The organism is Pararhizobium antarcticum (assembly GCF_001885585.1).
In the GTDB taxonomy this organism is placed as follows: Bacteria; Pseudomonadota; Alphaproteobacteria; order Rhizobiales; family Rhizobiaceae; genus Pararhizobium; species Pararhizobium antarcticum.
Genome location: NZ_LSRP01000024.1, coordinates 1 through 56,452, shown reverse-complemented (window position 1 = coordinate 56,452; position 56,452 = coordinate 1). Strand labels below are relative to the sequence as shown.

The following is a 56,452-nucleotide window of genomic DNA, read 5'->3' as shown; positions in this document are numbered from 1 at the left end:
CGGCCGCGATGCGCCGCCTGCACGATTTGACGACCAGCCGAAGCGCGAACCGGGTTTCAGGGCCCGCAAGGCGAATGTCTGGATGGCCCCGGGCGCCCGCCCCGTGGCCGAACGCAAGCCGAAGGATGACGCCGCCACGGATGCGAGCGAGAAGCCCGTCCGTCGCGCCCGTCCGGAAGGCGCGCCCAACGTCAAGCGCTATGGCAAGACCAAGGACGGCTCGCCGATGAAATCGGCGCGCAAGTTCGATCCGGATCGCAAGAAGGCAAGCGTCTACGATCGTCCCGATCGCGGCCCGCGCGTCGTGGTCACCCGCGACGATGACGACAAGGACTGGATTCGCGCAACTGAAGAGCCAAGCCGCGATGATGCGCGTGGTGGTGACCGCAAGCGCGGCGGTGGCGATGATCGCGCCCCGCGTGGTTTCGGCGACCGTGCCCAAAGCGACCGCAAGCCGCGCGAGGAACGTTCGTTCGGCGATCGTCCGGCAGGCGACCGCAAGCCACGCCCGGAGGGAGCACGCTCCTTCTCCGACAAGCCACGCTCTGATCGGCCCGGTTCTGACAGGCCAGGATCCGATAGGCCAGGATCCGATAGGCCAAGATCCGACAGACCAAGAGATGATCGCCCGCAGGGCGACCGACCGCGCAAGCCGTTCGGCGAAAAGTCCTTCAGCCGCGACGATGGCGCCGAGCGCAAGCCGCGCGCTTTCAGCGACCGTCCCCCCCGGGGTGATCGTCCCCAAGGCGATCGTCCGCCACGGGGTGATCGTCCTCAAGGGGATCGCCCCCAGGGAGACCGTCCGCCGCGTCGCGATGGTGATCGGCCGTTCGCAGGCAAGCCCTCGGGCGACAGGCCTTCCGGCGGAAAATCCTTCGGCGCGAAACCGGGCGGGGCAAAACCGTTTGGCGCTCGTGCAGGCGGTCCCGGCGGCAAGCCGGGCGGTCGTCCCGCTGGCGGCAAGCCGGCCGGTGGACGTCCTTCCGGCGGCGGCAAGCCGCGCGGTCGGGGCAACTGACCGGTCGTGCGGATCGTCGGCGGTGAATTTCGCGGGCGTTCGCTTGCGTCCCCGAGTTCCAGCGACATCCGGCCGACAACGGACCGGACGCGCGAGAGCCTGTTCAACATCCTGAGCCACGCCTATCCGGAGGCTCTGGACGACACGCGGATCCTTGACCTCTTTGCCGGTACCGGCGCGGTGGGGCTGGAAGCCCTGTCGCGCGGTTGCCGTCAGGCGCTGTTCGTCGAGACCAGTGCCGAAGGCCGGGGCCTGCTGCGCACCAATATCGAAGCTTTCGGCCTGCAGGGCAGGGCGAAAGTCTACCGGCGCGATGCAACGGATCTTGGCCCGGTTTCGACCGTCGATCCCTTTCATTTTGTCTTTGCCGATCCGCCCTATGGTCTGGGGCTGGGGGAAAAGGCCCTTGCGTCCGCCGCATCCGGCCGCTGGCTTCTGCCGGATGCGTTGGTCATCCTTGAGGAGCGTGCCGATGTGCGCCCGGTGCTACAGGACGGTTTCGACTTCATCGAGGACCGTGTTTTCGGCGACACCCGGATGCACTTCTACCGTTTTCGCGCACCGTAAGATCCGGATCGGGAGCCAGGGATGAGCGATAGTCCGGCGTCAGTGACTGCGTTGAAAAGTGCCACGCCCACCGTTGCCATTGCCTTTGGCGGTGGCGGCGCGCGCGGTCTTGCGCATATCCATGTGATCGAGGCCTTTAACGATCTCGGCATTCGCCCGGTGGCGATCGCCGGCTCGTCGATCGGCGCCATCATGGGCGCCGGCATGGCGGCAGGCTTGCGCGGCACGGAGATTCGCGAGCATGTTCTTGCCACGATCGGCCGCCGCCGCGAGGTGATGAACCGCATCTGGAGCCTGCGTCCGACAAATCTGGCTTCGGCGATGGCGGGCGGCTTTCGCGTCGGCCAGTTCAATCTTGAGCGGCTGCTGAAGGTCTTCCTGCCGGAGACGATCCCGGCGGATTTCTCAGGTCTCGGCATTCCGCTCAAGGTCATCGCCACCGATTATTACGGCCAGAGCGAGCGCATCGTCGAGAGCGGCGATCTCTATCAGGCCTTAGCGGCGTCCTGCGCCCTTCCGGCCATGTTCATGCCGGTGCGCATCGATGGCCGGGTGATGATTGATGGCGGTATCTACAATCCGGTGCCCTTCGATCATCTCCTGGGGCTCGCCGATATCGTCGTCGGCGTCGATGTCGTTGGCGGCCCGGAAGGCGATGGCGAGACCATGCCGAGCCGTATCGACAGCCTGTTCGGCGCGAGCCAGCTGATGATGCAGTCGATCATCGCCATGAAGATCAAGGCGCATCCGCCCGATATCCTGCTGCGTCCCGAGGTCAGCCGCTTCCGGGTGATGGATTTCCTGAAAGCCCAGGACGTTCTCAATGCGAGCGCCGGCATCCGCGATCAGGTCAGGACGGCCCTTGACGCGGCCTTCGAGGCCCACGCCAGACGTTGATGGCTACTCTGCACCGACGATCGTGTCGCTGGCCTTCGGTGCGCCGTCGCGCGGCGTGTTGGACAGGATCTCGTCGTCGTTGTCCGCCGTGGGAAGGACTTCCCGCTTCGGCTTGACCAGCGGTGTCGGTTCCGGACGGACGGGCTGGAAATGCAGCATGTCACGGCCGGCGCTGATGCCTTCGGCCTCCTGCAGGGCAAGCCGGGCCTCGTCGCGCCGTCGGATGTCGTCGGTAATCGCCAGTGCCTCATTGTCGCCGACACCAAGCGATTCCAGCGTCCGGCGCCCGAACAACAAGCCTGATTCGAAGGTTTCGCGCAGTTCGTAGTCGACACCACGAGCCCGCAAGGTCAGCGTGTGCAGGCGATCATAAGCGCGCGCAAAGATCCGCGCATTCGGATATTCCGCCTGGACCATGTCGATGATCCGGTCGGTGATTTCTGCCTTGTGGGTGCAGATGGCAACGATCTTGGCGCGCTCGATGCCGGCCGCCCGCAACACGTCAAGGCGGGTCCCGTCGCCGAAATAGATGCGGAAGCCGAAGGTCGCGGCCTGGCGCACACGCGCTGCGGAGTGATCGATGATCGTCACGTCGCGGCCGCCGGCAAGCAGGATCTGCGAGGCAATCTGGCCGAAGCGTGAAAAGCCGATCATCAGCACGTCAGCACCGGCCCCTTCGAAGTCCTCTTCCAATTCCTCGGTCGCGTCCGCCTGTTCCTGCATCAGAAGTCCTGCAAGTGCCGAGGCCGGCGGCGTCAGCGCCATGGACAGGGTGACGATGACGATCAGAAGGGAGGCGGTGCTGGAGGAAAACACACCGGCTGCGGCGGCTGCGGTGAACAGCACGAATCCGAACTCGCCGCCCTGCGGCAACAACAGGCCGATCCGCACCGCGTCATTGTGCGGCGAACCGGTCACGCGACAGAGGCCGTAGATCACCAGCGCCTTGATCACCATCAGCAGCGGCACGGCAAGAAGAATCAGAACGTAGTTTTCGACGATCACGTCGATCTGTAGCGACAGGCCGACGGCCATGAAGAACAGCGCCAGCAAAAGCCCGCGGAACGGCTCGATGTCGGCTTCGAGTTCATGCCGGTAGGAGGATTCGGCCAGCATCACGCCGGCGAGAAAGGCGCCCATCGCCATGGACAGCCCGGCCAGCTGCATGATGGTGGCAGCCCCCATGACGATCAGCAGCGCGGCAGCGATCATGACTTCGCGCGCACCGGTGCGCGCGATGATCTGGAACACCGGGTTGAGCACGTAGCGGCCGGCTATGACCAGCGCCAGGATCGCAGCGATCGCAACCCCGAAATCGTAGAGCGGCGACGTCGTGTCCTCCGGCGCTTGCAGGGCGATCAGCGGGATCAGCGCCAGGAGCGGGACGATGGCGAGGTCCTGCAGCAAGAGCAGCGAAAACGTCCGCTGGCCGTAGCGCGTATTCGTATCGTTTTTCTCGTCGAGGATCTGCAGGGCAAAGGCGGTGGACGACAAGGCAAGGCCGAAGCCGGTCACGACGCTGCCGGCCCAGTCGAGAATGCCCGTCTCGTAGACGATGGCCGAGACAATGCCGCCGGTCAGCATGACCTGCGCCGTCCCCAGACCGAAAATGTCGCGGCGCATCTGCCAGAGCCGCGATGGCTTCAGCTCGAGCCCGATGACGAACAGCAGGAAGACGATTCCGAGTTCGGCGAAACCGAGGATCTGTTCGCCCTCGGTGATTTGCTTTAGAAGCGGGCCGATGACGACGCCGGCGGCGAGATAGCCGAGAACGGTCCCAAGGCCGAGCTTCTTGAAGATGGGCGCCGCGATCACAGCGCCGCCCAGAAGCAGAAGGGCCTGTGAATAGAGGGCTGGCGTCGTCGACATGCAGGTGTCTTTCTCATCGAGTCCGCGCTGGTCCGGTGTTTTTCACGGGCTCGCGTGGCATTCATGGCAGGGATAGAGCACAAGAATCATAGGATGCCCTTGATGCTTCCTGTACTGCACAATAAATGGGACAGGAATGAAAGGCCAAATCATGACAAACACTATCGATTCCGGCGCGCTACAGATGCGCGCGTCGCAACTGATCGACCTCGCGCTGAAGGCCGGCGCCACGCAGGCCGATGCAGTGGTCGTGCGCGGCCGCTCGCGTTCCGTCTCGGTTCGGCTGGGCAAGGTCGAAGCGACCGAGTCCTCCGAGAGCGATGATTTCTCGTTGCGGGTCTTTGTCGACCGTCGCGTCGCCAGCGTTTCGGCCAATCCCGGTTTTGATCTCAAGGTACTGGCCGAGCGGGCGGTGGCCATGGCCAAGGCCTCGCCGGAAGATCCTTTTGCAAGTCTCGCCGATCCCGACAGGCTTGCCCGTTCCTACCCCGATCTCGAGCTGTTCGACCCGACCGATGTTTTGACGGAAGCGCTGACGCAAGCGGCCCTGGCTGCGGAAGAGGCGGCCCTTGCCGTGCCCGGCGTTACCAATTCCAGCGGCGCCGGTACGTCTGCGGGCATGGGCGGGCTGGTGCTTGTCACGTCGGCCGGATTTTCCGGCTCCTATATGGGCACCCGTTTCGGACGCTCGGTCAGCGCCATTGCCGGCGACGGCACGAAGATGGAGCGCGACTATGATTTCGACAGCCGCCTTTATTTTGCCGACCTGAAGGACGCCTCCGAAATCGGCCGCACCGCCGGTGAAAAGGCCGTTGCGCGCATCGGCGCACGCCAGATGCCGACGCAGAAAAATGTTACCGTCGTTTTTGATCCGCGCATGGCGCGCGGTTTTGCAGGCCACATTGCCGGGGCCATCAACGGCGCGTCCGTTGCCCGCAAGACCAGCTTTCTGCGCGACATGATGGACAAGCCGATTCTCAAGGCCGGTATCCATGTCACCGACGATCCGCTGGTCGTTCGCGGCTCGTCGTCGCGCCCCTTCGACGGTGAAGGCATCAGCGGCGAGAAGCTGTCGATGATCGAGGACGGCGTGTTGCGCCACTGGTTCCTGTCGACCTCGACGGCCCGCGAACTCGGCCTCCAGACCAATGGCCGCGGCGTGCGGGGCGGTCCGGCCGTCAATCCCGGATCGACCAATTTTGCCATCGAGCCCGGCACCGTGTCGCGCGCGGATCTCATCCGCAGCATCGGCACGGGGTTCTATGTCACGGAACTGATCGGTCAGGGTGTCAACATGATCACCGGCGAATACAGCCGTGGCGCGTCCGGCTTCTGGATCGAGAATGGCGAGCTTGCTTTCCCGGTCTCGGAAGTGACCATTGCATCCAACCTGAAACAGATGTTCATGGCTCTGACGCTGGCCGACGACATCGACCGCAAATATGGCGTTGCCGCACCGACACTGGCAATCGAAGGCATGACGCTCGCTGGCACGTGAGCGCGCGATCAGGCCGGACGACGAAATTGAAAACAGACGCGGCATGCCATGCCGCGGGAATTGGACACGCGCATGACTGCCGTTCACCCTTCGCAGGACCCCTGGGTCGAAGACCTCGCGCTGATCACCGATGCCGCCCGTGCGGCCGGCGAAAAGGCGATGACCTATTTTCGCCAGGATCCGGACGTCCAGTGGAAGAACGGCGGACGCTCGCCGGTCAGCGAAGCCGACTACGCCGCCAATGACATTCTGAAGGAACGGCTTCTGGCCGCCCGGCCAGCCTATGGCTGGCTGTCGGAGGAGACCGATGACGACGAGGCGCGTCTCGGCTGCGAAACCCTGTTTGTCGTCGACCCGATCGACGGTACCCGCGCCTTCATAGCCGGAAAGGATGTCTGGTGCATCAGCGTCGCGGTTGTCCACCGCGGCCGGCCGGTGGCCGGCGTGCTCTTCGCCCCGGCGCTGGACGAACTGTTCCAGGCAAGCGAGGGCGGTTTCGCCAGCAAGAACGGCGCGGCAATCCTTGTCCGCGCCCCGCCGGCCGGTGAAACGCTGAAGATCGCGCTGGCCGAGGATACCATCGTCCGGCTGGAGGGCGGCTATCGCACCGGTGTCTCGCGCATCTCCCACGTGCCGTCGCTGGCCTACCGGATCGCGATGATCGCGGACGGGCGGATCGATGGAACGGTGGTCAAGACCAACTCGCACGACTGGGATCTGGCGGCAGCCGACCTGATACTCGAAAAGGCCGGCGGCATCCTTGCCAGCCTTGATGGGCAGCTGCTTTCTTACAATCGCCCCAATGTTCGTCGCACGGTTCTGTGCGCCGCCGCAGGGCCTTTGCTTCCGGCGCTGATCGCGGCAGCGCAGGGTCTGGAGGGCCATTGACCTTTCCGGGCAATTGCCGCAAACCACACTAAACAAGACAAGAAAACGGAAAGTCAGATGGCTCAGACCCCAGAAAAGAAACAGCGCCTGCATCTCGTATTCGGCGGCGAGCTGACGACACTGACCAGTGTCGAGTTCCGTGACCTGGGCAAGCTCGACATTGTCGGCATCTTCCCTGATTACGAAACGGCTCTGACCGCCTGGAAGTCCAAGGCGCAGATGACCGTCGACAATGCCCATATGCGCTACTTCATCGTCCACATGCACCGGATGCTCGATCCGGAAAACGATTGATGCTGATGTCGGCCGGCTCTCAGGCGCCTGCGCGCGCTTGCGCTGAAACGCGTCGTGTCCTGCCCGATGGACAGCGGAAGGTCCGTTCATGACCAATCTGTTTGCGCGGCTGGCGCTGGGCGGATATCGCTGGGTCGGCACGGCGATCTATCCGCTGATCGGCCCCTATCTCGCCGTGCGTGTCGCCAAGGGCAAGGAAGATTCCGCCCGACGCCGCGAACGTTATGGTTTTGCAAGCGAAGCGCGTCCGCGCGGACCGCTCGTCTGGTTTCATGCCGCAAGCGTTGGCGAGACCCTGGCCGTCATTCCGCTGATCAAGGAAGTCCGCCGTCGCGGCATCGCCGTGGTCCTGACAACAGGCACGAAAACCTCGGCTGCCGTTGTCACGGAGCGCCTTGGGTCTTCCGTGATCCACCAGTATGTGCCGCTCGATTTCAAGCCGTCGGTCAGTCGTTTCCTGGACTACTGGGAACCGGATCTGGCGATCATTGCGGAATCGGAAATCTGGCCGATGACCATCATCGAACTTGGCCAGCGCCACATTCCACAGGTGCTGGTCAATGGCCGCCTGTCGGACCGTACCTTCGCGCGCTGGAAGAAGCGCCCAGCGCTGGCGGATGCCCTGTTCGAAAACCTGGCGCTGGTGATTGCCCAGTCGGAGGTCGATGCAGAACGGTTCCGCACGCTCGGTGCCCTGCCGGTCATGGTCTCCGGAAATCTCAAGGTCGACACGGACGCACCACCCCACGATGCCAAGGCGCTGAAGCAATACCAGACGCAGATCGGCACCCGGAAGACCTGGGCGGCGATCTCGACCTTCGAGGGTGAAGAGGCCGCCGCCGGCGTCGTTCACCGCGCGCTCAAGGAGCGCACAGGCCTTCTCACGATCATTGTGCCGCGTCATCCGGACCGCGCCGATGCCATCGAGGCCATGCTGAAGGCCAAGGGGCTCACGGTCGCACGCCGCACCCGCAACGATGCCCTGACGGCGGAGACCGACGTCTTTCTCGGCGATACGATTGGCGAGATGGGGCTTTACCTGCGGCTGACCGAGGTGGCGTTTGTCGGTCGATCGCTGTTTGCCGAAGGCGGACAGAACCCGCTTGAGCCCGCCATGCTCGGCTGCGCCATCCTGTCGGGCGGCAATGTCCAGAATTTTCGCGAGACCTACCAGATGCTCGCCAAGAACGGCAGCGCCAAGATCATCCGCGATGTCGAGATGCTGGCAAAGGGTGTCAACTATCTGCTCTCCAACGACGACATGCGTCGCTCGATGATCGATGCCGGCCTGGAAACCGTGCATGAAATGCGCGGTGCACTGTCGGCAACGGTCAAGGGGCTGGAGCCCTATATCAACCCGCTGACCGTCAAGGCCAGATTGCAGCCGCGCAGCGAGAGCTGACTGCGAAAACCGACAATCCCGAAGCGGAATGCCGCCCCTGACGCGAGAGACCGATGACCAAGGACAAGACCATTGCCGGCATCCTTTTCGACAAGGACGGAACGCTGCTCGATTATGCCAAGAGCTGGGTCCCCGTCAATTATGAACTGGCCCGGATAGCTGCGAAGGGTGACGAGGCCCTGGCACGCAGGCTGCTCATCGCCTGCGGCATGGACCCGGACACCGGCTATGTGACGCCGGACAGCCTGCTTGCTGCCGGAAACACGGTCGAGATCGCAACAGGCATGGTCGAGGCAGGAGCGCCATTTACCGTGGAAGCGCTGCGTGAAAAGCTCGATCATCTCTTCGCCAATTCCGCAGCCCTTGCCGTTCCGGTGACCGATCTCGCAACCTTCTTTGCGGGGCTGCACGCCAAGGGATACCGTCTGGGCGTCGCCTCCAGCGACAATGAGCGCTCGATCCGCGAGACGGCCAAACGCTTCGGCTTTGACCGCTACCTGGATTATGTTGCGGGTTATGACAGCGGCTACGGCACGAAACCGGAACCGGGCATGGTGCACGGTTTCTGTGCCGCGACCGGTCTCGCCCCGCATGAGGTGGCGGTCGTCGGCGACAACAATCACGACCTGCACATGGGCCGCAACGCCGGCGCCGGGCTGACGGTCGCGGTACTGACGGGCACAGGTTCGCCGCAGTCACTCTCGGCGGCCTCGGATCACTGCATTCCGGACATTACCGGTCTTGAAGCCGTCCTGCGCTGAAATCAGCCGTTCATCCAATCGAAAGTGTCGTGGCAAAGCCGATCCTGTCGATCAGCGCGGATTTTTTCAGTTTTTGGGACACAAAGACACGTCGGAGGGAACATTGCGGATTCCCACCAGTTAATGGGTATTGTTTTCAAGGAGACGACCCATGGCAGGATCCGAACTTCGAGCCGGCTTCACCGGCGCCCCCCGCAACGCAGACACGATCGCAGCGAAAGCGGCCGACGCCGCCCATGCCGTGAAGGAACAGGCGCTGTCCGCCAAGGATGCAGCTGCAGACCATCCGCACAGCCTGACGCTGGTCCTGGCGCTCGCAGGCGTTGCCGGTTTTCTCATTGGCCATCTTTCCGGGTTCAGGGCCGCTGAACGCCAGCTTGCCCCGCCGGAGCCGTCGAAGCGTCGATACTGGTAGCGCCATGCAGGACCGACCGACACGGGCACGCCAGCAACGCGGCGAACCCTGCACCCTGCAGGAGTTTCAACAGCGTTATAGTCTTGGTGATGAAGAAGCACTGGATCTCTACACGCGTTTTGGTCCATCGGAGATTGAACTTGATCTTCTGATGAGGGCAAAAGGAAAACGACGAGAGTCCAAGGAACCAATGGGGTGATTGTGCGTTTATATGATGGAAAACAAAGGAACCCATCATGAGCCGCATTATTTATATCGTTGGACTGGTCGTTGTTGTCATCGCTGTGCTGTCTTTCTTCGGTCTTCGTTGAACGACGTACCGATTAAAGGCAAGGATCTGTCAACATGGATCTGCCAGAAAGCCCCGGAAGCTGATTGCTTCCGGGGCTTTTTGACGTGCACGCTCTGAAGCCGGTAAAGCACCGGCTATCGTCAATTCCGGAACAGTTGCAACAGAAGCGACGGGGCGTTGTTGGCGATGTTGAGGGCCTGGACAGTCAGTTGCACCTGCGCCTGGATGACCTTGAGCTTGGTCGAGGCGTCGTTCATATCGGCATCGACCAGCCGGCCGACACCTTTCTGGATCGTCGATGACAGGGCCTTATTGTAGTCCGTCTGCATATCGATCCGCATGCTCAGCGATCCCAGCGTCGCTGCGCGGTCAATCAGGGTTTTCTCGATGGCGTCATAGCGGGTAACGAGCAGGTCGGTCGCATAGTCGACCAGATCGGCCGGTACTTCACCCATATGCGATGCGCTGAACATGTCGTCGGTCTGTGCGCCATTGGCAAAGGCGATCTGCGTACGGCCGTTGAAAGCCGGAAGCCAGGCCGTCGTCTTCAACGGATCGTCATGGGCAACCCCATCCGTTTGCCCATCCGCCTGCGGATTGCCGACCAGACCGTCCTTGAGCGTGATCGTGCCATCGGCATTCTTGTAGCTGGCCGGGCCGAAGAGGTTGAGGTTGCTGTCGCCATAGATGTTGATCAGCCCGATCTTGCCCTTGGTGTAGCTCGAGACAATGCCGCTAAAGACGATATTGGGGTCGGACGGTGTCATCTCGATATAGTTCAGCGTTCGGCCATTGCCGTCCACATAGGATTTTTCGGAATAGTTGAGTTTGCCCGGTGCCAACAGGTTTCGCCCATTGAAGGAAGCAGATTCAATCACCGAGACGAACTGTTTCTCCAACTCGTAGATTTCCGAACTGATCTTGTATCGGTCTGTGCCCATACCCTTCATGATCATCACCTTGGCCTTGATCTCGGATGTGATGTCGATGAGGCTTTCCATCGCTTCATAGGCGACGTCGACGACAGCGGCTCCCAGTTCCAGCGCATCGATGACGGCACCGGTCGCCTTGTGCGTGTTGCGCATGTCGGTGGCAATCGACCAGTAGGCGGCATTGTCGGCGGCTTCGCCGACCCGCATCCCTGTCGTTACGATGTTTTGCAGCTTGTCATGCCGGCTGTCGTTATGGCGCAGGATCGCCAAGGCAGCGGTGGCTGCCGAGTTAAAGCTTGTGATCGTCATTTTAAGGATCCGCTACGCAGTACAAGAAGACGGAAGGTACGAAACTTGGTTAATCGACACTCGTCGAGATTGGTTAAAACTCGGTATATCGCAACGCCCGGCGCTGGCCTTTTGGGAGGATTGGCACCTGCGCTTCCGCGTTTGCGCGGCATCGCATCGCACGGGTCAAATCGGCCGTAACGCTTGCAATTCCCGGCGATCTGACGTTTTGTGGCGCTGGTTCCCTGATGGGTTTGACGGTGCTGGCGCCGTTGAAAAGAAAGAATGTTTTATTTTTTGCGCGACCGGTAGACGGCGTGCAGACAGGGCCGGGAAGGCGACGGAAGAGCGAATGGTTTCGGATGCCCCGCCGTTCTGGTGGACCAAAGCAGACTGGCGCGCCTATGCGCTCTCGCCTTTCTCATGGGTTTACGGACGCATATCCGGGCGCCGGATGGACCGGGCCAGACGCGTGTCGATCGAGGTTCCGGTGCTCTGCGTCGGCAATTTCACCGTCGGCGGTGCCGGCAAGACGCCGACCGCGATTGCCCTTGCGCGCGCCGCTGTCGCCAGAGGGTTGAAGCCCGGCTTTCTCAGCCGCGGTTATGGCGGATCGCTCGATGTGACGACCGTCGTCGACCTGGCCCATCACCGGGCCCGCGATGTCGGCGATGAACCGCTGCTTCTGGCGCGCGAGGCACTGACCGTCATCTGCCGCAAGCGCGTCGAGGGCGCACGCCGGCTGGTCGCCGAAGGCGCGGACCTGATCATCATGGATGATGGTTTCCAGAGTGCGCGACTGACGTTCGATTTCGCCCTGCTGGTGATCGACAGCCGCCGCGGCGTCGGCAATGGCCACCTGATCCCGTCAGGCCCGGTGCGGGCGCCGATCCCCCAGCAGATCCGTCATGCCTCGGCACTCTTGAAAATCGGCGATGGCGACCGCGCCGATGCGCTGGTGCGCCGCGCCGCGCGGGCCGGACGGCAGATCTATGCGGCCAATGTCGAGGCTCTGGATGACGGCAGCCTCAGGGATGTCCCGGTGCTCGCCTGGTGCGGCATTGCCGATCCGGAGAAGTTCTTCCGCACGGTTCGCGAAACCGGCGCCTCGATTATGGCGACACGCAGTTTTCCGGATCACCACCATTTTTCGGAGGATGAGATTGCCGACCTGCTCGATCATGCCGCCGCAAAGGGGCTGGCATTGGTGACGACGGCAAAGGACAGGGTGCGGCTGGAGGCAGATCATGGCCGTGCGGCCGAACTGCTTGCGAAGAGCCGGGTGATCGAGGTGGAAATCCGCTTTGACGACCCGACATCACCCCGCAAGATCATCGAGGCGACGATCCTCGCTGCGCGGGCACGTCGGCTGAAAGCCTCGTAATTCCTGGTGTAAGCCTTACCGCCGCTGGTTCGGCAGGATGCCCGCTCGTTTGTCGCCTTCGAAGGAGGCTTCGGCATCGGCATAAGGTTCCTGACGGGCCACGCTCCAGTAGCGCAGCTCGTCAAGCGGGATGAGCTTGCCGCTCGTTGCGCAGGTGACATGCGAGCCGGGCAAGACGATCTGGAAATCGCCATCGAGATAGCGGATCTTCGCCTCGCGATTGCCGCTGCCTTCAAACCGGTTCATCATTCGTCGTCCCCGCATTCTGTCCACCTGCTCCCGAAAAACCGCATAGCGCGTCAGGACGGAAATTTCCAGCGCAATCGAAGAGCCTCCGTCCCGAGGCCTTGATCCGAAACTCAACTGCGGCCGAACAGCCGCTCAATATCCGCAAGCTTGATCTCGATATAGGTTGGCCGCCCGTGATTGCACTGGCCGGAGCCCGGCGTCGCCTCCATCTGCCGCAAAAGCGCGTTCATCTCTTCCGGGCGCAGCCGCCGGCCGGAGCGCACCGACCCATGGCAGGCCATGGTTGCCGCCAGATAATCGAGGCGGCCGGCAAGCCCGTTTGCGGTATCCCACTCGGCCAGTTCGTCGGCCAGTTGCCGGACAAGGCCCGCCGCATCGATCTCGCCGAGCATCGCCGGCGTTTCGCGCACCGCGATCGCGCCGGGTCCGAACCGTTCGATGCCGAGCCCCAGTCTCGAAAAATCCGCAGCATGGCCAATCAGACGGTCGCAGTCATCCTCGGCCAGATCGACGATTTCGGGAATGAGCAGCGCCTGGGCTGGAACGGGCCTGTCATTCAAACCCTTGCGCAGGGTCTCGAACACCAGGCGCTCATGCGCGGCATGCTGGTCGACGATGACGAGGCCGTCCTGTGTCTGGGCGACGATATAGTTTTCGTGCAACTGTGCCCGTGCAGCCCCCAGCGGATGCTGAACGGGCTCCGTCATCGCCGCAGCCCCAGGCGTCTCTGCCATTGCTGCCCGGGCAGACGGTGTTGCCATCTCCGTGAAGGCGGCCTGCCGCGCCTCGGCAAAGCCGGTTGCCGCTGTCGAAAAGTTCATTGGCCGGTAGGGCGACGTCTCGGCGCTCCAGGGGGGCGTTGAATAGCGCGCCGGTTCCGGGCGAAAGGCCCGCATCAGGCCGCTGGCGCCGGTGGTCGAGGCGCGGTCGCCCTCCTGCGCCATGGCCTGGCGGATCGCACCGATGATCAGGCCGCGCACCAGACCCGGATCGCGAAAGCGCACGTCGGATTTTGCCGGATGCACGTTGACGTCGACCAGTTCCGGGTCGATGTCGATCGAAAGCACGGCAACCGGATAACGCCCCTGCGGGATTGTTTCGGCATAGGCCGCGCGCAAAGCCGACCAGATCAGCTTGTCCTGCACCGGACGGCCGTTGACGAAGGCATATTGTTGCAGCGAGTTGCCGCGGTTGAAGGTCGGCACACCGGCAAAGCCGGTCAGTCGCACGCCCTCACGCGCAGCGTCGATCTCGATTGCGTTGTCGCGAAAGTCCTTGCCCAGCACCTGCGCGATCCGCGCCAGCCGGTCATCGCCGGTCGCTGCAAATTCCAGCGTCGTGCGATCCGATCCGGACAGCACGAACCGCACCTGCGGAAAGGCGATCGCCATGCGCCGGACGACGTCGGAGATCGCCGAAGCTTCGGCGCGTTCCGACTTCATGAAGTTCAGCCGTGCCGGCGTCGCGAAGAACAGGTCGCGCACCTCGACCGTGGTTCCCTGATTGGCGGCCACCGGGCGCACCGGTCGGACCTTGCCGCCTTCGACACTGATTTCCGCGCCATGTCCGGCACCGGCCGGCCGACTGGAAATCGTCAATCGCGCGACGGAGCCGATCGACGGCAGCGCTTCGCCGCGGAAACCCAACGTGCGGATATCGAACAGGCTGCCGTCGAGCTTCGAGGTGCAATGCCGTCGGACAGCCAGTTCGAGGTCGTCCGGACCCATGCCGGAGCCGTTGTCGGTGACCCGCAGCAGCGTCTTGCCGCCGCCGGCGGTGGCAATCTCGATGCGTGTCGCATGCGCATCGAGCGCGTTCTCGATCAATTCCTTCGCCGCACTGGCGGGGCGTTCGATGACTTCGCCAGCGGCGATCTGGTTGATGAGCGTTTCGGAGAGTTGCTTGATGGGCATGGCACATTGTCCGGGATTCGCGGCTTCATGAAAAGCCGTTAGCGGCGTCTATCCCCGCTTCTCTCATGCCCCTTGGCGACACGCTGCAGCCACCACCGGTGGCAACAATGCCACAGAAATTTAATCAGCCTTTAACACTAAACTGCGACGTTCCTTAAGAACCTGAATGAGAACGGGTTTTGTCTTTTGGGAAGGATGACGCAGCTGGCCGTCGTCGATCGATAACCCCGAAAGGTGCCGTTTCGGCGACACGACCAGCATGTTTTTCCAGAAAACAGCGCCCCGGGGCGATATGAGGGTTATGGTATGAGCGATGTAGCGCTGACTGGCGCGAACATCCAGAAAACGGTTTTGGACGCGGCTTCCGACGCGTTGGGCCTTGCTATTCTTGTCTGCGACAAGAATGACGAGATCGTTTTCGCCAGCCGACACCTGCTTCAGTTCTATCCGATTTCCGCATCCCTGCTTCAGCCCGGCACCCGCATTCGCGATTTTCTCGGGGCTGTGTTTGATTCGGGCGTGCGCAACGGCACCGTGCCCGAGCGAAGCCGCCGGCGCTCCAATCGCGACGAGTGGATTTCAGAGCATATTTCCTTTCACTGGCGCGAGCGCTACGAAACCATCGAGCGCATCGGTCGCCAGCGCTGGATCAGCGTGCGCAAGCGCCGGATCTCCAGCGGCCTGTGTTTCGTTGCAATCAGCGACATCTCCGACCAGAAGAAGCGCGAAGAGCAGATTCAGACCGATCTCGAACGGGTGGAGCTGACCGAGGGTATTCTCGACTCGATGCCCAATCCAATGTGCGTCAAGGATCGGAACCTGAACTATATCGCCGTCAACAAGGCCTTCTGCGCGATCCACGGGATGACCGCCGAGGCGATCCTCGGACGCTCCGTCTGGGATCTGCTGGAGCCTGAATTTGCCGAGAAATTCGAACGCAGCGATCGCGCGGTTCTGGAGACCGGTGTCAGTTATTCCCTGCCGGAACAGCTCGTTCGCGCCGATGGCGAAGACCTCTGGGTGGTCACGCACAAATACCGGGTCGGCGAAGCCGGCAAGCATCTGGTCGTGACCTGTATGAGCGATGTCACGGATGTCGTGGTCGGGAACGATGACTCCGAAAACGCGCCGTCGCGCAAGGTCGGCTTCAAGGTCAAGGATTACGACCTCTTCGAGCCGGGTCAGAACTGCTATGATCCGTTCCGGGCACTCGACATGCAGCATTTGGTCGAACCGGGCCCGATCCTCGACGCCATGCCGCAGCCCCTGCGCCACGTGCTGGTGGCGACGTCCGATCCCAATCTCGAACAGCGGATCCTGTCAAAGCTGCGCGAATGGCAATTCGATGCCGGCGCCATATCGAACCTCAGCGAACTCGCGCAGATGCGGAAAGCCGTCGCTTCTGCCGGCCTGAGCGTCGATCTCCTGCTGATCGATGCCGGGATGAAGGACGCGAAGGACATCGCGGCCGGCTGGGAGACATTGCCGTCATTGCTGCTGCCGACGGACTGGACGGAGGCGCAGCTCCACACCGATATCCTGCGCATCGGCGAGATCGCCGCTGAAGCAACAGAGGTCATGCCGCTCGTGCCCGAAGACTGGGATATCGTGGTCGCGCCGGAAATGCCCCTTGAAAGAAGTCATTCCGATGTCGAGGTCGTCGTCGCCGAGGACAACGAGATCAACCAGTTCGTCTTCGCCCAGATCCTTGAGGGACTGGGCATCTCCTATCGCATCGCCGCCAATGGCGAGGAGGCTGTGACGCTGTGGCAGCAGTGCAAACCGAACCTGATCCTGATGGACGTGGCCATGCCGGTGATGAACGGCTTTGACGCCGCCCGTGCGATCCGCGAGGCCGAAAAGTCCTCCGGCACCCGCACGCCGATCATCGCCGTGACGGCACAGGCTCTGGACATAGACATCGAACGCAGCCTGGCTGCCGGGATGGACGATCACATCACCAAGCCGATCAGCCCCGACATGATCGAGGCGGTCTATCGGGCCTTCGTGCCGGAAAAGCAGGAGCGACCGGCCGTTCAGGCCTGACATGACGAGAGGGCATGCCGTTGGCGCGCAGTGTCAACCCCAAGAACTGGGGATGCCACTACCGGATATGGGGAGACATCGCTGTTGAAATGTTAACCACCGGATGTGCATCGTGAAACCGAAAAGACCCACTCAGGTCCAATGCGGGAATGCGTTATGAACACTGCTGACACGCCGTCTCAGCACCTTAGCCGGAGCGATCTCCAGGCCATGGCCTACACGGATCCGCTGACCGGTCTTGGCAATTCCTATACGCTGCGCGACAAGGTGCGCGAGATTGCGGCCGAACGGGCCAACGACCCCGCACCCTTCACCATCGGCCTTGCCAATCTCGACGGCTTCAAGCCGATCAACGACCTTTTCGGTCCCGAAGCGGGCGATGCCATCCTGTGCCAGGTTGCCAGCCGGCTGCTGGCCTGTGTTCCCGACGGGGCAACCGTCATCCGCCATGGCGGCGACGAGTTCGCTTTCGTTCTGCCGCTGGTGTTTGAGCGCAAGGCGGCGGAAAAGATCGGCGCCCTGCTGAAGGAAGTGCTGTCCGCGCCCTTTGATCTGGGCGAGCGCACTGTCCGTCTCTCGGCCTCCTTCGGTTTTGCCGTTTACCCGTTTGCCGGCGAGGACTTCGGCGACCTCCTGAAAAGCGCCGACACCGCACTCTATCGTTCCAAGCGCCGAGGCCGTGGCCAGATCACCGTCTATTCGCGCGAAATCGCCCAGGAGATGAAGCGGGCAACGCAGCTGGAGCAGGCGCTGCGCAATGCCATCATCGCCGACGAGGTCGATGTGCATTTCCAGCCGATCGTCAATCTCAAGGATGACAGCGTCGTCGGCTTCGAGGCTCTGGCACGCTGGTGCGATGCCGATCTCGGCTATGTCTCGCCGGCCGTTTTCGTTCCGCTGGCCGAGGAACGCGGTTTTATCGATACGCTGTCGGAAGCACTGCTGCGCAAGGCAGCGGAAGCAGCCCTCGCCTGGCCGAAGGAGCTTTTCCTCTCCTTCAACCTGTCCTCGGCCCAATTGATGGATCCATCCACCAGCGCCAATGTGCTTTCGATCATCGGCCGCGCCGGGCTCGATCCCCGACGTCTGGAGCTGGAAATCACCGAGACGGCCGTGATGACGGATGAGGACGTGGCGCAGAAGATCGTCACCGAGCTGCGGGCCGCCGGGGTGCGCATTTCCCTCGATGACTTTGGCACCGGCCAGTCCAGCCTCGGGCGTCTGCGCGATTTCTCCTTCGACAAGGTCAAGGTCGATCGCGCCTTCGTATCGCGCATTTCGCACGACCGCTCCTCCGAACATATCGTCAAGGCGATTGTTGCCATGTGCGACGGGCTGGATCTGGAAGTCGTGGCCGAAGGCATCGAGGATGTCTCCGAGGCGCTGAAGCTGAAGGCGCTCGGATGCGGCATGGGGCAGGGCTATTTCTACGGAAAGCCGGTCGATGCCGTCGCCACCATGCGTTATCTCGCGACCAAATACGCGACGAGAGAGCCGGGTTCCGCTGCCGGCGGATAGACGGCCTGCCTCAGCCCTCCCGCGTTTTGCGTCCCTCTTCCAGCAGCCAGTCGCGCACCCGCCGCGCCTGCATGGTGAGTTCGCGCGAGCGTGGCCAGACCACGTAGAAGGCAAGCCCCGTATCAAGCACATGGCCGCCGACCGGGACGAGTGCGCCGGATCCGACCTGTCGTTCGGTCAGGTGTTGCCAGCCCAGCGCAATGCCGTCTCCCGCCAGAACGGCCTGCACCACCAGCACATAATCATTGATCGCCAGGCGCCTTGATTGCGCGGGATAGGTCAGTCCGGCGCTGGCGAACCATTCGGGCCAGTCGCAGGCCTGTCGCACCGGTTCTTCCAGATGGATCAGCCGGTAACGCATCAACTCGTCAGGACTTTGCGGCATGCCGTTCGCCTCGATGAAGGCGGGGCTGGCGACCGCGCTGATCACCTCCGGTGCAAGCAGGGCAGCATGATATTGCGGCCAATTGGCCGGATCGCCGCCACGCACGCCCAGCGGTATCGGTTCCTCGTCGAGGTCGAGATCGCGCACGCTGGTCTGGATCCGCAGGTCGATCTCCGGCAGGTCCTGACGCAGCCGGGTCAGTCGGGGCAGCATCCACATCGAGGCAAAGGCGGTGGACGCGGCCAATGTCACATTGGACTCGCGGCCCTTGGCGCGGATGTCCTCCGCCGATTTCTGGATGCGGGCGAGGCCGATCGAGACGTCGGCATGGAATTTTTCGCCGGCTTCCGTGAGTTCGACCGCCCGGTGGACGCGATGGAAGAGCGGCACGCCAAGCTGGTCTTCCAGTCCGCGAACGGCATAGGAAACGGCAGCCTGGGTCATGCCGAGTTCATTGGCGGCACGGGTGAAATTCTGGTGCCGGCCAGCCGCCTCGAAGACAACAAGGCTGGAGGCGGAGGGCAGGAGGCGGCGAAGCGTTTGCATAAGGCCAGATTATAGCATGTCTCTGATTTTTCCAGCGTTACAAAGCAGCTGTTGCAAAATACCATCGGTTTCAATCATGGCAGATATGCAATGGGAGAGAAGGCAAGGGGAGGCGTGGCAATGGTAGACATGGCGATGGAAACGATTGCGGTACCGGAGGCGGACACCGGCCGAAGGACACGCGGATCGCGGCCGGCGCGACGCGATGGATCGGCAAAGATCATTGGCGTACCCTATATCGCCCGCAACATTCCCCCCTATGATATTCTCAATGAGGAAAACCTGCAGAAGATCGAGCGCGTTGCCGATCGGATTCTGGCGGAGGTCGGCATAGAGTTCCGCGACGATCCCGTCTGTCTCGACTATTGGAGGCAGGCAGGCGCGAAAGTCGATGGCGTGCTTGTGCGTTTCGAGCCCGGCATGCTCAACGAGATCGTTTCGACGGCGCCGCAGCAATTCACCCAGCATGCCCGCAACCCCAGGCACAATGTCGAGATCGGCGGCAGCAACGTCGTGTTTTCGCCGGCCTATGGTTCGCCCTTCGTCATGGATATCGACAAGGGCCGGCGCTACGGCACGCTGGAGGATTTCCGCAATTTCATCAAACTGGCCCAGTCGAGCCCCTATCTGCACCATTCCGGCGGCACGATCTGCGAGCCGGTCGACGTGCCGGTCAACAAACGCCATCTCGACATGGTCTATAGCCATATCAAATACTCCGATCGGGCCTTCATGGGGTCGATCACGGCGGAGGAGCGTGCCGAGGATTCGATCGACATGGCGCGCATCGTCTTTGGCCGCGACTTCGTCGACCGGAACTGCGTCATCCTTGGCAATGTCAACGTCAACTCGCCGCTCGTCTGGGACGGGACGATGACGAAGTCGCTCCGGGCCTATGCGCGCGCCAACCAGGCGGCGGTGATCGTGCCGTTCATCCTTGGCGGCGCCATGGGGCCGGTCACCAATGCCGGCGCGATTGCGCAATCCTATGCCGAGACGCTGGCCGGTTGCGCACTGACCCAGCTCGAGCGGCGCGGTGCGCCTGTCATCTTCGGCAATTTCCTGTCGTCCATGTCGCTCCGTTCGGGCGCGCCGACCTTCGGCACGCCGGAACCGGCCATCGGCTCGATGGTGATCGGCCAGTTGGCTCGCCGCCTGAAATTGCCTCTGCGATGCGCCGGAAACTTCTCCAACTCCAAGCTGCCCGATGGGCAGGCCATGGTCGAAGGCACGATGTCGATGCTGTCGGCGGTGCATTGCGGCGCCAATTTCATCCTGCACTCGGCCGGCTTTCTCGATGGGTTGCTGGCCATGTCCTACGAAAAATTCATGATGGACGTCGATCTTTGCGGCGCCCTGCATTCCTATCTTGCGGGCGTCGTCGTCGACGACAACACGCTGGCCATGGATGCGTTCCTGCAGGTCGGGCCCGGCAGCCATTTCCTTGGCTGCGATCACACCATGAAGAACTACCAGACGGCTTTCTGGGATTCGAACCTCTCGGACAACGAATCCTTTGAGAAATGGAGCGAAGAGGGGGGATCGACCGACATGGCGACCCGGGCGAACAAACGCTGGAAAAAGACGCTCGCCGAATATGAAGCGCCCCCTCTGGATATCGCCATCGACGAAGCGTTGACCGACTATATGACGCGCCGCAAGACCGGCATGGCGGATGCCTGGTACTAAGGGAGAGCGCAGCAGCGACGTGCCATGATTTGCGCCCTCTCATCAAACAACGAAAAAGGGCGGCGCCGAAGCACCGCCCTCTCGCAGAATGGCTGACTTGATGATTACTCAACCGGGGCCGGCTGTACGGCGGTGGCCGGAGCCGTACCGGTCGACGATGTCGTCGACGAATCAACCGGAGTGGCAGCATTGGTTTCAGCAGTCTGCTGCGCCTTGGTCTTGAATTCCGGCGCTGCGTTCAGCGTGTCGGCGGTTTCAGCCGTCGTCAGCTTCAGCTCATCGGAGTCCGGAACAGCGGTAACCGTGATGGTGTCGAGCGGAACGGCGACATTCTTTTCGCCTATGCCGAGGAAGCCACCGACGCCAATCACAGCGGCTTCAACCGAGCCGTCCATGGTGAAGATCAGGTCGCTGATTTCGCCGATGCTTTCATCCGCGGAATTGTAGACCGACTGGCCGATATAGGTGTTGGCCGAGATCTGGTCCTGACCCTGCATGGTCAGGTAATTGGAACCTGCGGCCGGGGTCGTCTGCGCCGAGCCCATCGTGGTCGTGGCATCAGCCGGCTGTTCCGGCGTGGCCTGGGCCGGTTCCATGGTCTGCGTCTGTGGCTGGGTTGTTTCCTGCGCGAAGGTCATCGGCGCGAAAGCAGTCATGCCTGCGAAAAGAGCACCAGCGGCAACGGAAGCTACGAGTTTCTTGGTCATGTCAAAACTACCTTTCAAATTGTTCTTCGATCGGGGCGCAGCGGTCATATTTGGTTCGGTGCTGCACCGGTGATGCCCAGACAACGTGAGTAAACAGGATCGGTTCCGAAAAAACTCAATCAAAAACTTTGGAACTTTTTGGCGCTTTGATCTGCGTGCTGTCGTCGAAAAGCGGCCTCGCCGGTGAACTGGATGTCGCTGGAAACGACATCAGCGTTGGTTCACCGGAGGAGTTACAGCCTTTTACAAACGATAGGCCGGTTCGAACCGGCCCTTGACCGCAATGCCGAGATCAAAGGTCTGGCCGGCCAGCGGATCGGCGGCACGGGCGCTGTCATCCATGTCCTGCCATGCCGATGTCACCATCAGCCTGTCGGCATGGGCGCCGATGAAGGCCGGGCAGCTCGTTTGTGTCGCGGGCACGGCGTAGCGGCGCAGGCGCGTGCCATCCGGTGCATAGACATCGACCGCACCCTCGCCCCAGCGAGCATTATAGATCAGGCCATCGGCATCGCAGACCGAACCATCGACAGCGCCGGCTTCGCCGCTCTGGTCGCTGAACAGCACCGCGTCACCCGTGGGCAGGCCGCTTTTCGGATCGAGCGGAACCTGCATGATATGGTTGACGGCGGAATCGACGAAATAGCCTGTTCTCCCGTCCGGTGAGAAGCAGATGCCGTTGGGGATGGAGAGGTTGCCGAAGAGCCGGGTCACCGTGCCCGCCGCGACGTGATAGATCGCGCCGGCCTGATTTTCCGCCTTGCGCCCCATGGTGCTGACCCAGAGGCTTCCGGAAACATGCATGCGTCCATCATTCGAGCGTATGCCGGCATCTTCATCGAGCGTCGCGTGGGCTTCGAGTTTGCCGGTCGCGATCTCGCGAATGAAAAGACCCTGGTCCGACGCGATCAGCTGGCGCTCCGGATCGATGGCGGCGAGCACGCTGCCGAGGAAGGGCAGCGGGTGAACCTGCTTGCGGCCGCTTTCCAGGTGCAGTTCATGCAATTCCTTGCCCTTGATGTTGAACCACCAGACGGTGCCGGTCGTCGGATCATAGGTCGGGCCTTCGCCCAGTTCGGACGGCGCGGCGCAAAGGGTCGTGCCTTTAAACGGGATGGTCGTGGTCATGTCAGCCTCCATAAACTGCGTCATAGGCAGCAAGCGTCACCCGGGCACGCGTGGCCACTTCAGAGGCGTCCATGCCGGCCTTGTAAAGGCTGGAGCCGAGGCCGAAGCTCTTGATGCCGATCTTGGCATAATCCGCAAAATTGGTCTCCGACACGCCGCCGACGGCAGCAATCTCCAGTTCCGGCGGCAGCACGGTGCGGATGGCCGCGATGCCGGATGCACCAAGCACGCTGGCCGGGAAGAATTTCAGCCCCGTTGCGCCGGCCTTTGCCGCTGCAAGCGCTTCCGTCGGCGTAAAGACGCCGGGCATGGTGATCATGCCCTTGGCTGCGGCCAGCGAAATGACCGCCGGCTCGACATTGGGGCTGACCATCAGTTTTCCGCCGACGCCGTCGAGTTGTTCGACCTGCTCTGTGGTCAGCACCGTGCCGGCGCCGATCAGGCAGCCGGCCGGCGCCATTTTGACGGCCATTTCGATCGAGCGGAACGGCTCCGGTGAATTCAGCGGGATCTCGATCGCCGTAAAGCCGGCTTCGATCAACGCGCCGACCAAGGCTTCGGTTTCGGAAGGTTTCAAGCCGCGCAGAATGGCGATCAGCGGATATTTCATGGTCGGGAAGGGAATACGGGTCATGCTGGTTTCGACTTTCTTCATTGCGGCCAGAGCGCGCGGGCGGCCGATGCCAGTCCATGACGCACGGCGTCATCGGCATCGATCAGAATGGGATCAAGGTTGAAGGCGGCAAAGGCAGCCCTGTAGAGTGCGCCGAGCGGTCCCGAAGCGACCAGGCAGAGGCCGCCGCCGGCATCGACCGTGCTCAGCGCCCCGGCGATTTCGAGGCCGATCAACGTTCCGGACAGCCGCGCCTTGCCGTCGGTCGCGGGCAGGGCATGCAGCAATTGTCCGGCGCGCACCGAAAACAGACGGTTGGTGGCAAGCGCCGGATTGTCCCGGATCTGTTTCACCGCAGCGACAAAGGCCGGATGCGTGCCATCGAAGCTGCCGCCGTCACCCACCGTGTGGCTGAGGATCGTGTGCTTGGAAATCGCATCGAACAGTTCACCGGTCATGAAGGTGGAAAAGCCGGTGACAACGCCTTGGGCGACGCGAACCCACTTGCTGTGGGTCCCGGGCATGCAGACAAGATGATCGCCCGACAGCAGGATGTCGCCGGCGCCGAGCAGTTGGGTCTCTTCGCCGCGCAGCACGTCGGCAGCCGCCGGGTCGCGCTGGGCAAGGCCCGGCAGGATACGCACGTCCCTGTTGATACCGGGCACGGGCACGGCGGCATGGACGATGTCGGCAAGCGCTGCCGGCGTATCCAGATAGCCCGCCTCGACCCAGCCCTGTCGCGCGCCGGCCATGCCGCAGACGATGACCGGCAGGCCGGCGGGGGCGGAGATGGCGTCAAGATGGGATTGCAGGACCGTTTCGAACCCGGTCTTGGCGGCTGTGGTCATGCCGTCGCCACTGCGGCGCTCGGCCAGCACCGCGCCATCCCGGCCGATCAGCCAGAGCCGGAAGCTCGATGTTCCCCAGTCCACGGCGACATACTGTGCCGCCCCGATCGTTGCCACCATCAGAAAACGCCTCCATCGACGATCATTGTTTGTGCGGTCATGCCTTGAGAGCAATCGGACGCGAGGTAGAGGCAGGGACCGACAAGATCCTCTGCCAGCAGCGTGCGCTTCAGGCATTGTTTCTCGATCATCGCCTTGATCGACCCGTCAGTCAGCCAGAGGTCCTTCTGTCGCTGCGTCACCACCATGCCCGGCAACACGGCGTTGACGCGGATATTTTCGGGACCGAGATGTCCGGCCAGCGACTTCGTCAGGCCGATAATGCCGGCCTTGGCCGCCGAATAGACCGGAAGGTCGCCCACATTGAGCATGAAGGCGATCGACGAGAAATTGATGATCGATCCATGGCCAAGAGATCGCATAGAGGGTGCTACCGCCTGTGCCATGAAAAAATGCGGGCGCAGATTGACGGCCTGGCTTTCGTCCCATGTCTCCGGCGTGACCTCCTCCAGCAGGTTGCGATCGTCGCGGGCGGCATTGTTGATGAGGACGCCGATCGGTCCGATCGCCGCCACGGCCTGTTCAACGGCAAGGCGCATGGCGTCGATGTCGCGCAGGTCGGCTTTGATGAAGACCGGCGCACCGGTGTCATTGTCCGCGAGCCGTTCGACCAGCGCCTCTCCGGCGGTGCGATCGATATCGATGAAGGCGACGCGTGATCCTTGCGCGAGAAAGCCTTCAACGAGCGCCGCACCAATGCCGGAACTGCCGCCGGTGATCAGTACGGCGCGGTCCTTCAAGTCCGGGAAGCGGGCGGACGGCATGGCCATGGACATTTTCTCCCTGCAGAAGCAGTTGATCTGTTTATTGATTCCAAATATTGGAACATGATTTGATTATCTGGAATTATCGGTCTAGGCTGACGACCTTGTCAAGCGCTGGAGCGGACGACAGATCGAAGGACGAAAGTTACATGGCGAAACGCGAATTCGATAGGGATGACGATGTCGGGCGCGTGGCCGCGAACGACACCGGTACGCTCGGCAAGGCGATCGCAGTTCTGGAGCTTGTCTCGACTGCGCAGACGCCGCTGCGCTTCACCGAAATCCTCGCGCTGAGTGGCCAGCCGCGTGGCACTCTGCACCGGCACCTGTCGCATCTGGTGGAGGAGGGCCTGCTGAACCTGGCGCCAGACCTGCGTTACGAACCGGGCATGCGCCTGTTGAAATTCGCCTCCAATGCCTGGGCAAAGAACCAGTTCCGGACCGTCGCCGAGCCGCATCTGAAGACACTGCACGAGCGAACGGGAGAGACGGTGCATCTCGGCATCCTGCATGGTCAGGAAATCATCTATCTCGACAAGGTCGAAAGCCGGCAGGCGGTCCGCATGAATTCGCAGATCGGCAACGCCTCGCCGGTCTATTGCACCGGCGTCGGCAAGGCGGCCTTGTCGGTCCTTCCACAGAAGCGTCTCGATGACCTTATGGCACAGTTTTCGTTCCACTCCTATACGCCGACCACGCATCGCTCCGCATCCGAACTGATGGCGGAACTCCTGATGGTGCGCCGGGTGGGATACGCGTTTGACCGTGAAGAGCATGAGAGCGGCATCCGCTGCGTTGCCGCTCCCATCGATGCGCCGCGCCATGGCATTGTTGCCGGGGTTTCGGTAACGGGGCCTGCCTATCGCGTCGCCATGGAACAACTGGAGATCTGGGCGGTTGTTGTCAAAGAGGCAGCACACGCGATCGAGCGGGACGTTGAAGTCCGGCTTGGGCCGGGTCGCTAGGTATGTCTGGAGGTCCGTGGAACCCCGGGCACAAACCCGGGACTTTACGGTAAATTAGTTTCTTCGACTGGACGTGGTGAAACGAGAGCTGTAGCCTTGATATATCATTACAAAGGACTTCGCCGGCCTTGGCCACGGCATGCATCACCGGACACGTTTGATTGTGGCTCTAATGAAGGAATGTTGCTCAGATGTGGCGCTTGAGTGTTTCTAAGACACCGGATCGGCCCGTCAGAAGCCGGAACGAGGATGGGCTTTTCGATTTCGACCAGACCGCCCGCGCCATTACGCCAGCGGATGGTCATCGGATCGCCGAGGAAATGACTGAAGAAGCCGATGTCCGGTGTGGTCTGGACGGTCTGGCCCATGCCTATGGGTTCAAAGGCTTCATCGTCATCGCGGTTCCCGTCCGGGACAGCAACAGCCTCGAAGAATCAACACTGATGACCAATTGGCCACACGAATTTCTGAAGGGGTATGACGAGGCCAATCTCATGGCGGGAAGCCCGGTGATCAGCCGGCTGCGCCGCAGCACCATTCCCTTTACCTATGATGCCATCGTCGATTCGCGTCGACGGTCGGACGGAAAGGGGGCCGTGGTCCTTTCCCTGTTTGACAGGATGGGCATGAAGCGCGGCATTTACATCCCCGTCCACGATACCAAGGGCACATGCGGTGCCGTTGCATTCGGCGGAGATCGGGAACTTGTTTCGTGCCAGGAAATGAACGAACTGACGTTTGTCGCCGGTGGACTTTTCAATCGCCTGAGCGAGCTCAAGGCAAAGAACTATGCCCGCAACAATACGCCGCTTTCGAAACGCGAGCTGGAATGTCTGTTCTGGGCAGCAGCCGGAAAGACGACCAGCGAAATGGCAAAAATTCTTTCTCTCTCGGAATATACGGTCAATCACTATTTGAACCGGGCCACCCGGAAACTGGATTCGGTCAACCGTGTGCAAACGGTCGCAAAAGCGATTCGCGCCGGTCTGATCAACTGACAGATATGAGTTCAAGCATGAGGCAAGGCAATTGGAATGCGACGAAACGCAGCGGTCCGTCCGGATGTCTGCCCGTTGAGGTCGCTGTAACGACGTGCGACTGGCTCTGCATAGTGCCGGAGATCGCATCCGGCAGTGGCACCGAAGACGGGATTTTGGAATGCGGGAAGCAATGACAATCGGGCCGAAGGATACAGGGCAACCCCGCGGTGGGGACTTCGCCTCCGAAATTTCGACACTGGAAACGCAGTTCGACGTCATCCGCTACATGAAGAGAGTGACGCAGGCATTCGGCTTCAAGACGTTCATGATCTGCACGGTGCCTGGTTTCGATACCGATAAACTCGCCAGCATGTCGATCGTCTCGAACATGCCGGGTGAGCTGATCAACAAATATGACAGCATCTCGCTTCTCAAGCATTCGACCGGCATCCGTCGCTTGCGGGAAACGACCACGCCCTTCCAGCTCTCGCTTTCGGACTGGGACAAGGAGAGCAGCCGCCCGGTCGAATCCAACGACTATATCGCGATGTTGCGCGACCACGGCATCCTGCAGGCCAATTATTTTCCAGTCCACGATGCCGATGGCAGCCGTGCTGCTGTCATCCTGATGGGGGATGAGGTCGAAATGCCGATGAGCGCGACGATGGAACTGCAGATGATTGCCATCCACGTCTACAATCGCCTGACCGAGATCGGAGCCTTCTGGAAGGATACGGCGACGACCCTGTCCGAGCGCGAGATCCAGTGCCTGAGCTGGACTGCGGCCGGCAAGACCAGCTCGGAAATTGCCGGGATTATCGGTCTCTCGGAGCACACCGTGAACCACTACCTGAACCACGTGACCAAGAAGCTGGATGCGGTAAACCGGACACAGGCCGTGGTGAAGGCGATGAAAAAAGGCTATATCACCTGATCGTGGTGGAAATCTCTGGAAGGCAACCCAACCAGTCATCGGGACAGGCCTGAAAGCCTTGGTCTTTAGACGAACATTAAGGATTTTGCTCCAGTTTCGGCGTCGGTGAAATGATTTCATTGGAAGGCTGGCAGGCACGCGGTTGATGCGCGTCATACCCCTTCGCTTGCTGTTGAAGTCATTCGCCGCCGGACCTCAAGGGTGCCTGCGCGCTCTTTGAGGAACCGTCCATGCTGTTCAAGACCGCGACCTCCCGCAATATTTTCGCCGTTGTGGCGACAGGGCTTTTTGCCACCGTGGTCACGGCCGGAACGCTGTTCTCCATTTCCTATTCCGAAGTCAAACGCCGCAGCGTCGCTGAAATGACCGCCGAAGCCCAGATGACCGCCGCCGACATCGAGACGCGGATGGCCAAGGGCCTGCAACTCGTCCAGGGCCTGCAGAGCACGTTTTCGGCCATGCAGATCTCCGGCACGGCAGATCGCAGCGCGGCTGACGCCTTGCTCCGCAAAAACCTTGAAGACAACCCGGATGCGCTTGGCGTCTGGAGCGGCTGGCAACCGAATGCATTTGACGGCAAGGATGCCGAATTCGCCGGCAAGCCGGACCATGACGCGAGCGGCCGCTACGTTCCCTACTGGGTGCGCTCCGGCGCCGACATCATCGTCACGCCGCTGGTCGATTACGACACGCCCGGCCCGGGAGATTTTTACCAGCTGCCGTTCACGCAGCAGAAGACCGTGGTCATCGAGCCGTACAAATACAAGGTCGACGGCAAGGACGTGCTGATGACGACACTTGTCGGCCCGGTCACTGTGGGCGGCAAGCAACTCGGTGTCACCGGCATCGACATCGCGCTCGATAATCTCACCGCCGGTCTGGCCGCTGTGAAGCCGCTTGGCGACGGCAATGTCGCGTTGATCTCGCAGGGCGGCAGTTTCATCAGCCACGTCAATGCCGATAATCTCGGCAAAACGCTCAAGGACAGCGATGTCGATGCTAAAGCCTGGCAGCAACTGATCGCCAATCCCGGCCAGCCGATCGAGACTGTCGTCAAGGATGGCACGCGCTTCCTGTCGATCGCGGTGCCGGTCCCGTTGCTTGCCGATACGTCCTGGTACGCGGTCGTCTCCGTCCCGCAGGCCACGGTCTTTGCCTATTTGACCCATATGGCCTGGATTTCCGTTGCCATCATCGGGCTCGCCTCGGCGTTGCTGGTGCTTCTCGGCGTGCTGATCTCCCGCCGTTTCCGCATGCGGGTCGAAGGTGTCGTCAGGGCAACCGGGGACATTGCCAGGGGCAATACCGGCATCGTTATCCCGGATGTCGACCGAAAGGATGAAATCGGCGACATGGCCCGCTCGCTGGCCGTTCTCCGCGATGCTGCGATCACCAAAGAGCGGCTTGAAACAGAGGCGGAGCAGAACCGGACGATGGGCGAGGAAGAGCGCCAGCGCCGTGTCGCCGACGCGGCCGATAGCGAACGCCAGATGCGCCTTGCGGTCAGCGAACTCGGCGCCGGCCTGCAGCGTCTTGCCGACGGCGATGTGACGTTCCGCCTCTCGACGCCGTTCATCGGCACGCTGGATGCGCTGCGGGAAGACTTCAACACCTCGGTGAGCAAGCTGCAGCAGGCGCTGCAATCCGTCGGCATCAATGCCCAGGCCATTCAGGCCGGCTCTGCCGAGATCCGCTCGGCTGCCGATGATCTTGCCAAGCGCACGGAACAGCAGGCAGCCTCCGTCGAACAGACGGCGGCGGCTCTCGACGAAATCACGGCCTCGGTCAAGGATTCGACCCTGCGGGCCGAAGAGGCAAACCAGCTTGTTGCCAAAGCGCGGGCTGGGGCCCAGACCTCGAGTGGTGTCGTCCGCAATGCAATCGAAGCTGTCGGCCAGATTGAAAGCTCCTCGCAGGAAATCTCCAACATCATCGGCGTGATCGACGAAATCGCCTTCCAGACGAACCTTTTGGCGCTCAATGCTGGCGTCGAAGCAGCGCGCGCCGGCGACGCGGGCAAGGGCTTTGCCGTCGTTGCCCAGGAGGTCCGCGAACTTGCCCAGCGCTCGGCCACCGCGGCCAAGGAAATCAAGGCGCTGATCTCGAAATCCGGCAACCAGGTGAAGACCGGCGTCGCGCTGGTCGGGGAAGCCGGAAAGGCGCTCGACGTCATCGTGCACGAGGTCGACGAGATCAATCTCCGGGTCATCTCGATCGTCGAGGCAGCCCGCGAGCAGTCCATCGGACTGAACGACATCAATCGTGCGGTCAATGTCATGGACCAGGGCACGCAGCAGAATGCCGCCATGGTCGAGGAGCAGACGGCAGCGAGCCACAGTCTGGCGGCGGAAGCCTCGGCACTGAACGGTCTGCTGGCGAATTTCCGGCTTGGCAATGCGTCTGAGCAGGTCCGCAACGGTAGCGACAACCGTGCGCCGGCCGCCGGTGTTTCCCGCCCCGTGACGCCGGTCTATTCCGCGCCTCCGGTGCGGGCAAAGTCCGCGTTGAAGCCGGCTTCGGTCCTGACGCCTGCCGTGCAGTCGCCGGCGCGCGCCCTCAGCCAGAAATTGGCCGGCGCCTTCAAGAGCGGTGGATCCTCGACGCCGATCGCGTCGAAGGATGGCTGGGACGAATTCTGACCGGATTGCCTGCAATCCGCTGGTGAATGCCTAAAAAACGAGCGCCGCCTTTCAGGTCGGCGCTCAACCGGTTTTCAGGCATCTCTCTGTTTTAAAAGGAAAGTTGTCGTATTCGTCGATCTGGCACGCTTCCTGCTTTGTAATAGCTAAGGTCCAGAGGGGACCACATAAGACTGCGCCCTCGAAGGTCGCGACCCGAAAAAGGCTGCTTTCAGCCGCAGGTGATCCCGGATGAACGGACATCAGCGGACAGAAAGCAGCCTTTCTCTTTGCTCCCCCTGTCTTTTTCCGCAATGTCGCATTGGCGAAGCCGCCCGGCTCGATTATCTAGGCATCAGCCGATGACTGTGCGCATGCACCGGCCGGACGACAAGGTCTGGAGTATGCGCCGATGCACAGAGGGATATGAAGAGATGACGGAAGTAAGCAGCGCGCAGGTTCTCGACAAGCTCAAAGGCGTGCGCGGGCCGGACATGGAAGGCAATATCGTCGACATGGGCCTCGTTTCCGATGTCTTCATTTCCGATGGCAAGGTCTATTTCTCGATCACCGTTCCGGCCGAGCGGGCCCGCGAACTCGATCCGCTGCGGGCGGCAGCCGAACGCGTGGTCAAGGAAATTCCCGGTGTCAAAGGGGCCATGGTGGCGCTGACGGCAGACAAGAAGGGCTCGGCGAACGCTGCTCCCGTCAGTCGTCCAGCGCAGCCGGCAGCACACGATCACGCTGCCCACGGTCACGCTGGCCATGATCACGCAGGCCACAATCATGCGGGCCATTCGCACGCGGCCCCCCCAGCCGCGGCGCCGCCCCGCCCAACGCCGACGGCGCAGCAGAAGGCCGGCATCCCCGGGGTCGGCGCAATCATCGCGGTCGCCTCCGGCAAGGGTGGCGTCGGCAAGTCGACGACCTCGGTCAACCTCGCTTTGGCGCTGCAGGCCAACGGCCTGAGGGTCGGCATTCTCGATGCTGATATTTACGGCCCGTCGATGCCGCGTCTCCTGAAGATTTCCGGTCGTCCGCAGCAGCTGGAGGGCCGGATGATCCGGCCGATGGAAAATTACGGCCTGAAGGTCATGTCCATGGGCTTCCTTGTCGATGAGGAGGTCGCGATGATCTGGCGCGGGCCGATGATCCAGTCTGCACTTCTGCAGATGCTGCGCGAGGTTGCCTGGGGTGATCTCGACGTGCTGGTGGTCGATATGCCGCCGGGCACGGGTGATGCGCAGCTGACCATGGCGCAGCAGGTGCCGCTGGCTGGCGCGGTCATTGTGTCGACGCCGCAGGATCTGGCGCTGATCGATGCCCGCAAGGGCCTTGCCATGTTCCGCAAGGTCGAAGTTCCCGTACTCGGCATCGTCGAGAATATGAGCTATTTCATCGCGCCCGACACAGGCGCGCGTTATGATATTTTCGGTCATGGCGGAGCACGCAAGGAAGCCGAGCGCATCGGCGTGCCGTTCCTCGGCGAAGTGCCGCTGACCATCGGTATCCGCGAAACCTCCGATGCCGGAACGCCTGTGGTGGTCTCCGATCCGGATGGCGTTGTGGCCGCCGTCTACCGCGACATCGCGACCAAGGTCTGGGAGCAGGTTGCCAAGGCTCAGGGCAATACGTCGCGCAGCATGCCCAATATCGTTTTCGAATAGGCTTTCGCGGCACGCACCGCCGCTTGATACGCATTTCTATTGACGGGGAACGTCCGGATCTATTGACGAAGAAGGAGTGGTCGGCGTTAACGTATCGGGCGACATTGTGGCACGCTCTTACTTTCGCCATTGATTTTCATGGCCGCTTGCGCCATATGCCGTCCCGCATCTGCGAAGGCGGGCCGGCCGGGCCCATTTTGCCAGTCCGGCGCTGCGTCAAGATCGAGTTTGGAAGTGTATTGACCGACCGACGTCTGCATAGGGACCTGCATGCTGCAGCTTTTGTGATGGACGGCCGGTCTTCGTCTGGTCGGACTGTCGTCTCTTTTCCGACCGCATGTCCTGCGGCCGGGCGTGGCAGAACCGGAACGGTGGCAGGTCGCCTGTCCATCAAGGGTGCGGAATGATCACTGCCTATCGCGCAAACGGCGAGCCTGTCGTCATTACCGTCCAGGATCCCCCCGCATCGCTGGCGCAGGATATTGTCTGGATCGATCTCGAGAGCCCTGACAAGGGCGAGGACATGCTTGTCGAAGAACTGCTCGGCATCGCGATCCCGACGCGCGAGGATATGAAGGACATCGAGCCTTCCAGCCGCCTTTATACGGAAAACGAATCCGTCTTCATCACCGCCTCGCTGCTGCACCGGGCCGAAAGCGACCGCCCGGAACTGACGGATGTCGCCTTTGTCCTCACCGGCAAACGCCTCGTAACGATCCGCTACGGCGCACCCAAATCCTTCGTGCTCTTCACGGCGGCCATGCACCGCATCGAGGGCGGCTGCCCGACGGGCGCGGTGCTTCTCGCCCGCCTGATGGAGACCATCATCGACCGCACGGCCGAAATCCTCGAACATGCCGTGCTGAAGATCGATGCTCTGTCGCTGGCCGTCTTCGAAGGCCGCATTCCGGGAAAGCGCCGTCCGCCGCAATTTCTCGAGGAGCGCCTGCTTGATGTCGCGGCCCATTACCGGCTGGTCGCCAAGACGCGCGACAGCCTGGCCTCCCTGTCACGGGCAATGACGTTTCTCTACACCATTCACCGCGTCCAGGAGGATCGCGAGGTCCGCGATCTCTGCCGCACCATCTCGCTCGACATCCAGTCACTCTCGGAACATGCGTCCTTCATCTCGGGAAACATCACCTTCCTGCTCGATGCGTCGCTGGGCCTGATCAATGTCGAGCAGAACGCGATCATCAAGATCTTTTCGATCGCCGCCGTCGTGTTTCTGCCGCCAACGCTGGTTGCCTCGATGTACGGCATGAACTTCCGCATCATGCCGGAGCTTCAATGGACATACGGCTACCCGATGGCGATCGTCGCCATGGTGATGGCCGGCCTGGTTCCCTTCTATTTCTTCCGCTGGAAAGGCTGGCTCTAAGCAAATGTCGCATTCGGTCGAAAAAACGGACGGTTCCCGCAAAAAGGAACTGACCAAATTTCTCGGACTGGCGCTCGGCTCCGTCGGTGTCGTCTATGGCGATATCGGCACAAGCCCGCTCTATGCGTTTCGTGAGGCGCTGCGTCCGGTGGCGGAAGACGGTGTGTCGCGGTTCGAGATCATCGGGCTGATTTCCCTGATGATCTGGACGCTGACGATCATCGTCACGCTGAAATACGTGCTGTTCCTGCTGCGCGCCGACAATGACGGCGAAGGCGGTACGCTGTCGCTTCTGGCGCTTCTGATGAAGTTCGCCGGCGGTCACACCAACCGGCTGTTCTTCATGGGCATTGCCGGCGCCGCCCTGTTCATCGGCGATGCGATGATCGCCCCGGCCCTGTCCGTCCTGTCGGCTGTCGAGGGGCTGAAACTCGTGACACCGGCGCTGAGCGACTATGTCGTGCCGATTTCGGTGGTCATCCTGGTCCTGCTGTTTGCCGTGCAGTCGCGAGGAACCGCGGCCGTCTCCAAATTCTTCGGTCCGATCACCGCCGTCTGGTTCCTCGTTCTGGCCGTTGCCGGCGTCAGCCATATTTCCGACGACATCGGCATCCTTGCGGCCTTCAATCCCTGGTACGCCGTCTATTTCCTCTACCATGCCGGCTTTGTCGGCATCGTGGTTCTGGGGGCGGTCTTCCTGACGGTCACGGGGGCGGAAGCGCTCTACGCCGACCTCGGGCATTTCGGCCGCAAGCCGATCCAGTGGGCGTGGATCTGTCTGGTTTTCCCGTCGCTGGCGCTCAACTATCTCGGGCAGGGGGCCATGGTGCTGAAGCATCCGGAAGCCATGTCCGATCCCTTCTACCTGATGTTTCCGGAGTGGGCCCTGCTGCCGGTCGTCATCCTCGCAACGGCAGCAACGATCATCGCCAGCCAGGCCGTCATCACCGGCGCCTTTTCGCTTACCCGCCAGGCCATCCACCTCGGTTTTCTGCCGCGCATGGCGATCTTCCACACATCCGAGACCCAGACGGGCCAGATCTACCTGCCCAATGTCAACGTGCTCCTGATGTTCGGCGTCATGGTTCTCGTCTTCGTCTTCGGCTCGTCCGAATCGCTGGCGACGGCCTATGGCATCTCCGTCACGGGGGCGATGCTGGTCGATACCATGCTGGCCTTCGAATTCGTTCGTGGGCGCTGGAAATGGCCGCTCTACGCGGCGGTCGGCCTGCTATTGCCTCTGTTTTTGCTGGAAACAGTGTTTCTCGGGGCCAATCTGCTCAAGATCCATGACGGCGGTTATGTGCCTGTGCTGATTGCCGCCACCATCGTCGTCATCATGTGGACATGGCGGCGCGGAACCAAGATCCTGCACGACAAGACACGCCATACCGATATCCCGCTGCCGTCCTTCGTGAAATCGATCGAACGCAAGAGCGCGCATGCGCCGGTGGAGGTGCCGGGCACGGCGATCTTCCTGACCAGCGATCCGGAATCGACGCCAGCCGCGCTTTTGCACAACATCAAGCACAATCACGTGCTGCATGCGCAGAACTTCATCCTGACGATCCGCACCGCCAATACGCCTGTTGTGCCGAAGGAAGAGCGCGTCCGCATGCGGCAGATCTCGGAGCGTTTCAGCCTGATCGAGATGCACTTCGGCTATATGGAGACCCAGAATGTCTCCCAGGCGCTGGGCCTGTTTCGCAAGACAGGCCTGAAGTTCGACATCATGTCGACCTCCTTCTATCTGGGCCGGCGCAAGCTGGTCCCGGATGCGCAATCCGGAATGCCACACTGGCAGGACCGCCTGTTCATCGCGCTCGCCAATGCGGCCATCGACCCCTCCGACTATTTCCGCCTGCCCACCAACCGCGTCGTCGAACTCGGCTCGCACGTCATCATCTGAGGCGCACTCCTCCTCTTTCAACATCCGACGGGGGAAGGGGAGACGATGCCGACGATCGGGGTATTCGCCGAAAGCCCCCCCATTGCCTGGATGGGACGTTAACCAAGCATCAAGGTTAATGCTTCATTCTCGGGCCTAGATCGGAGTGTCGTCGGCCAAGGGCCCGGCCAGGCTTCTGTTGTTTACATCCGCGTGGAAATTGCGTGCCGGCCTGTTTGCCGGGCGGATAACTGCGTCGTGTGCGTGCGTGGGGTAGAGTGGTGCGTCAGAGTAAAAATTTCGGCCGGGCTTCCCGGTTTTCGCCCGCGCGGCCGTTGTCGCTTCGCAAATGGGCAACGCCGCTGCTTCTGGGCATCGGCATCTTCATAGGCTTCCCTTCGGTTTCGGCCCATGCCGATCTGGCAACGTTCATCGCCGGCATCAACCGCGGCGGCGAGCGCTGGCGCATGTATATGACCCGGTCGCCAGCCGGCTCCCTGCACGAGGTCGAGATGGTCTTTAACGACCCGATCACGACAGGCGCGTTGGGCGATGGCGCAGGCTTCGACCTGCCCGGTGGCGGAAAGGTGTCGTTGACGGCCGAAACCAAGTCGGCCGATCCGCTGACCGACGAGGAGCGCGTCACGCGCGGCCAGAAAAAGGGCCGCATCGTCGCGGTTGCCCCGGTCACGCCGCCAAAGGATTTTTCCGCAGGCTCGATCCTGCAGCGCACCAGTTCGCTGATGCAGCCGCGCTTCGATAATGACGAGCGCATGGTCTTCGGTCGGACGATGATCAGGGGCAAGGAAATCTCCATCGCCACGGCCTTCTACAAGAAAAAGGCCGTGATCGAGGATGCCGGCGTCTCGCCGATGCTGGCAAGCCTGGTCACCAATCGTTCCGCCGACATTCTCGCCACGGCCTACGCGCCTGCCGAGCCGGACTATTCCCGCGAATCGCCATTTGATTCGATCCTGAAGAAGGATACGGCCAGCGGCCGCTTCATTCCGGAGATCGCAGCCGAAGATCACGCATGGGCGGCAACCCCGCTGCCCGGCGGCGTCTTTACGCAGGCCGAGCAGAAGTGTCTCGCCGACGGTATCTATTTCGAATCGCGCGGCGAATCGGTGAAGGGGCAGGCGGCGGTGGCCCAGGTCATTCTCAACCGCGTTCGCAATCCGACCTATCCGAACACGATTTGTGGCGTCGTCTACCAGAACAAGAGCTGGTACAATCGTTGCCAGTTTTCGTTTGCCTGCGACCGTATCCCCGACATCGTCTGGTCGCGGGCGAGCTGGCAGACGGCCAGCGAAGTGGCGCTGGCGGTCACGGCCGGCAAGATCTGGTTCCCCGAGGTCGGCTCCGCGACGCACTACCACGCCACCTATGTCCGCCCCGACTGGGGCCCGACGATGAAGCGCCTGACCAAGATCGGCAAGCACATCTTCTACCGCACTTATGGCGGCGGCTGGAGCTGAGCCCCGACGTTTCGACGGCAAGTCCCGGCCCCGCGCGTTGCGGGGCTTTTTGCTGTCTGGCCGGCGACGCCGCGTCGTTTGGTCCCGGTGATTCCGCCAAGGCACCCGAATTTCACCGATAAGCCTATGTATTTCTTCGATAATAATGTCTAGGCACAAGCGTCTCGCATGCCTTGACTATGCGGGTCTTGAAAACTATGTTGCGGCCGACTTCAAACGGGCCGAAACGTGGCTGGCATTCTGGCCGTTTGTGTGACCGGATACCGGCCTCAAGCCGGTACGGACAGGCAAAAGCGGAGAGGCCACATGACGGATAACCGGCAGGAAAGTCTGGAAGAAAGACGCAAGCGCCTCGATTCGGAACTGGCTGCACGGCGCGCGACCGACACGCGCGAAGCTGCCGACGAAAGCAGGGCGGTTGAAAACCGCAAAGGCTATGCGGTCGCTGTGAAGCTCTCGAGCGAATTCATTGCGGCCATCATCGTTGGCGCACTTCTGGGCTATCTTTTGGACCATTTTGCGGGTACAGGGCCGTGGGGGATGATCATTCTCCTTCTTCTTGGCTTTTGTGCCGGCGTGCTGAATGTGATGCGTGCCGCGGGTATGGTGGCAGCACCACACCCCGCAGATCGCGTCGGTGGCAACGGACCCGCCGACCCTGTCGGCAGAGACAAGCCCGCCGACCCTGTCGGCAGAGACAAGCCCGCCGACCCTGTCGGCAGAGACAAGAATGATCGCGATGGCGCCTGACGGCGGTCGTCGTAAAGATTGAAGGTGGCCGCCGACAGGTGGTCCAGAACGAGAGAGAGCGGCTGTGGCAGGCGACAAGGTAGATCCGGTACACCAGTTTGTGGTCAATACGATCGTTCCGATCCATATCGGCGGGATCGATTTCTCCTTCACCAATGCATCGCTGTTCATGGTGGCGACACTCGCCGTTGCTGCCGGTTTCCTGTATTTCACGACGTCGAAGCGCAGCCTGGTTCCGGGCCGCATGCAGTCCGTCTCCGAGATTTCCTATGAATTCATCGCCTCCATGCTGCGCGAAGGCGCCGGCTCGTCAGGCATGAAATTCTTCCCGATGGTGTTTTCGCTGTTCATGTTCATCCTGACGGCAAACATGCTCGGCATGGTTCCCTACTTCTTCACCATTACCAGTCAGATCGTCGTGACCTTTGCGCTTGCGCTGTTCGTGATCGGGACGGTTCTGTTTTACGGTTTTTACAAGCACGGCCTTGGCTTCCTCAATGTGTTCGTGCCTTCTGGCGTACCCGGCATTCTTCTGCCGCTGGTGGTTTCCATCGAAATCATCTCCTTCCTTTCCCGTCCGATCAGCCTGTCGGTTCGCCTCTTCGCGAACATGCTGGCTGGCCACATCACGCTGAAGGTGTTCGCAGGCTTTGTCGCCTCGCTCGGAACCCTCGGCGCGCTGGGCATCGGCGGGGCGGTCCTGCCGCTCATCATGACCGTTGCCCTCACGGGTCTCGAATTCCTCGTCGCTTTCCTCCAGGCCTATGTCTTTGCGGTGCTGACTTGCATGTACCTCAACGATGCAGTGCATCCGGGTGGCCACTAAGGAATAAAGTCGTGGGCTTTTCCGGTCTGCAAGACCGGTGGAAGCACCAAAGTCAGCCGCAACAACCATTCTAAGGAGATCATCATGGAAGCGGAAGCAGCAAAGTACATCGGCGCAGGTCTGGCCTGCCTCGGCATGGCCGGCACGGCTCTCGGCCTCGGCAACATCTTCGGCAGCTACCTGTCGGGCGCCCTGCGCAACCCGTCGGCAGCAGACAGCCAGTTCGGCCGCCTCGTATTCGGCTTCGCCGTTACGGAAGCTCTGGGCATCTTCTCGCTGCTCGTCGCTCTTCTTCTCCTTTTCGCCGTCTAATTTCGGCTTGAAGGTTGGGCCGCGGTCAAGACCGCGGCCCGTTTCACGATTGCCTACGATTTCTGCCAGACTTTTCTGAATGCACCTGGAGGGTGAGAATGTTTGTGACCGCGGCCTACGCCCAGTCGACCACCACCGAGGGCGCAGAGACCCACGACGCCGCCGCTGGCGAGGTTCACACCGAAACCGGTGTGGCCAATGAAGGCGGCCACGGCTCTGGTGTGTTCCCGCCCTTCGACACGTCAACCTTTGCATCCCAGCTCCTGTGGCTGGCGATTACATTCGGGCTGTTCTATATCCTGATGTCGAAGGTGATCATGCCGCGCATCGCCGGCATTCTCGAAAACCGCAATGACAAGATTGCCCAGGATCTGGACGAGGCGTCCCGCTCCAAGGCAGAGGCCGATGCGGCAATTGCCGCATACGAGCAGGAACTGGCAGCCGCCAAGGCCAAGGGCAATGCCATCGCATCGACCGCCCGTGACGCCGCCAAGACCAAGGCTGCCGCCGAGCGCGCTGCGATCGAGGCGAGCCTCAACGACAAGATTTCCGCGGCAGAAGTCCGCATTGCCGATATCAAGACCAAGGCTTTGGCCGATGTCGGTTCGATCGCTGAAGACACAGCCGGCGCCGTCGTCGAGCTGTTGATCGGCGGCAAGGTTTCGAAGGCCGAGATCGCGATAGCGGTCAAGGCATCGGCGTCCAGCTAAGGAGAGCATCATGGATTTGACATCACTGGCCACAGTATGGGCCACGGTCGGCCTGGTCCTGTTCCTCGCGCTGATCGTATACCTCAAGGTTCCCGGCATGATGGCGAAGGCGCTCGACGAGCGCGCCGGCAAGATCACCAATGAGCTCGCAGAGGCCAAGCGCCTGCGCGAAGAGGCCCAGGCGCTGCTGGTGGAATACCAGCGCAAGCGCAAGGACGCCGAAGCCGAAGCCGCCCAGATCGTTGCTGCCGCCGAACGGGAGGCCGAGATGCTGACCGCCGAAGCCAAGCAGAAGACCGACGAATTCGTCGCCCGCCGTACCGCCTTGTCCGAGCAGAAGATCGCGCAGGCCGAATCCGATGCGATCACCGCCGTTCGCTCGGCTGCCGTCGATCTTGCCGTGGCCGCTGCCGAAAGCGTGATTGCCGCCAAGTCCGATGCCGCCGTGCAGGCCAAGCTGTTCAGCCAGGCTATCAGCGACGTCAAGGCGCGCCTGAACTAGATCGTTCAGCCCACTAGAGTTCAAAAGGTCGGCTTATGCCGGCCTTTTTTGTGTCCGTGCGGTCCAGACAAAGAAAAAGACGATGAGTGCTGCAATCAGTCGCGGCGCAGCGGTCGAAAGCTCATGCGGTGCAGCGGGCAGGGGCCGTGATCGTCGATGGCGGCGCGGTGTTTGGCCGTGCCGTAGCCGGCATGCAGGCCGAAGCCATAAACGGGAAACGGAAGATGAGCCCGCGCCATCATCCGGTCACGGGTGACCTTGGCGATGATCGAGGCGGCCGCGATCGAGACGGAGCGGGCATCGCCCTTGATCACGGCCTTGCCGGCGCAGATCAGGCCTGGCGGAATATCCCAACCATCGGCCAGCACCATTTGCGGCCGCAGCATCAATCCTGACACCGCACGCCGCATCGCATCAAGGCTCGCCTTGCGGATATCCGTCGCATCGATCGACGCTGCACTGCTCGAGGCGATGGCAACAGTGGCTGTTGCCAGGATCTGCGCAAACAGCCTTTCGCGTTGCGCAGCCGTCAGCTGCTTGCTGTCGTTCAGTCCTTCCGGGATATTCTCTGGGTCGAGAATGACAGCAGCTGCCACCACAGGACCAGCGAGCGGCCCACGGCCGGCTTCATCGGTTCCGGCCACCGGCCAGTAGCCTTCGCGCCGTGCCGCCATTTCCAGGCTGAAATCCGGGGCGACAAGCGTTTCGAAAAGAAAAGGGGAATCGGGCGGTGTGCGTCGTGACATGCGGCGAAACTCGCACACAAGCCCGATTCCCTGCAAGTCCTCCGGCATGAGGCGACAGCCGGAGGAAGCCGCCAGGGCTCGGGGCAAGAACCCTGGCGGAATTGGAGAGCGGCGATGATCGCCGCTGTGGTCCTGTCTACAGCAGCGACAGCTGCACTCCGGTGCCAAGCGGCGGCACGAACAGGTCGGAATTGAGCTGGCGGCGGGCAAGGTTGAGCCCGAGCCGCTTGGCAGCTAGTTCGAAGCGCCTGCCGATCTGCCAGGCATAGGGGCCGGCACCCTTCATGCGCTTGCCGAACTCCGCATCGTAATCCTTGCCGCCGCGCATCGAGCGGACCAGCGACATGACATGCTGGTATCGGCCGGGATAGCAGCGCAGCAGCCAGTCGCGAAACAGCGGGCTGACCTCGAGCGGCAGGCGCAGCAGCACATAGCTGGCCTCGGTTGCGCCGGCGGTCTTCGCCGAATCGAGCACACGCTCGATCTCGTGGTCGTTCAGCGCCGGAATGATCGGCGCCATCAGCACCGAGGTGGGGATGCCGGCGTCAGACAGCGCCCGGACAGCCTCCAGCCGCTTCGACGGCGTCGACGCCCGCGGTTCCATCGAGCGCGCCAGCTTGCGGTCGAGCGTGGTGATCGAGATGCCGACCTTCGCCAGGCCCTTTTCGGCCATCGGCGCGAGAATATCGATGTCCCGCATGACCATGGCCGACTTGGTGACGATCATCACAGGGTGATCCGCTTTTGCCAGCACTTCTAGGATCTGTCGCATGATCCGCCATTCCTTTTCGACTGGCTGGTAGGGATCGGTGTTGGTGCCAATGGCAATTGGCCGGACCTTGTAGCCGGGCTTGGCCAGTTCGCGCTCCAGCAGCTTGGCGGCGTCGGGCTTGGCAAACAGCTTGGCCTCGAAATCGAGACCCGGGGACAGGCCCATGAAGGCATGCGTCGGCCGGGCAAAACAGTAGATGCAGCCATGCTCGCAGCCACGATAGGGGTTGATCGAGCGATCGAAGGGAATATCCGGCGAATCGTTGCGGCTGATCACCGTGCGCGGCTTCTCCACCTGCACCTCGGTGCGAAAGGGCGGCAGGTCCTCGAGCGTTTCCCAGCCGTCATCGACGAGTTCCCGCGAAAGTGGCTCGAACCGGCCGGATGTGTTGAGGGCTGCCCCGCGACCGCGCCGCCGATCAATCTCGATACGCAGACCCGATCCTGTGATGATCGCGTCAGCCACGTCTGCCGTATTGACGGGCGCAAACGCGTCCCGCCGGATCTGAGCCAGCTCGTTCATTGGATGTCTCCGCGGGGGCCTGTCGTTCTGGACCCGTTGTTTTCTGATTATTTTCCTATCGCGGAAATGAGAACAATACAAGAACAAATATCTGGGGGAAGCTATTTTTGGGGGCGCGGAGCCACGCTGCCAAGCCATGCCTTGGGTGTAGCTGGCACGCGGATTCATCATGAATGAAGAGTGAATGTCCCGAAAACGAACGGATTGTGGCATTTGCTTGTGCGATGCGGTATGGACGGGCATGTTGACGATCATCCTGGAAACCCGTGACGATGAGGCAGAACTGGCGCAGACGCTGTCGGCGTTGGTATCGGGTGCCGTCGAGGGACTTGTCAGTGATGTCATCATTCTCGATCACGGTTCGCATGACGGCTCCTCCCGGGTGGCGGATGCTGCCGGATGCCGATTTCTGACGCACTGGGATATGAAGGATGTCGTCCGCTCGGTGCGCGGCGAGTGGCTGATGCTGCTCCAGGCGGGCGCCCGCCCGTCCGGCCGCTGGATCGACGATGTCGCCGAATATATTGCACTGAACAAGGCACCGGGGCGGTTCTCGCCCTCACGCCTGCACCGAAAGCCCTTTTTCCAGCGCATTGGCCGCCGGCCGGCTGCCTTGGAGCACGGGTTTCTCATTTCGAAGCGGCAGGCTGTCGCGAGTGCGAAGACCGGAATGCTGCTCGCCGATCTCGCCAGGGGACATTCCGTCCGCCGGCTGGCAACGGAAATCGTTCCGGCCTGGGTCGCTGCGGTCAATCGGCCGCTCGCCGAAGACGACTGAGTCCGGATTTGCTGGATCATGGTAAAAAAGGCGGGCCCTTTCGAGCCCGCCCTGCCTGCTGAAAACAATGATGAAAATCGAACCGTGAAAATCAATTTGGCCGTCGCCGCCCTCGTAATTGAGGGCAGTGTCATCGGATCATTCAGGCCGTTTTGCCTGAATGTTGTCCGTCGACCGCTGTGTTTTAGGACGATGCGCTGGTCGCGCCTGTTCCCTGTGGAACAGGAGCACCCCGAAAGGTGAAACAGTGGACGCGATCAGCCACGCTTCAGATGTTCGTCGAGCCGCGGCATGATTTCAACGAAGTTGCAGGGCTTGTGGCGATAATCGAGCTGGTGTTTCAGGATGCCGTCCCAAGCATCGCGACAGGCGCCCGGAGAGCCCGGCAGAACGAAGATGAAGGTGGCATTGGCCACGCCGCCGGTTGCTCGCGACTGGATCGTCGAGGTGCCGATCTTGTCATAGGACAACCTGTGGAAGACCTCGGAAAAACCGTCCATGCGCTTTTCGAACAGCGGCTCCAGCGCTTCCGGCGTCACGTCACGGCCGGTAAAGCCCGTTCCGCCTGTGGTGATCACCACATCGATGGCAGTGTCATGTGTCCAGCGTTCCACCTGCGCCCGGATGGCCGCCTTCTCGTCCGGCACGATGGCCCGGTCCACCAGGCGGTGCCCGGCCTCGCTGAGCCTCGCCACCAGCGTGTCACCGGATTTGTCATTGGCCGCTGTCCTCGTGTCCGAGACGGTGAGGACCGCTATGCCGACGGCTATGAAGGCTCTTTCGCCGATCGTTTCCATCATCTCATCCTTGGCTGTCATTTGTTCCGCCCGCCGCGCTGTGGCAGGCGAGAACGTACCAGCCTGGGTGGCGCTGGGAAAGACGAACCGCAGCGGCATCCCGCTCTGCATCGGTAGCATACAATGCAAAGCAGGTTGCCCCGGAGCCGGACATGCGCACAAGACGGGGACCCGTATCAGATAGGGCTGCCGATACGGCGGCGATGGATGGCTCCAGTGCGCGTGCCGGCGGTTCCAGGTCGTTGCGCATCGCCTGCATGGCGTTGAGCCATTCCAGGGTCGTCCGTGCGTCGTCGAGCGAAGGCATCGGCGAGTTGGTCTTGTTCACAAGCGTGCGAAAGATCACCGGCGTCGATACTGCCCGGCGCGGATTGACGAGCAGCATGGGAAAGGCCGGGAAGGTCTTGAGCGCAGCCAGGGTTTCCCCGATGCCGCTGGAGATCAGCGGCCGGCCGTCGAGGCACATGGGCACGTCGGCACCCAGTTTGAGAGCCATTGCCAGACGCTCGTCGGCGCCCGGATCGGCCTTCCAGAGCGCCATCAGGCCCTGCAATGTGGCCGCAGCATCCGCCGAGCCGCCGCCAATGCCGGAGGCGACAGGCAGGTTCTTTTCCAGGTGAATGTGAACCGGTGGCGCTTCTGCGCCGTGTTCGGTCTGGTGTCTGCGCAGGAGATCCCGGGCGCGCAGAACCAGATTGTCGCCGGACAGCGGCACATCCTCGGCGAAGGGGCCGGAGACGGTGAACCGGTCGTCGGTATCAGGAGAAATGCCGATCCGGTCTCCCGCATCGGCAAAGGTCACCAGGCTTTCCAAAAGGTGGTGGCCGTCAGCGCGCTGGCCGACGACATGCAGGGCCAGGTTTATCTTTGCAGCCGCCATGCGCGTCAGCACAAAGCCGTCCAGTCCGCTGTCTGCTGTCATCGTCGATGGCAATCAGGATTTCTTGCCGGGAACGCTCGCGTTCGGGGCCATATCCTTCGGCTTGGTTTCTTTGGTGGCGTCGGCGGCAGCCGGAACCTTTTCGGCAATCGGCGGCAGGCCGTTGGCAATCTTTTCCTTGATCTTCGGAATGTCCGCCTCATCCGGCTTCAACGCCAGCGTCTGGTTCCACTGGAACACGGCCTCGAGCTTGCGACCGACGCGCCAATAGGCATCGCCCAGATGGTCGTTGATCGTCGCGTCGCCGGCCATCAGCTCGGCGGCACGCTCGAGTTCAACCACGGCTTCGTCAAAGCGGTTCAGCCGGAAATAGGCCCAGCCGAGCGAATCGACGATATATCCATCGTCAGGCCTCAACTCCACGGCCTTGCGGATCATGCCGAGGCCTTCTTCCAGGTTGATGTTCATGTCGACCCAGGAATAGCCGAGATAGTTCAGCACCTGTGGCTGGTCGGGATTGAGCTCCAGCGCCTTGCGAAAGCTCGGCTCCGCCTTGTCCCAGATCTTCAGGCGCTCATAGGCGATGGCGCGCTGGAAGAAGATCGTCCAGTCAGTGCGCTTCGGCACCGGTCCGATGGCTTCCACGGCCTGGTCGTAGTTCAGCGCCATTTCCTTGTAGTCTTTCGCATCCGACAGCACGCTGCCATAGGCGAGGTAGCTGCGAATATCCTTGGGATCGAGCGCAATGAGCGCCTTCAGGTGCGTCCGGGCCTCGTCAACCTTGCCGACGGCGGCAAGGCTCAGGCCCAGTTGCAGCTCCGACAGACGGCGCATCGGCGAATTCTGCGGCACGCTGCGATAAAGCGCGATCGCCCGGTCGGTCTTCTTCAGATTTTCGGCAATGCCGCCGAGCATGACGAGGATATCGGCGCTGTCAGGGTCAAGCGCCCGCGCTGACTGCAGGTAGAGCGAGACGATATCTTCGGCACCATCGCGGTTGAGCGCGGCACCGATTGAAAACAGCACGGCCGATGCGCCCTGCGTCGCATTGCGGACCTGCTGCTCCTGCGGCTTGCCGTCCTCGATGCCTTTGCGCAGCGCCTGCAGCGGCGTGTAGTTGTTGACGAGTGTTTCGCCGGCGGAAATCGTGTCCAGCGCCTTCTGCTTGTTGCCGTCGCGGGCTTCGAGACGGGCAAGCGCCATGACGGAGCGCATGAAGGTGTCAGGCGCTGCGGCACCGCCATTGCGGTCCAAAACGGCGTCGTTGAGACGCGACCGGGCCGTGGCCTTGTCGCCGGCTGCAAGCGCGATCGCGCCGGCATGGTAATTCTTGAAGATGGCGAACCATTCCGGCCCTTCCATCGCATCGATGGCAGCAACCGCATCCTTCGGATTGCCTTCGCCGGCCTTCGCCCAGCTCAGCAGAAGATTGTTCATCAGCCGGTCGAGATCGTTGGGGCCTTCATAATTGAGGATCTTCTGCGCCGACCGGTACTGGCCCTTGCGGATGGCATCGGCGGCCCGGGCAATCGTGGTGATCCGCTCGACGGATCCATCGGATTTCAGGTCTTCGGCGATCTTGGCGCCTTCATCGAAATTGCCGTTCATCAGCAAGGTGATCATCAGCCGTTGCTTGACGTCGACATTGTCCGGCTCGAAATCCAGAGCGGTCCTGTAGAGCTTCGTGGCTGTTTCGAGATCGTGATCGATATCGGCAGTGCGTGCGGCGAGAAAGGCGCCAGAGAAACTGTTGATCGAATTGATGTCGAATGGCTTGCTTTCCTCGACCACCGGCTTGTCTTCGGCAAAGCCCTGCGATGGACCCGAAACCGAGGCCATGGTCAGCAGAGCCGCGCCGCACAGGAGGCGAAGAATGTGTGTTTGCCGCATAACGAGCCTTTCGTTGCAGTCAGACGCTGCCGCGCCGCTGCCGGATCCAACCGGAATCAGTCCAAATCAACAGGACAGGAGTGTTGGCGAACAGAATGGCTTTTTTGGCGCAATGCGGCAAGAAAATCCTCACCCCGTCGGCCCTGCTCGCGAGAGCGTGATCAGCTCACCCGATCGATGCAGAAATCGATCACTTCGAGCAGCGCCTCTTTCCATGGCGAGTGTGGCAGCGGGGCAAGGGCGTCGCGGGCAATCGTGCCGTAATGCTGGGCACGTGCTATGGTGTCGGTCAGGCCACCATAGCGGGTGATCAGGCCAAGCGCCTTTTCCAGATTCTGGTCGGTGGAATTGCCGCCTTCGATCGCATCGCGCCAGAAGGTCCGCTCGTCCTGCGTCCCGCGGCGGTAGGAAAGAATAATCGGCAGGGTGATCTTGCCTTCGCGGAAATCGTCGCCGGTGTTCTTGCCGAGATCAGCGGCCTTGCCGCCATAATCGAGAACGTCATCGACCAGCTGGAAGGCAAGGCCGAGGTTCATCCCGTAGGATTTCAGCGCGTTGCGGCTCGCCTTGTCAGTCTTGGCAACGATCGGTCCGACTTCGGCGGCAGCGGCAAACAGCGCGGCGGTCTTCGCCCGGATCACCGAAAGATAGTCGTCTTCCGTCGTTTCCATGTTCTTGGCGACGGAAAGCTGCAGGACCTCGCCTTCGGCGATCACCGAAGCGGCGGTCGACAACACGTCCAGCGCATCGAGCGAGCCGACATCGACCATCATCCGGAAGGCCTGGCCGAGCAGAAAATCGCCGACCAGAACGCTCGCCTGGTTGCCCCAGATCATCCGCGCGGTCGATTTGCCACGGCGCAGATCGCTTTCATCGACGACGTCGTCGTGCAGAAGCGTCGCGGTGTGCATGAATTCGACACTGGTCGCGAGCTTGATGTGGGCGTCACCGGTAAAGCCGAACATCGAGGCAGAGGCCAGCGTCAGCATCGGACGAAGCCGCTTGCCGCCCGAGGAAATCAGGTGGTTGGCCACCTCCGGAATCATCTGCACGTCGGAGCCGGCTTTCGACAGGATGAGCTGATTGACCCGCTCCATGTCGGCCCTGGTCAGATCGACGAGCGGCTTGACCGAAGCCTGTTTGTTTTTGCCGTCTTCCAGCGGTATCACTACGCCCAACACAAGGCACTCCTGTTCCATTTCGGGTTTGACAATAGAAAGGGGGACTTGTGGCGGCAAGAGGCGAATTGTCCCGATTGCCTGAATTGAGGCAGGAAAACCATACGACATGAAGGAATTGATCCGTACGAACGACGCCGTTGTCTTGTCCTTTGCCGAAAGCCTGATGAAGGACGCGGGTATCCCGTGCTTCATTGCCGATCAGGGCATGAGCATTCTGGAGGGCTCGCTCGGCCTGTTGCCGCGCCGTTTCCTCGTCGCCGAGCATGCTGCCGTCGAGGCCCGTGGCATCCTTGTCGACGCCGGGCTCGAATCGGAACTGCGGGAGTAGCGTCAGCGATGACAGGCGAAGGTATGAGCCGCGACATTATGACCAGCGACGGTATGGCCGGCGATGGTGCGACCAGCGATACTGTGACCGAAACCATCGACAGCTTTCATCGCGGCCGCTTTCATCTGGTCCAGCCGCTGGGACAGGGCCATCGCTCCGGCATGGATGCGATGCTGCTTGCGGCGATGGTCGCCACAGACAAAGGCTGCACGGTTGCCGATCTGGGGGCAGGGGCGGGGGCCGCCGGCATGGCCGTCGCCTCGCGGCTGGCGCAGGCCGAGGTGCTGCTCGTCGAGCGTTCGCCGCTGATGGCAGCATTTGCGCGCCGCAGCATCGCTCTTGAAGAGAACCGCGCGCTGGCCGCGCGCATGTCTGTTCTCGAAGCCGATGTCGCGCTGACCGGCCGGGCGCGCGTCGCCGCCGGTCTCGCGGACGCCAGCTTCGACCACGTTGTCATGAACCCGCCCTTCAACGACGGCTCCGATCGCAAGACGCCGGACGCGCTGAAGGCGGAAGCCCATGCCATGGTCGAGGGCCTGTTCGAGACCTGGATCCGCACGGCCTGCGCCATCCTGCGGCCGGGCGGCCAGATGTCGCTGATTGCGCGGCCGCAATCGATCGCCGATATCGTTGCGGCCTGCGGTCGTCGCTTCGGTGGTCTGGAAATCACGCCGCTGCATCCGCGACCGGGTGAAAATGCCGTTCGTATCCTCGTGACCGCGATCAAGCAGAGCCGTGCGAGGCTGACGTTTCGGGCGCCGCTGATCATGCACGATGCGCAGGGGCACCGGTTTTCCCCCTTTGTCGATGATCTGACCAACGGCCGGATCGCCTATCGGCGCAAATGAATTTCCGGTGCGGCCATTGTGTTTGGCGGTCCAGTGCATACATCCGGGGTTGGATGTATGAAGCCGATCAGGAGATCAGATGACTGGATTTTTCAAAAAGTGGATGCCGAAGCGGTTTCGCAAGGACGGCGTCACAATTCCGGTCGTCCGCCTGCATGGCACCATCATGGCCGGCGGCAGCCAGTTCCGGCCGGCGCTCAATATTGCAACCGTCGCCCCTGTGCTGGAAAAGGCGTTCGCTGTCAAAGATGCGCCAGCGGTCGCCATCTCGATCAATTCGCCGGGCGGATCCCCGGTGCAGTCGCGTCTGATCTACCAGCGTATCCGCGATCTCGCCGAGGAAAAGAACAAGCGCGTCATCATCTTCGTCGAGGATGTCGCGGCCTCAGGCGGCTACATGATCGCCCTTGCCGGCGATGAGATCATTGCCGACCCGACCTCGATCGTCGGCTCGATCGGCGTCGTCTCCGGCGGTTTCGGCTTTCCGGAGCTTCTGAAGAAGATCGGCGTCGAGCGCCGCGTCTATACCGCCGGGCAGAACAAGGTGATGCTCGATCCTTTCCAGCCGGAAAAGGAAAAGGACATCGAATTCCTGAAAAGTCTGCAGCTCGAGATCCACGATATCTTCATCGGCATGGTCAAGGCGCGGCGCGGCCACCTGCTCGCCGACAATCCGGACATCTTCTCCGGTCTGTTCTGGACAGGCGGGCGCGGCAAGGAACTGGGCCTCGTCGATGGTCTCGGCGACATGCGCGGCGAACTGAAGAAGCGCTTTGGCCAGAAAACCACGCTGCAACTGATGTCCGCCTCGCGTGGCCTGTTCGGGCGCAGGCAGCCGGGCGCCATGCTGTCGGGCGATCTCGCCGAGCGGGTGACGGCATCGGCCATCTCGGGACTTGCGGATGTCGCGGAAGAAAAGGCATTGTGGGGCCGCTTCGGACTATAAATTTCTCAAAGGGGGATCGGACGGCACCATGCAGGTCATCTTTTTACTGTTGTTTGCAGGCATCGCCTGGCTGGGCTACCGCAAGTTTATCGCCGATGCGGAAAAGCTCACCCGCCGCCGGGAAGAGGCGCGCCGGCAGCAGGAGACCGGCGCGCAGGGCACCCTGATCAAGGATCCGGAAACCGGGGAATACAGGCTGAAAAAGCCGGAAGCGTAAGCATCACTGGCGTTCGTTGACGCGCGAAACCCAGTCAGCGCCCGCATAGGTGACGCAGATGATAAACACGGTTCGATCCGTCTCATCGACTTTGAAACAGACGACGCTTTTGCCGCCGGCTGGTATCGCGCGAAGATCTTTTGCGATGTCATGGCGCAATGAACCGACTTGGGGAAAGTCTACGAGACGGTCAATAAACGCAACGATTGCGGTCGCCTTGGCAAAGCCAATATGAACACCTGCATAGTCTGAGACATAGCTCGCAATTGAATAGATGTCATTTTCGACAAGCGGATGTTTGATGATGCGGTACGGCTTCGACACCGCTAGCGTTCGCCGTCAGTGGCAAGTCTGCTCTTGATATTGTCGAGCAGCTTTTTGCCATCCCATTTCACCCACTGATCGCGCGGCAATTCCAGCCGTTTGCGGATCTCGTCGGCCATGTCGGAGACGGCGTCGTCGGAGGACCGGGTGTTGAGGATCATCTGCTCGATGCTCGCCTCGACAAGGTCCGACAGGGAGGGGTATGCCCCCTCTTCGACCATCTTTTCCGCATAGCGCAAATTGCGCTCCGACAGGGTGACTGTGGTCTTGATGTTCATCTGTCGTCTCCGCTTCCAAAACGATGGCGGATGATACGTTATGTATTGACCCTTGTCCCCACCCATGGCACCTGTCCCGCTTAAATTAGGGAACTGGACTGCCGCCATGAACACCGCACCTTTGCCGGATCACATGAACCCGAAGCGCTCCTTCCAGGCGCTGATCCTGACGCTGCATGCCTATTGGGCCGACAAGGGCTGCGCGGTGCTGCAGCCCTATGACATGGAGGTTGGCGCCGGCACGTTCCATCCGGCAACGACGCTCCGGGCGCTCGGACCCAAGCCCTGGCGTGCGGCCTATGTGCAGCCATCGCGTCGCCCGACCGACGGTCGCTACGGCGAGAATCCGAACCGGCTGCAGCATTATTACCAGTACCAGGTCATCCTGAAGCCGAACCCGTCGAACCTGCAGGAACTCTATCTCGGTTCGCTCGAGGCGATCGGGCTCGATCCCTTGCTGCATGACATTCGCTTCGTCGAGGACGACTGGGAAAGCCCGACACTGGGCGCCTGGGGGCTCGGCTGGGAATGCTGGTGCGATGGCATGGAGGTCTCGCAGTTCACCTATTTCCAACAGGTCTGCGGCATCGAATGTTCGCCGGTTTCCGGTGAGCTGACCTATGGCCTCGAGCGTCTCGCCATGTATGTTCAGGGCGTCGACAATGTCTACGACCTGAACTTCAACGGTCGCGACGGCGCGGACAAGATCAGCTACGGCGATGTCTTCCTGCAGGCCGAGCAGGAGTATTCGCGCCACAATTTCGAATATGCCAACACCGCGATGCTGCACCAGCATTTCATCGATGCGGAAACCGAATGCCAGGCGCTTCTCGCCGCCGGTGCGCCCCAGCAGGGGACAAATGCGACGCTGCACAAATGCGTTTTCCCGGCCTATGACCAATGCATCAAGGCGAGCCACGTCTTCAATCTGCTGGATGCCCGCGGCGTGATTTCGGTGACCGAGCGCCAGAGCTATATCCTGCGTGTCCGCACGCTCGCCAAGGCCTGCGGCGAGGCGTTTCTGCTGACCGACGCCGGCGGCATAAACCTCGCCGAGCGCGCTGCGTAACAGGGCTCCAGGCAAGCAGGCTCCCTGCGGGCCGCATCCTGGATTGTCACCTGTTTCGCCTGCTTCCCCTGCGAACGTGTCTTGGGCGTGTCGCAGGTCGAAGAGCGCATTCAAATCCGCACTTGTGCTTGCCGCTCAGCACCAGGCGCGACCGAGCCTGCGTGTAAAACCGAACGGCTGGGGATGGGCCAAACCGCACAGCGCGGATGGCCTATGTCCCGTCAGCGATAGCCCGGACGGTTCACGCGGGCCGGTACGAGGCTTGTCTGGCGTTGTTCCTGCCGTTGCGCCCGTCGCGCTGCCATATGGCTCGCGCAGAAAAGCACCAGTGCCGAGAGGGTGATCATGGTTAGGATGGTCATGTTTCAAGGTTCGCACTTCACGGATGGTTGGGCGAGGCAAAACCTGCATCTCGCCGTCGGTTTCGAAGCGGCCTTCATGGCGGTGGAGGCGACCCTACACAGTCGCGCGATGCTCAGAACATGAGTCGAAGGATACGCCTTGTCCGCCCGTTCGCAATCCCCAGTTCTAGCGGGTCATTTGCCCCAAGGGTCCGCTCAGATTGCGTCGCTCATCTCGATGCCGATTTGCCAGACGGGTTTCAGCGTCGGGAAGGTGCCCGTCGGAAGCTGGCCGGCATAGGTCTGCAGCGCCCGGCGAACGCCCGTCGGCTTTTCGATGGCGCCACCGGCAGAATAGGCAACGAAGAGAGCCGAAAAGGCGATGACGTTGACGATTGTTGCGAGGGTTTTCATCGGTGCGGTCTTTGTCGGTTCGGGTTGTTCTGATGAACCGACTATCGCTGATCATCCCGGGAAGGGCGGTTCCGCAAGGAACAGGTGGTTTTCGCAATGCGCGGGCAGCGGCAGGAACCGTTTCGCCATGGATGCGCGCGCAGGTCCGATGTGCTAGAGCCTTTGCCGCAGGCTCGTTCCTGGCGTGGAAAATGGGTTAAGGGGTTTTTTGATGATTGGTCTGGCTATCGGCGCCGCCGTGATCGTGTATCTGATTTTTGTCTACAACAGCCTCGTCAAGGCGCGGCAGGTGAAGGAAGAGGCCTGGTCGGGCATCGACGTGCAATTGAAACGCCGCGCCGATCTCATTCCCAACCTGATCGAGACGGTCAAAGGCTATGCTGCCCATGAAAAAACCACGCTGGAAGAGATCGTGAACTTGCGCAACCGCGCCCAGGCGGTGCCGGGTGGCGATGTCGCCGGACGAGCTGCCGCCGAAGGCCTGCTGTCGCAGGCGCTCGGCAAGGTGTTCGCGCTTGCGGAAGCCTATCCGGATCTCAAGGCCAACCAGAATTTTTCCGAGCTTCAGGGGTCGCTTGAGGGCATCGAAAGCGAAGTCCAGATGGCGCGCCGCTACTACAATGGCGCCGCCCGCGATCTCAACGTCAAGGTCGAGAGCTTCCCGTCGAACCTGATCGCCGGGCCTTTCGGTTTTAACAAGGCCACCTATTTCGAGATCGCCAACGAGGCCGATCGCGCCGTGCCGGTCGTGACGTTTTGATCTAGCCCGAAACAGCATTCCGTCGTAGACGGCTGACCATCATCGATAGACTACGCGCGGCCATGAACAGGCGGCGCTGAAAACGTCAAGAGACATGAGCATGAACACGTCCGACCAGAAACTGACGATCCTCCCGCCCGGCCATCCGCTTGAGGGCCGCGTCAGCCCGCCCGGCTCCAAATCGATCACCAACCGTGCGCTTTTGCTCGCCGGCCTCGCCAGGGGCACGAGCCGGCTGACAGGCGCCTTGAAGAGCGACGACACGCGCTACATGGCCGATGCCTTGCGGGCGATGGGTGTCGTGATTTCCGAGCCTGATGATACGACCTTCATCGTCACCGGCACCGGCAAGCTTCTGGCTCCGGAAAAGCCGCTGTTTCTCGGCAATGCCGGCACGGCAACACGGTTCCTGACGGCGGCGGCGGCGCTCGTCGAGGGCACTGTCGTGGTCGATGGCGACCCGCATATGCGCAAGCGGCCGATCGCGCCCCTGGTCACTGCGCTGCGCTCGCTTGGCATCCGCATCGAGGCCGAAACCGGTTGCCCGCCGGTAACCATCTGGGGCACGGGCGATTTTGCAAGCGATCACGTGACGATCGATGCCGGTCTTTCCAGCCAGTATGTCTCGGCGCTTCTGATGGCGGCCGCCGGCGGTGCGCGCGCCGTCAGCATCGTGCTTTCGGGCGACGAGATCGGCGCCCGCGGTTATATCGACCTGACGGTCGCCGCGATGCAGGCCTTCGGTGCGGCCGTAACACAGGTCAGCCCCTCCGTCTGGCAGGTGGCGCCCACCGGCTATACGGCAACCGATTACGTCATCGAACCCGACGCCTCGGCGGCGACCTATCTCTGGGCGGCCGAAGTGCTGACCGGCGGCAGGATCGATCTTGGCGTCGCTGCGGACAGTTTCTCCCAGCCGGACGCAAAGGCCCATGCCGTCATCGCAAGCTTCCCGAATATGCCCGCCGTTATCGATGGCTCGCAGATGCAGGACGCCGTGCCGACGCTGGCCGTTCTTGCCGCATTCAACGAAACGCCGGTCCGCTTCGTCGGCATCGAAAACCTGCGCGTCAAGGAATGCGACCGGATCCGTGCGCTGTCCACGGGGCTCACGAACATCCGCCCGGGGCTTGCGGTCGAGGAGGGCGACGATCTCCTCATCGCCTCCGACCCGGCCCTTGCCGGCCAGACGCTGCCGGCGGATATCGATACCTTTGCCGATCATCGCATCGCCATGAGCTTTGCGCTTGCCGGCCTGAAGATCGGCGGCATCACCATTCTCGATCCGGCCTGCGTCGCCAAGACCTATCCGCGCTACTGGGATGAGCTGGCCTCGCTCGGCGTGCAGTTCACCGGCGACAGGCCCTGACACAAGAGACAACCGAATGAAGCGACCGGCGGAAGGGATTGATCGAATGAACCGTCTGCTGGCCGTGATCGGTCTGTTTCTGATGCTTGTCGCGGTCCCGGGTGCAGCCCGCGCCGACGAGGTTTTCAGCACCTATCATGCCGATATTGCCGTTGCCAAATCCGGGGTGCTGACGGTCACGGAAACGATTGTCGCCACGGTCGAGGGCGACAGGATCAAGCGCGGCATCTACCGCGATTTTCCGCTGACCTTGACCGACGCCGCTGGCCGTCCTGTCAGGGTCGACTTCACGCTGCTGTCCGTCAAGCGTGACGGCGCGGATGAGCCCTACCGCACCGAATCGATCAGCGGCGGCATCCGGATCTACACCGGCACGGCCGACGTGCTGCTTGCGCCCGGCGAGCATACCTTCGCGTTGACGTACGAAACCGGTCGGCAGATCCGCTTTTTTGCGGGACATGACGAGCTCTATTGGAACGTGACCGGCACCGAATGGGCCTTCCCGATTGAGGAGGCATCGGCACGCGTGTCCCTTCCTGATGGTGTCAGGGCCGAAGCGCTGGATGTCTTTACCGGCAGGTTTGGCGCCACTGAGAAGAATGCAAGCGCCGTCGAGCAGGGCGGCCGGCTGGAATTCCGGACCACCCGGCGTCTTCAGCCAGGCGAGGGGTTGACGATCGCGGTGAAGATGCCAAAGGGCAGCATCGATCCGCCATCGGCTGAACAGGAAAACCGCTGGTGGCTGCACGACAATCTGGCGTCGATCCTGGCGATCGCCTGTCTCCTGGTCGTCGGGCTCTATTATTCATCGATGTGGTGGAGGGTCGGGCGCGATCCCGACCGGGGCGTCATGGTGCCACGCTGGGATGCGCCGGACGGCATTTCGCCGGCGCTGGTCAACTATATCGACAACAAGGGCTTTTCGGGCCAAGGCTGGACCGCGTTGTCTGCCGCTGCGCTCAATCTGGCCGTGGGCGGCTATGTCGTGCTCGAGGATTTGAAGGCCGCGCTCGTCTTGCGGTCGACGGGAAAGAGCCCGTCCGCAACCCTGCCCACAGGCGAAAGGACGCTTTTGAAAGCCGTGCTTGCCGCCGGCGGCGTGCTGACCATCGACAAGGCGAATGGCGCGGCGGTCAGAGAGGTCGGTGCCGATTTCCGCCTGGCGATGGAAAACGAACACCGCAACCGGTATTACCGGGCCAACAGCGCCTATGTCATTGGCGGCATTGTGCTTTCGGTTTTGTTTCTGTTTTCCATTCTGGTGTTCGGCCCGCTCGACGAGGTCACGGTGCTCGTGGTCATCGTGCCGGTGATCGCCTCGGTCTTTGTGACCCTGTTTGCCGTTGCAATCGGCCGCATGGTCCTGCGCAAGCGCAGCCTGTTTTCGCGCATCATCGCGGTTTTGATGGCCGCCTTCTTCGGCTTTACGCTGCTCTCCGCCGGGCTTGGCCTTCTGGCGGCCGTCGTCGCCACAGCACTCGAGGCGCATCAGGTGCCGCTGTTGATCGCCGTCGGCGGCATCGTGCTGGTCAACCTGCTGTTTTTCTACCTGATGGGCGCGCCGACGCCGCTCGGTGCGACGATGATGGATGGCATCGACGGGCTGCGGCAATATCTGACGCTGGCCGAAAAAGACCGCATGAACATGGCCGGTGCGCCGGAGATGTCGCCGGGCCATTTCGAAAGACTGTTGCCCTATGCGGTGGCGCTCGGCGTCGAAAAACCCTGGTCGCAGACCTTTGACCGCTGGCTGCTCGCGGCCGCCGCCGGTGCCGGCGCGGCCGCCTACCATCCCGGCTGGTACAGCGGCGATGGTTTTGCCGCCGGCGCCTTCGGAGATCGCATGGGCGGCTTTGCCGGCTCGATGGCCAGCACCATGTCCGCGTCGCTCCCGACACCGCCCAGCAGTTCGTCCTCCGGATTTTCCTCCGGCGGCGGCTCGTCAGGTGG

55 protein-coding genes and 1 pseudogene (1 of these 56 cut by a window edge) are annotated in these 56,452 nt (G+C 61.9%); 36 read left to right on the top strand and 20 right to left on the bottom strand.

The genetic code is table 11. From position 1 onward, the window contains the following. The 3 genes in view from AX760_RS03160 to AX760_RS03150 are tightly spaced (at most 21 nt apart) and all read left to right on the top strand, a layout consistent with a single transcriptional unit that may run on beyond the window. A protein-coding gene (locus tag AX760_RS03160) for a pseudouridine synthase (RefSeq protein WP_139276233.1) crosses the window boundary here: on the top strand, positions 1-1,018 show its 3' portion. It extends 1,136 nt beyond the left edge of the window; 1,018 of the gene's 2,154 nt are visible here — the last part of the coding sequence; the start codon falls outside the window, past its left edge; it ends in the stop codon at positions 1,016-1,018. Positions 1,019-1,024: 6 nt separating this feature from the next. After that, positions 1,025-1,585 (top strand): 16S rRNA (guanine(966)-N(2))-methyltransferase RsmD, encoded by a 561-nt coding sequence (gene rsmD / locus AX760_RS03155; protein ID WP_071831372.1) that lies wholly within the window; start codon positions 1,025-1,027, stop codon positions 1,583-1,585. 21 nt (positions 1,586-1,606) lie between these two features. After that, positions 1,607-2,482 carry a patatin-like phospholipase family protein gene (locus AX760_RS03150; protein ID WP_071831370.1) on the top strand — a complete coding sequence of 292 codons (876 nt, stop codon included), beginning with the start codon at positions 1,607-1,609 and terminating at the stop codon, positions 2,480-2,482. A gap of 3 nt (positions 2,483-2,485) precedes the next feature. Here AX760_RS03150 and AX760_RS03145 read toward each other — a convergent pair whose 3' ends face one another. Beyond that, a complete protein-coding gene (locus AX760_RS03145; RefSeq protein ID WP_071831369.1) occupies positions 2,486-4,351 on the bottom strand; it encodes a monovalent cation:proton antiporter-2 (CPA2) family protein in 1,866 nt (621 codons plus the stop codon). Positions 4,352-4,502: 151 nt separating this feature from the next. Between AX760_RS03145 and AX760_RS03140 the strand changes: the two genes are divergently transcribed. The 7 genes from AX760_RS03140 (at position 4,503) to AX760_RS28105 (ending at position 9,808) form a co-directional block, all read left to right on the top strand. Then, complete coding sequence (locus AX760_RS03140; protein WP_071831367.1) at positions 4,503-5,849, top strand: TldD/PmbA family protein; 1,347 nt, start codon at positions 4,503-4,505, stop codon at positions 5,847-5,849. Between the two features lie 72 nt (positions 5,850-5,921). After that, positions 5,922-6,737 (top strand): 3'(2'),5'-bisphosphate nucleotidase CysQ, encoded by an 816-nt coding sequence (locus AX760_RS03135; protein WP_071831487.1) that lies wholly within the window; start codon positions 5,922-5,924, stop codon positions 6,735-6,737. A 57-nt stretch (positions 6,738-6,794) separates the two neighbouring features. Continuing rightward, positions 6,795-7,031: a DUF4170 domain-containing protein gene (locus AX760_RS03130; protein WP_071831366.1), complete on the top strand. Its 237-nt coding sequence runs from the start codon at positions 6,795-6,797 to the stop codon at positions 7,029-7,031. An 88-nt stretch (positions 7,032-7,119) separates the two neighbouring features. Then, positions 7,120-8,433, top strand: a complete 1,314-nt coding sequence (waaA, locus tag AX760_RS03125) for a lipid IV(A) 3-deoxy-D-manno-octulosonic acid transferase (protein ID WP_071831362.1) — start codon at positions 7,120-7,122, stop codon at positions 8,431-8,433. Positions 8,434-8,486: 53 nt separating this feature from the next. Continuing rightward, a complete protein-coding gene (locus tag AX760_RS03120) occupies positions 8,487-9,194 on the top strand; it encodes an HAD family hydrolase (protein WP_071831361.1) in 708 nt (235 codons plus the stop codon). Between the two features lie 151 nt (positions 9,195-9,345). Beyond that, the gene (locus AX760_RS03115; protein ID WP_071831360.1) at positions 9,346-9,609 is read left to right on the top strand and encodes a hypothetical protein; all 264 of its coding nucleotides are present in this window, start codon (positions 9,346-9,348) and stop codon (positions 9,607-9,609) included. Positions 9,610-9,613: 4 nt separating this feature from the next. Then, positions 9,614-9,808: a hypothetical protein gene (locus tag AX760_RS28105; RefSeq protein WP_071831359.1), complete on the top strand. Its 195-nt coding sequence runs from the start codon at positions 9,614-9,616 to the stop codon at positions 9,806-9,808. 233 nt (positions 9,809-10,041) lie between these two features. Here AX760_RS28105 and AX760_RS03105 read toward each other — a convergent pair whose 3' ends face one another. Next, positions 10,042-11,142, bottom strand: coding sequence for a flagellin N-terminal helical domain-containing protein (locus AX760_RS03105; RefSeq protein ID WP_071831357.1), 1,101 nt, complete (start codon positions 11,140-11,142; stop codon positions 10,042-10,044). 331 nt (positions 11,143-11,473) lie between these two features. Here AX760_RS03105 and lpxK point away from each other — a divergent pair, with 331 nt between their 5' ends. Beyond that, complete coding sequence (lpxK, locus tag AX760_RS03100) at positions 11,474-12,505, top strand: tetraacyldisaccharide 4'-kinase (RefSeq protein ID WP_071831355.1); 1,032 nt, start codon at positions 11,474-11,476, stop codon at positions 12,503-12,505. A gap of 15 nt (positions 12,506-12,520) precedes the next feature. Here the strand turns inward: lpxK and AX760_RS03095 are convergent, their stop codons facing one another. Both AX760_RS03095 and mutL read right to left on the bottom strand, forming a co-directional pair. Beyond that, positions 12,521-12,751: a DUF2093 domain-containing protein gene (locus AX760_RS03095; protein ID WP_071831486.1), complete on the bottom strand. Its 231-nt coding sequence runs from the start codon at positions 12,749-12,751 to the stop codon at positions 12,521-12,523. Between the two features lie 113 nt (positions 12,752-12,864). Beyond that, positions 12,865-14,667 carry a DNA mismatch repair endonuclease MutL gene (gene mutL / locus AX760_RS03090; protein WP_071831354.1) on the bottom strand — a complete coding sequence of 601 codons (1,803 nt, stop codon included), beginning with the start codon at positions 14,665-14,667 and terminating at the stop codon, positions 12,865-12,867. Positions 14,668-14,973: 306 nt separating this feature from the next. On the opposite strand from mutL, the gene AX760_RS03085 reads away from it, so the two are divergent. Next, positions 14,974-16,713: a response regulator gene (locus tag AX760_RS03085; protein WP_071831353.1), complete on the top strand. Its 1,740-nt coding sequence runs from the start codon at positions 14,974-14,976 to the stop codon at positions 16,711-16,713. 156 nt (positions 16,714-16,869) lie between these two features. After that, the gene (locus tag AX760_RS03080) at positions 16,870-18,231 is read left to right on the top strand and encodes a putative bifunctional diguanylate cyclase/phosphodiesterase (protein ID WP_071831352.1); all 1,362 of its coding nucleotides are present in this window, start codon (positions 16,870-16,872) and stop codon (positions 18,229-18,231) included. A gap of 10 nt (positions 18,232-18,241) precedes the next feature. Here the strand turns inward: AX760_RS03080 and AX760_RS03075 are convergent, their stop codons facing one another. Continuing rightward, positions 18,242-19,162 (bottom strand): LysR substrate-binding domain-containing protein, encoded by a 921-nt coding sequence (locus AX760_RS03075; protein ID WP_071831351.1) that lies wholly within the window; start codon positions 19,160-19,162, stop codon positions 18,242-18,244. A gap of 129 nt (positions 19,163-19,291) precedes the next feature. Here AX760_RS03075 and AX760_RS03070 point away from each other — a divergent pair, with 129 nt between their 5' ends. Next, positions 19,292-20,851 (top strand): trimethylamine methyltransferase family protein, encoded by a 1,560-nt coding sequence (locus AX760_RS03070; RefSeq protein WP_245294919.1) that lies wholly within the window; start codon positions 19,292-19,294, stop codon positions 20,849-20,851. Positions 20,852-20,955: 104 nt separating this feature from the next. Here the strand turns inward: AX760_RS03070 and AX760_RS03065 are convergent, their stop codons facing one another. The 5 genes from AX760_RS03065 to AX760_RS03045 all read right to left on the bottom strand — a co-directional run bounded on the left by AX760_RS03065 (position 20,956) and on the right by AX760_RS03045 (position 25,037). After that, the gene (locus AX760_RS03065; RefSeq protein ID WP_071831350.1) at positions 20,956-21,558 is read right to left on the bottom strand and encodes a PRC-barrel domain-containing protein; all 603 of its coding nucleotides are present in this window, start codon (positions 21,556-21,558) and stop codon (positions 20,956-20,958) included. A gap of 243 nt (positions 21,559-21,801) precedes the next feature. Continuing rightward, positions 21,802-22,686: an SMP-30/gluconolactonase/LRE family protein gene (locus AX760_RS03060; protein WP_071831349.1), complete on the bottom strand. Its 885-nt coding sequence runs from the start codon at positions 22,684-22,686 to the stop codon at positions 21,802-21,804. Position 22,687: 1 nt separating this feature from the next. After that, the gene (locus AX760_RS03055) at positions 22,688-23,320 is read right to left on the bottom strand and encodes a 2-dehydro-3-deoxy-6-phosphogalactonate aldolase (RefSeq protein ID WP_071831482.1); all 633 of its coding nucleotides are present in this window, start codon (positions 23,318-23,320) and stop codon (positions 22,688-22,690) included. Positions 23,321-23,337: 17 nt separating this feature from the next. Then, entirely contained in the window at positions 23,338-24,267 is a 930-nt protein-coding gene (locus tag AX760_RS03050; RefSeq protein ID WP_071831348.1) for a 2-dehydro-3-deoxygalactonokinase, read from the bottom strand. Beyond that, positions 24,267-25,037 (bottom strand): SDR family NAD(P)-dependent oxidoreductase, encoded by a 771-nt coding sequence (locus AX760_RS03045; protein WP_071831347.1) that lies wholly within the window; start codon positions 25,035-25,037, stop codon positions 24,267-24,269. The genes AX760_RS03050 and AX760_RS03045 overlap by 1 nt, the downstream gene beginning before the upstream one ends. Before the next feature lie 143 nt (positions 25,038-25,180). On the opposite strand from AX760_RS03045, the gene AX760_RS03040 reads away from it, so the two are divergent. From AX760_RS03040 to AX760_RS02980, 13 genes and pseudogenes are all read left to right on the top strand, one after another. Next, positions 25,181-25,996, top strand: a complete 816-nt coding sequence (locus AX760_RS03040) for an IclR family transcriptional regulator (RefSeq protein ID WP_071831346.1) — start codon at positions 25,181-25,183, stop codon at positions 25,994-25,996. Positions 25,997-26,187: 191 nt separating this feature from the next. Further along, positions 26,188-26,994, top strand: a complete 807-nt coding sequence (locus AX760_RS03035) for a helix-turn-helix transcriptional regulator (RefSeq protein ID WP_083531046.1) — start codon at positions 26,188-26,190, stop codon at positions 26,992-26,994. 160 nt (positions 26,995-27,154) lie between these two features. After that, on the top strand, positions 27,155-27,910 hold the full coding sequence (locus AX760_RS03030) for a LuxR family transcriptional regulator (protein WP_071831345.1): 756 nt from the start codon (positions 27,155-27,157) through the stop codon (positions 27,908-27,910). A 230-nt stretch (positions 27,911-28,140) separates the two neighbouring features. Then, entirely contained in the window at positions 28,141-30,549 is a 2,409-nt protein-coding gene (locus AX760_RS03025; RefSeq protein ID WP_071831344.1) for a methyl-accepting chemotaxis protein, read from the top strand. Positions 30,550-30,962: 413 nt separating this feature from the next. After that, positions 30,963-32,195, top strand: coding sequence for an iron-sulfur cluster carrier protein ApbC (apbC, locus tag AX760_RS03020; protein ID WP_071831343.1), 1,233 nt, complete (start codon positions 30,963-30,965; stop codon positions 32,193-32,195). A gap of 403 nt (positions 32,196-32,598) precedes the next feature. After that, positions 32,599-33,576 carry a magnesium transporter CorA family protein gene (locus tag AX760_RS03015; protein ID WP_071831342.1) on the top strand — a complete coding sequence of 326 codons (978 nt, stop codon included), beginning with the start codon at positions 32,599-32,601 and terminating at the stop codon, positions 33,574-33,576. 4 nt (positions 33,577-33,580) lie between these two features. Beyond that, positions 33,581-35,485 carry a potassium transporter Kup gene (locus AX760_RS03010; RefSeq protein ID WP_083531045.1) on the top strand — a complete coding sequence of 635 codons (1,905 nt, stop codon included), beginning with the start codon at positions 33,581-33,583 and terminating at the stop codon, positions 35,483-35,485. A gap of 257 nt (positions 35,486-35,742) precedes the next feature. After that, positions 35,743-36,942: a cell wall hydrolase gene (locus tag AX760_RS03005; RefSeq protein WP_425348808.1), complete on the top strand. Its 1,200-nt coding sequence runs from the start codon at positions 35,743-35,745 to the stop codon at positions 36,940-36,942. 306 nt (positions 36,943-37,248) lie between these two features. Further along, positions 37,249-37,590, top strand: a pseudogene (locus AX760_RS03000) (AtpZ/AtpI family protein); the annotation flags it as partial. 166 nt (positions 37,591-37,756) lie between these two features. After that, positions 37,757-38,518 (top strand): F0F1 ATP synthase subunit A, encoded by a 762-nt coding sequence (locus AX760_RS02995; RefSeq protein WP_071831341.1) that lies wholly within the window; start codon positions 37,757-37,759, stop codon positions 38,516-38,518. A gap of 84 nt (positions 38,519-38,602) precedes the next feature. After that, positions 38,603-38,830 (top strand): F0F1 ATP synthase subunit C, encoded by a 228-nt coding sequence (locus AX760_RS02990; protein WP_056332699.1) that lies wholly within the window; start codon positions 38,603-38,605, stop codon positions 38,828-38,830. Positions 38,831-38,928: 98 nt separating this feature from the next. Then, positions 38,929-39,540 carry a F0F1 ATP synthase subunit B gene (locus AX760_RS02985; protein WP_071831340.1) on the top strand — a complete coding sequence of 204 codons (612 nt, stop codon included), beginning with the start codon at positions 38,929-38,931 and terminating at the stop codon, positions 39,538-39,540. 10 nt (positions 39,541-39,550) lie between these two features. Then, positions 39,551-40,042, top strand: coding sequence for a F0F1 ATP synthase subunit B (locus AX760_RS02980; RefSeq protein ID WP_071831339.1), 492 nt, complete (start codon positions 39,551-39,553; stop codon positions 40,040-40,042). Between the two features lie 95 nt (positions 40,043-40,137). Here the strand turns inward: AX760_RS02980 and AX760_RS02975 are convergent, their stop codons facing one another. Both AX760_RS02975 and AX760_RS02970 read right to left on the bottom strand, forming a co-directional pair. Then, positions 40,138-40,788, bottom strand: coding sequence for a ribonuclease HII (locus AX760_RS02975; protein ID WP_071831473.1), 651 nt, complete (start codon positions 40,786-40,788; stop codon positions 40,138-40,140). Positions 40,789-40,924: 136 nt separating this feature from the next. Further along, on the bottom strand, positions 40,925-42,082 hold the full coding sequence (locus tag AX760_RS02970) for a PA0069 family radical SAM protein (RefSeq protein ID WP_071831338.1): 1,158 nt from the start codon (positions 42,080-42,082) through the stop codon (positions 40,925-40,927). A 241-nt stretch (positions 42,083-42,323) separates the two neighbouring features. Between AX760_RS02970 and AX760_RS02965 the strand changes: the two genes are divergently transcribed. After that, complete coding sequence (locus AX760_RS02965; RefSeq protein ID WP_071831337.1) at positions 42,324-42,860, top strand: glycosyltransferase family protein; 537 nt, start codon at positions 42,324-42,326, stop codon at positions 42,858-42,860. 257 nt (positions 42,861-43,117) lie between these two features. Here the strand turns inward: AX760_RS02965 and moaB are convergent, their stop codons facing one another. From moaB to AX760_RS02945, 4 genes are all read right to left on the bottom strand, one after another. Next, positions 43,118-43,657: a molybdenum cofactor biosynthesis protein B gene (gene moaB / locus AX760_RS02960; RefSeq protein WP_071831471.1), complete on the bottom strand. Its 540-nt coding sequence runs from the start codon at positions 43,655-43,657 to the stop codon at positions 43,118-43,120. A gap of 4 nt (positions 43,658-43,661) precedes the next feature. Then, positions 43,662-44,579 carry a 4-(cytidine 5'-diphospho)-2-C-methyl-D-erythritol kinase gene (locus AX760_RS02955; RefSeq protein ID WP_071831470.1) on the bottom strand — a complete coding sequence of 306 codons (918 nt, stop codon included), beginning with the start codon at positions 44,577-44,579 and terminating at the stop codon, positions 43,662-43,664. A 12-nt stretch (positions 44,580-44,591) separates the two neighbouring features. Then, positions 44,592-46,427 (bottom strand): tetratricopeptide repeat protein, encoded by a 1,836-nt coding sequence (locus tag AX760_RS02950; RefSeq protein WP_071831336.1) that lies wholly within the window; start codon positions 46,425-46,427, stop codon positions 44,592-44,594. 161 nt (positions 46,428-46,588) lie between these two features. Continuing rightward, positions 46,589-47,605, bottom strand: a complete 1,017-nt coding sequence (locus tag AX760_RS02945) for a polyprenyl synthetase family protein (protein ID WP_071831468.1) — start codon at positions 47,603-47,605, stop codon at positions 46,589-46,591. Positions 47,606-47,714: 109 nt separating this feature from the next. Here AX760_RS02945 and AX760_RS02940 point away from each other — a divergent pair, with 109 nt between their 5' ends. The 4 genes from AX760_RS02940 to AX760_RS02925 all read left to right on the top strand — a co-directional run bounded on the left by AX760_RS02940 (position 47,715) and on the right by AX760_RS02925 (position 49,947). After that, positions 47,715-47,936 carry a putative signal transducing protein gene (locus AX760_RS02940; RefSeq protein ID WP_071831335.1) on the top strand — a complete coding sequence of 74 codons (222 nt, stop codon included), beginning with the start codon at positions 47,715-47,717 and terminating at the stop codon, positions 47,934-47,936. A gap of 53 nt (positions 47,937-47,989) precedes the next feature. Then, positions 47,990-48,784 carry a tRNA1(Val) (adenine(37)-N6)-methyltransferase gene (locus AX760_RS02935; RefSeq protein WP_071831467.1) on the top strand — a complete coding sequence of 265 codons (795 nt, stop codon included), beginning with the start codon at positions 47,990-47,992 and terminating at the stop codon, positions 48,782-48,784. Between the two features lie 79 nt (positions 48,785-48,863). Then, positions 48,864-49,730 (top strand): S49 family peptidase, encoded by an 867-nt coding sequence (locus AX760_RS02930; RefSeq protein ID WP_071831334.1) that lies wholly within the window; start codon positions 48,864-48,866, stop codon positions 49,728-49,730. Between the two features lie 28 nt (positions 49,731-49,758). Beyond that, positions 49,759-49,947 (top strand): hypothetical protein, encoded by a 189-nt coding sequence (locus AX760_RS02925; protein ID WP_071831333.1) that lies wholly within the window; start codon positions 49,759-49,761, stop codon positions 49,945-49,947. A 3-nt stretch (positions 49,948-49,950) separates the two neighbouring features. On the opposite strand, the gene AX760_RS02920 is transcribed toward AX760_RS02925, so the two are convergent. Together AX760_RS02920 and AX760_RS02915 are read right to left on the bottom strand one after the other, a co-directional pair. Further along, positions 49,951-50,271, bottom strand: a complete 321-nt coding sequence (locus AX760_RS02920; RefSeq protein WP_071831332.1) for a type II toxin-antitoxin system RelE/ParE family toxin — start codon at positions 50,269-50,271, stop codon at positions 49,951-49,953. Between the two features lie 2 nt (positions 50,272-50,273). After that, entirely contained in the window at positions 50,274-50,549 is a 276-nt protein-coding gene (locus tag AX760_RS02915; protein ID WP_071831331.1) for a hypothetical protein, read from the bottom strand. Positions 50,550-50,655: 106 nt separating this feature from the next. Here AX760_RS02915 and AX760_RS02910 point away from each other — a divergent pair, with 106 nt between their 5' ends. Further along, positions 50,656-51,618 (top strand): glycine--tRNA ligase subunit alpha, encoded by a 963-nt coding sequence (locus AX760_RS02910; RefSeq protein ID WP_071831330.1) that lies wholly within the window; start codon positions 50,656-50,658, stop codon positions 51,616-51,618. 221 nt (positions 51,619-51,839) lie between these two features. On the opposite strand, the gene AX760_RS27025 is transcribed toward AX760_RS02910, so the two are convergent. Further along, complete coding sequence (locus AX760_RS27025; RefSeq protein ID WP_175552004.1) at positions 51,840-51,980, bottom strand: hypothetical protein; 141 nt, start codon at positions 51,978-51,980, stop codon at positions 51,840-51,842. A 195-nt stretch (positions 51,981-52,175) separates the two neighbouring features. Next, positions 52,176-52,373, bottom strand: a complete 198-nt coding sequence (locus tag AX760_RS02905; RefSeq protein ID WP_071831329.1) for a hypothetical protein — start codon at positions 52,371-52,373, stop codon at positions 52,176-52,178. Positions 52,374-52,584: 211 nt separating this feature from the next. On the opposite strand from AX760_RS02905, the gene AX760_RS02900 reads away from it, so the two are divergent. The 3 genes from AX760_RS02900 to AX760_RS02890 all read left to right on the top strand — a co-directional run. Continuing rightward, entirely contained in the window at positions 52,585-53,133 is a 549-nt protein-coding gene (locus AX760_RS02900) for a LemA family protein (protein WP_087149146.1), read from the top strand. 94 nt (positions 53,134-53,227) lie between these two features. Further along, complete coding sequence (locus AX760_RS02895; RefSeq protein WP_083531043.1) at positions 53,228-54,502, top strand: 3-phosphoshikimate 1-carboxyvinyltransferase; 1,275 nt, start codon at positions 53,228-53,230, stop codon at positions 54,500-54,502. Between the two features lie 46 nt (positions 54,503-54,548). Beyond that, the coding region (locus AX760_RS02890; RefSeq protein ID WP_071831327.1) for a DUF2207 domain-containing protein at positions 54,549-56,452 on the top strand (1,904 nt) is incomplete at its 3' end.

Coding starts and splice junctions, on each gene's coding strand:
- apbC (WP_071831343.1), top strand. CDS start 30,963: ATGACGGAAGTAAGCAGCGCGCAGGTTCTCGACAAGCTCAAAGGCGTG.
- AX760_RS03035 (WP_083531046.1), top strand. CDS start 26,188: ATGTGGCGCTTGAGTGTTTCTAAGACACCGGATCGGCCCGTCAGAAGC.
- AX760_RS02895 (WP_083531043.1), top strand. CDS start 53,228: ATGAGCATGAACACGTCCGACCAGAAACTGACGATCCTCCCGCCCGGC.
- AX760_RS03150 (WP_071831370.1), top strand. CDS start 1,607: ATGAGCGATAGTCCGGCGTCAGTGACTGCGTTGAAAAGTGCCACGCCC.
- AX760_RS02990 (WP_056332699.1), top strand. CDS start 38,603: ATGGAAGCGGAAGCAGCAAAGTACATCGGCGCAGGTCTGGCCTGCCTC.
- AX760_RS03070 (WP_245294919.1), top strand. CDS start 19,292: ATGGCGATGGAAACGATTGCGGTACCGGAGGCGGACACCGGCCGAAGG.
- AX760_RS03055 (WP_071831482.1), bottom strand. CDS start 23,320: ATGACCCGTATTCCCTTCCCGACCATGAAATATCCGCTGATCGCCATT.
- AX760_RS02965 (WP_071831337.1), top strand. CDS start 42,324: ATGTTGACGATCATCCTGGAAACCCGTGACGATGAGGCAGAACTGGCG.
- AX760_RS03040 (WP_071831346.1), top strand. CDS start 25,181: ATGGCGAAACGCGAATTCGATAGGGATGACGATGTCGGGCGCGTGGCC.
- AX760_RS03105 (WP_071831357.1), bottom strand. CDS start 11,142: ATGACGATCACAAGCTTTAACTCGGCAGCCACCGCTGCCTTGGCGATC.
- AX760_RS03060 (WP_071831349.1), bottom strand. CDS start 22,686: ATGACCACGACCATCCCGTTTAAAGGCACGACCCTTTGCGCCGCGCCG.
- AX760_RS02930 (WP_071831334.1), top strand. CDS start 48,864: ATGACTGGATTTTTCAAAAAGTGGATGCCGAAGCGGTTTCGCAAGGAC.
- AX760_RS03065 (WP_071831350.1), bottom strand. CDS start 21,558: ATGACCAAGAAACTCGTAGCTTCCGTTGCCGCTGGTGCTCTTTTCGCA.
- AX760_RS03140 (WP_071831367.1), top strand. CDS start 4,503: ATGACAAACACTATCGATTCCGGCGCGCTACAGATGCGCGCGTCGCAA.
- AX760_RS03045 (WP_071831347.1), bottom strand. CDS start 25,037: ATGGCCATGCCGTCCGCCCGCTTCCCGGACTTGAAGGACCGCGCCGTA.
- AX760_RS02915 (WP_071831331.1), bottom strand. CDS start 50,549: ATGAACATCAAGACCACAGTCACCCTGTCGGAGCGCAATTTGCGCTAT.
- moaB (WP_071831471.1), bottom strand. CDS start 43,657: ATGGAAACGATCGGCGAAAGAGCCTTCATAGCCGTCGGCATAGCGGTC.
- mutL (WP_071831354.1), bottom strand. CDS start 14,667: ATGCCCATCAAGCAACTCTCCGAAACGCTCATCAACCAGATCGCCGCT.
- AX760_RS03115 (WP_071831360.1), top strand. CDS start 9,346: ATGGCAGGATCCGAACTTCGAGCCGGCTTCACCGGCGCCCCCCGCAAC.
- AX760_RS03075 (WP_071831351.1), bottom strand. CDS start 19,162: ATGCAAACGCTTCGCCGCCTCCTGCCCTCCGCCTCCAGCCTTGTTGTC.
- AX760_RS27025 (WP_175552004.1), bottom strand. CDS start 51,980: ATGACCATCCTAACCATGATCACCCTCTCGGCACTGGTGCTTTTCTGC.
- AX760_RS03030 (WP_071831345.1), top strand. CDS start 27,155: ATGCGGGAAGCAATGACAATCGGGCCGAAGGATACAGGGCAACCCCGC.
- AX760_RS03145 (WP_071831369.1), bottom strand. CDS start 4,351: ATGTCGACGACGCCAGCCCTCTATTCACAGGCCCTTCTGCTTCTGGGC.
- AX760_RS03120 (WP_071831361.1), top strand. CDS start 8,487: ATGACCAAGGACAAGACCATTGCCGGCATCCTTTTCGACAAGGACGGA.
- AX760_RS03010 (WP_083531045.1), top strand. CDS start 33,581: ATGTCGCATTCGGTCGAAAAAACGGACGGTTCCCGCAAAAAGGAACTG.
- AX760_RS28105 (WP_071831359.1), top strand. CDS start 9,614: ATGCAGGACCGACCGACACGGGCACGCCAGCAACGCGGCGAACCCTGC.
- AX760_RS02975 (WP_071831473.1), bottom strand. CDS start 40,788: ATGTCACGACGCACACCGCCCGATTCCCCTTTTCTTTTCGAAACGCTT.
- AX760_RS03080 (WP_071831352.1), top strand. CDS start 16,870: ATGAACACTGCTGACACGCCGTCTCAGCACCTTAGCCGGAGCGATCTC.
- AX760_RS03050 (WP_071831348.1), bottom strand. CDS start 24,267: ATGGTGGCAACGATCGGGGCGGCACAGTATGTCGCCGTGGACTGGGGA.
- AX760_RS02900 (WP_087149146.1), top strand. CDS start 52,585: ATGATTGGTCTGGCTATCGGCGCCGCCGTGATCGTGTATCTGATTTTT.
- AX760_RS02935 (WP_071831467.1), top strand. CDS start 47,990: ATGGCCGGCGATGGTGCGACCAGCGATACTGTGACCGAAACCATCGAC.
- AX760_RS03095 (WP_071831486.1), bottom strand. CDS start 12,751: ATGAACCGGTTTGAAGGCAGCGGCAATCGCGAGGCGAAGATCCGCTAT.
- AX760_RS03130 (WP_071831366.1), top strand. CDS start 6,795: ATGGCTCAGACCCCAGAAAAGAAACAGCGCCTGCATCTCGTATTCGGC.
- AX760_RS02950 (WP_071831336.1), bottom strand. CDS start 46,427: ATGCGGCAAACACACATTCTTCGCCTCCTGTGCGGCGCGGCTCTGCTG.
- lpxK (WP_071831355.1), top strand. CDS start 11,474: ATGGTTTCGGATGCCCCGCCGTTCTGGTGGACCAAAGCAGACTGGCGC.
- AX760_RS02905 (WP_071831329.1), bottom strand. CDS start 52,373: ATGAAAACCCTCGCAACAATCGTCAACGTCATCGCCTTTTCGGCTCTC.
- AX760_RS02910 (WP_071831330.1), top strand. CDS start 50,656: ATGAACACCGCACCTTTGCCGGATCACATGAACCCGAAGCGCTCCTTC.
- AX760_RS02970 (WP_071831338.1), bottom strand. CDS start 42,082: ATGAACGAGCTGGCTCAGATCCGGCGGGACGCGTTTGCGCCCGTCAAT.
- AX760_RS02955 (WP_071831470.1), bottom strand. CDS start 44,579: ATGACAGCAGACAGCGGACTGGACGGCTTTGTGCTGACGCGCATGGCG.
- AX760_RS03015 (WP_071831342.1), top strand. CDS start 32,599: ATGATCACTGCCTATCGCGCAAACGGCGAGCCTGTCGTCATTACCGTC.
- waaA (WP_071831362.1), top strand. CDS start 7,120: ATGACCAATCTGTTTGCGCGGCTGGCGCTGGGCGGATATCGCTGGGTC.
- AX760_RS03025 (WP_071831344.1), top strand. CDS start 28,141: ATGCTGTTCAAGACCGCGACCTCCCGCAATATTTTCGCCGTTGTGGCG.
- AX760_RS03085 (WP_071831353.1), top strand. CDS start 14,974: ATGAGCGATGTAGCGCTGACTGGCGCGAACATCCAGAAAACGGTTTTG.
- AX760_RS03135 (WP_071831487.1), top strand. CDS start 5,922: ATGACTGCCGTTCACCCTTCGCAGGACCCCTGGGTCGAAGACCTCGCG.
- AX760_RS02985 (WP_071831340.1), top strand. CDS start 38,929: ATGTTTGTGACCGCGGCCTACGCCCAGTCGACCACCACCGAGGGCGCA.
- AX760_RS02980 (WP_071831339.1), top strand. CDS start 39,551: ATGGATTTGACATCACTGGCCACAGTATGGGCCACGGTCGGCCTGGTC.
- AX760_RS02940 (WP_071831335.1), top strand. CDS start 47,715: ATGAAGGAATTGATCCGTACGAACGACGCCGTTGTCTTGTCCTTTGCC.
- AX760_RS02925 (WP_071831333.1), top strand. CDS start 49,759: ATGCAGGTCATCTTTTTACTGTTGTTTGCAGGCATCGCCTGGCTGGGC.